We start from the raw sequence: 56,959 nt of genomic DNA on the forward strand, positions 1-56,959 counted from the left end.
TGCGACTCGCTCGCTTGAAATCGCAAGCTACGCGCTGATCGCCGCTTTCGGCGGCTGGCTCGTCTTCCGCAAGGTGCGCTCGATGGTTCAGCCGGCCCACGCTTCCGGCGATGCGCACATCCACCGCGATCACGACCATCATCACCACGCTCACGATCACCTTCATGATCACCACCACGCGCATGCGGCCGGCGAGGTCTGCGCTACCTGCGGCCATGCGCATGCGCCCGATCCGGCCATGCTGAAAGGCGATCGTTTTGCGCTCAGCGAAGCCTGGTCTGCAATTGTCGCCGTCGGGCTGCGCCCCTGCTCCGGCGCCCTGATCGTGCTCTCCTTCGCACTGCTGAACGGCCTCTATCTCGGCGGCGTCCTCTCGGTCATCGCCATGTCGATCGGCACCGCAATCACAGTCTCTGTGCTCGCGACCCTGGCCGTCACCGCCAAAGGCTTCGCCCTGCGCTACGCCTCAAGCGACTCGGCCGCGACGCGCATCTCGAACGGTATCGAGATCGCGGGGGCGCTGCTGGTCCTGGTACTAGGACTTGTTCTGTTGGGCGCTGCGTTGCAGGGCTGAGTTAGATCAAGAAAATAGGTTTGGCAGGGGCGGGAATACCCGCTCGATTATCTCAACCTACGAGAATTGACCTCAGATCAAAGCCCACGGCGGCGTTGATGGCGGGCGCGCAGCCAGAAAATCAGGAAGAAGCCAAGCACGAAAAGAACAGCGAAGCCGGCGGCAAGCCAAGGCGAAATCTCACCGAGCTTCAGCATGATCGAAGGCAGCGCGAAAAAGCCGATGCCGATGACGACGAGAATGATCGCAGCGGCGATCGCCGCAGACTTTTCCTTCTTCTCAGGCGCGCTCAAGCTCGCTCCTTTGCCGCAAGGTCGGCACGAATATATTCGAGGCGCCGCCTCTGGCGACCGTCGTCATCAAAATTATCGGGCGAAAGCCAGTGCTCGAATGCGGCCTTGATGAGCGGCCATTCGCCATCGATCATCGAGAACCAGGCCGTATCACGATTGGCGTGCTTTGAAACCATGTGCTGACGGAAAATGCCCTCGAAGGTGAAGCCGAGTCGCAGGGCGGCAGCACGGCTCGCCATGTTTTCGCTATGGCATTTCCATTCGTAGCGCCGGTAGCCGAGATCTTCGAAGACGTGCCTCGCCATCAGGTAATGGGCCTCGGTCGAAAGCGGGGAACGAGCCATGGCTGGCCCATGCGCTACACCGCCGACTTCGACGACGCCGTTGGCCGGGTCGGCGCGCATGTAGTTTGCCATTCCGACGATTTTGCCGTTCGCCTTGTCGCGAAACACCTCGGTGATCCAGCCGGATTTTTGCTGAACAGCAGAGAGCCAGGCATCAAACGCCTCGATGCCGGAAAAATCGTCCTGGGTGAAATATTTCAAGAGCGGGTTGATGGCCATGCCGCCGAAGGCGTCGTTCCAGAGCGCCTCGAGATGCGTTGCCCGGTAATAGGGCTCCAACCGGACATACCGCCCTTCGAGGAAGACCGGTTGCGGCGCCGGACAACCCTTCCAATTGGTAAGATCGCGCATCAAATACTCCCGCGTTCCATTTGCTTTCGCAATAGGACAGACGCCGACCAGTTACAATTCAAACTCGTGATAGAACGATGAGCGGAGCCGATCGGGCGCTCCGCTCGGCACCGGCAGGTCGGTTCAGGCGGGAACCTTCGCCGCCGAGACCGTCGCCTCAATGTGATCGACAAGCGCATCGGCAAGCCCGAGCCGGCCGGCGAGCAGATCGAGATAGCCGCGCTCGGCCCGGCTTTCCGGCTCGATCGCGAGACGGGATGCCGTATAGATCTCCACCCGCTCCTCTTCCGTCTTGGCAGCGGCGACGATCGCGTCGAGATCGACGGGGTTTGCAAGCTCGGCTTCGAGGAAGGCGGCGGCATCCGCCGACAGTCCCGAAACGGAGAGCTTGTCCATGATGTGGCGGCGCTCGACGTCGTCTATGTGGCCATCCGCCCGGGAGGCGGCGATCATGGCGCGCACGAGTGCGAGCGCGAAATCATCACTGACGGGCGCGGTGCTGAAGGCGGAATCGGCCGGCGGCGGCGGCAATTGGGCGTTCGGCTTCAAGGGCGGCTCTGCCGTCGGCGCCTTGCCGGCCTGGTAGTTCTTGTAGGCTTGATAGCCGAGGCCCGCGATCGCTGCGAGGCCGCCGAGCACAGCAGCATTGCCGGCAAGCTTGCGGCCGGACTTGCTGCCGAGAAGAACGGCCGCGATCGCGCCGGTTGCCAGCGGATTGTCCTTGGCGAGCTTCGTTGCCTGATCCGCGCGGTCGCGAACCGTGCCGCCGGCGCCAGGCACCTGCGACCCCAAGAACTGATCCAGCAATTTCTTCGCGTCAAACATCGGTGTCGTTCCTTTCGGTTTCGTGCGCGACGGAAAGGCGGGGGCTCCGTGCATGCCGCTTCATTCCAGATCGGAGCGGACGCGGCCGGAAGACCCGCTTCTCCGCGATCCCGCTCCACTTCGCGGATTGAGACATAGGAACGGTGCCGCGAAAATACAAACTCGCGCCTATTGCATGGTTTCTTAAGTCGGAACCGATTTGAGGAACCATGCAGCAGTTCAAAGTGTTGCAGCGACCTTTGTGCGTCTGAAAAGACGCGTGGCGCTGCGAGACGAAAAAAGGGCCGGACAAGCGTCCAGCCTCTTTTTTCGTTTTTGCCCGCTCTCTTGGATCAGGCCTTCAGCACATAGGCCTCGGCAGCGAGCTTGGTGATGCCGGCCCAATCACCCTTGGCGACCAGTTCCTTCGGCGCCACCCAGGAGCCGCCGACGCAGACGACGTTCGGCAGCGACAGATAGTCACGCGCATTGGCGAGCGAGATGCCTCCGGTCGGGCAGAAGAAAGTGCCGGCGAGCGGAGAGGAGAGAGACTTCAAATAGGCGGCACCACCGGCTTGTTCGGCCGGGAAGAACTTCATCACCTGGTAGCCTTCCTCACGGAGCCCCATCACCTCGCTCGCCGTCGCCGCACCCGGAAGCAGTGGAACCTCGTGGTCGTTGGCGACGTCGATCAGTTCCTGCGTCGTGCCGGGGCTGACGATGAACTGCGATCCCGCCTCCACTGCCGCTTCGAACTGCGCCGCGTTTAGGATCGTCCCGGCACCGGCGACGGCACCCTCCACCTCGTTCGCAACCGCGCGGATCGCCTCCAGCGCCGCCGTCGTTCGCAAGGTGATCTCGATCGCCTTCAGGCCACCGGCAACCAGTGCCCGCGCGAGCGGTACTGCCGCGGCCACATCATCGATCACCAGCACCGGCACCACCGGTTGCAGCTTGAGGATGGAAAGAAGCTTGTCGGTTTTCGCGCTCATGCCGATCGTCCTTTTAAAACGATTGAATACTGCCCCCGCATACTCCGCCTGCCGCCCATTGTCGAGACCTGAAGGGCGTCGCTCATTCGCTGATTTACAACAGCAGACGGTAAAATATCGTCCGCGGCAAGGCGGTGACTTGAGCGCAGCCGATTAAACGGTAGTCTGTTGCCGGTCGACCTCTCGATATGGCGGGGAATTCATGGCGAAGGAGATAGAGCGCAAGTTCCTGGTCGCTTCGGACGGCTGGCGGCAACATGCGGACAAGGGCACAAGGCTCCGTCAGGCCTATATCGTCACCATGGAGGATCGCTCGGTGCGCGTCCGCATTCATGGCAACAAATGGGCGCGCCTGACCATCAAGATCGGCAAGTCGGCGCTGGTCCGCAACGAGTACGAATACGACCTGCCCATGGACGACGCGCGCGAACTGCTGACACAGGCGGTCGGCATAATCATCGAGAAAAGGCGTTTCCGCGTGCCCCACAAGGGCTTCACCTGGGAGGTCGACGTCTATGAGGGAGCGCTCGAGGGTCTTGTCGTCGCCGAAGTCGAGATGAAGCAGGAGACGGATCTTCCCGCTCTGCCGGCGTGGCTCGGACGCGAAATCACCGGCAACCGGCGCTATTCCAACCAGGCGCTCGCCACTGAGGGACTGCTGGAAGCGCAACCATGACCTATGCTTTCAGTCCGGACCGGCCTTTCACCGAGGACTTTCGCGCCGTCGGCGCCGAACTGATCGAGCGCGCGGTAGCGGCCCTGGAGGATCAGCCCGCGGGCGTTCACGAGGCGATCCATGATGCCCGCAGGAACTTCAAGCGCCTGCGCTCGCTCTACCGGCTCGTCGCCTCCGATGCACCGGCCCTCCAGAAACAGGAAAACGCCCGCATCCGCGAGATGGCTCGAAATCTGTCGCCGGTCCGAGACGCCGCGGCTCTCGTCGAGAATGCCAGCTATCTACGTGCGCATGCGAGCAATGAAGAGCAGAGATCGGCTCTCGATCATGTCTGCGCGGCCTTGGCGGCGCGCCGCGACCGGATCTCGGAAGACGAAACCGACATCGCAGGAAAGATCGCGACCACCGTCGCCAACTGCCAACAGGCGCTTGCGGCGCTCGCGCATGTATCCTTCGACGACGGCAAACGAAAGACCGCCGGCCGACTGGAAAAAGGCTGGCGGAGAACGCTAAGGCGTGCGGCGCGTGCCAGAGTCGCTTGCGAAACGGGAACCGATGCCGCCCTGTTCCACGAACTGCGCAAGCGCACCCAGGACTACCGGATGCATCTGGCTCTGCTGCGGGGGGCATGGCCTTCGGCGATGCAAGCCAAAAGGGCTGACGCGAAAGAGCTGGTCGACGTGCTGGGTCATTTGAACGACCTCGCCGATATGACCTCGCTGATCAACGAGCAACCGGAGATCGCAGGCAGCAGCCAAAACCAGGCCCATCTCCTCTCCGCCGTCATTCACCGGCAGGAAGAACTCAGACGAGAAGCCTTGCAGCGAGCGCAGGCGGTCTTCGGCGACCGGCCGGAGGATGAAAGCCGGACGGTCGGGCTGCTCTGGCTCGAGGCGGGGCGGTAGAGGGAAGCGTGCTCATGCCCTTTCATTCCGCCCGCCGATCACCTTATCCCTGCAAGTCGGGCAACGAGACGCGCGGGCCGCTCAAAAATCCCCCGCTTGCGCGTAGAGGGCCGGGCTGAGGGGCAAATCATTCCGTCCTCACGACGCGCGGGACAATTCGGCGCGGCCGCCGCAATTGCACTTGGCGCCCGAAAGCTGTATTTGCGTGGCCATGACCGACATGCTGACGACACCGCGCCCGGAGACGCAAGGCCAGTTTCTGGTAGCCGCGCTTTATCATTTTGTTTCCTTCCAGCGCTTCGCCGAATTCCGCGAGCCGCTGCAGGCAATCTGTGACGCCAACGGCGTGAAAGGCACGCTGCTCATCGCGCATGAGGGGATCAACGGGACGATCGCCGGCACCGACAAGGGCATTGCCGCGGTGCTTGCCTATCTGCGCGCCCAGCCAGAATTCGCCTGCCTCGTACACAAGGAGAGCCGGGCTTCGTCCATGCCCTTCCTGCGCATGAAGGTGCGGCTGAAGAAGGAGATCGTCACCATGGGCGCCGAGAATATCGATCCAAACAAGGTGGTCGGTACCTATGTGGAGCCGCAGGACTGGAACACGCTGATTTCCGATCCGGATACTTTGGTGATCGACACGCGCAACGACTACGAAACCGCAATAGGGCTCTTCCGCGGCGCCGTCGATCCGAAGACCAAGACGTTTCGGGAATTTCCCGAGTGGGTGCGCAACAACGCCGGCCTCAACAATAAGCCGAAGATCGCCATGTATTGCACCGGCGGCATCCGCTGCGAGAAGGCGACCGCGTTCATGAAGGAGCAGGGTTTCGAGGAGGTCTATCACCTGAAAGGCGGCATCCTCAAATATCTCGAGGAAATACCGCCCGAGCAGAGCCTCTGGGACGGCGCCTGCTTCGTCTTCGACGAGCGCGTTTCGGTTACTCATGGACTTCAGGAAGGCGAGCACACGCTCTGCCATGCCTGCCGCCAGCCACTGACCCCGGAAGACCTCCTGTCGCCCTTGCACGAGGAAGGCGTCTCCTGCGTCCATTGCCACGAGAGCCGCACGGAAGAGGATCGCGAGCGCTATCGCCAGCGGCAGAAACAGATCACGCTGGCGAAGAAGCGCGGCGAGCGGCATCTCGGGGGCTGAGACGGCCTTTATCCAAGTTCCCGTCTTTTCGCATCCGCAACGGTTTGGCAACGTGTTTATTCGTCTCAGTCTACCTCGATCGTCGCCACCCTCTCGCCGGCATCGATCGCCAAATAGGCGGCTCCGGCGATCGCTGACCAGTCCGCCTCCTGCGCGAGTGCCACTGGACAACTCTTGCCGTAGAGTTCGGCCGCAACCATCGCGCCAACCGTAACGATAGCGTCACGCGAAAAAAGCACGATGGCCGCCGGCCCCGTTTCGCGCCGGAGCGCTTCCGCCAGAACCGAGCTTCCGGAACTGGAACCTCGCCCTGCCCGCATTACCAGAATGCGGCCGCTCATTACCTCTTCCTTCTGCGGATGCCACTGGTCGATAATCCTGCCGCTTGCCGAATCGAGACCGCCCCAGAAGCTCAAGGGTTCTGAAAGCACCAGGGTTTTCGCCGCCGCCGTGCCGGCTACAAGCGTCGTCACCTGCAATCTGACCGTCAAAGCCGCACCACCTTTCCGGCTCTGGCCGACGCCACACACTCGGCAAGCGAACCGAAGCCGACATCGACGCCGATTGCCGGGCGCGTAATAGGCCCATTTGCCGGAATTGGTCATGACCGCGCCGGACATGTCGCGCATCACGGCAGTCACATAGGTGCAGGTATCGATGACCAGCGTGACCCCGGCAGCCTCCAGGCGCTCCTCCCAGCCGCGACGCTGCAATTCTTCGAGCACGGCCCGATGAGTATTGACATAGATGTCGATCGCCGGCCGCTCGCCTTCAAGCCGCGGCATCAGCCGCTCGAACTCGGAAAGCGAAAAATGCGGCGTGCCGAGGCTGACCGCAGTGAGCGTCGTGCCATCCGGCACCGTCGAGAGATTACGCACGGTCGCGCGCAAATCTTCCGCCGTCAGCCGGATGATTTCGTCCGGTGCCCTGCCCTGGAAAGCGGCCTCGACGGTTGGCGCCTCCAGCGTCAGTCCGACCGCGTGGAACAGCGCAACGGCCCCCGCCGAGGCGGCAACTGCACCGAGAGCCTTGAGGTCGTCCTCACCTGTCGAGGCAGGCAGACCGACAATCGCCGGCACGCGGTCGCCGCATCGCCTGCCGATCACATGCCCGACGGCGACACAGGCAAGGCCCGCCTCCTCCCACTCCTCAGGCAGGCTCTCGACCTCCACAAGCACACGCGCGCGGCGATTTTCGGTTACGTGCAGGCCGTAACAGGGTGCCCGACCGGTGAGCGCGCAACAGAGATCGATGAAATCGCCGTAGCGGTTGGTGCGGGCGCCGAGCACGGAATTGGCAAAAACGATGGCGTTCGATTCCGCCCAGGCGATCTGAGCGCCAAAACGCGGCCGGAAGATCGTCTGGTAGGGCGCGCAGGTGAAGGTCGGCATGCAGCCGAGTTCCTCATGCGCCTTCATGAGCCTTGCGCCACCGCTGCCGACCTCTTCACTGCCGCGAAAGAGTTCCGGATGGATGAGATCGACGGATGCGACATTGAGCGTCGTCGGGACGCGAACCCGACCGCCCAGCCTAACGAGGTGCTCGACGAAATCGAGGCTCACCTGACCGAGATAGAGACAGCCGTCGAGATGGGCGGCTTCGATATCAATGAAGCGTTCCGCGCCGACGGCCTCGGCGAAACGGACGAGAAGACGCATGGCGAAGGCCGAGGCCCCGCCCTGTTCGCCGGAAAGGAAAGATCGGTCGAGGGGAGAAAGCTGAGTGGACATGCCGCCGATTAAAGTCGTCGGCGTTCGCAAGTCAATTCGTCGACGCATCAGGCGAACTTCGGGGACGCATCTCGGAGCGAAAATGCGGATGAGCCGCGCGCTTCGCTCCTACAGCGCCGTGCGTCTTTTCAGACGCACAAAGGTCGCTGTAGCACTTTGAATTGCTGCATGTTTTTATCCTTGAATCGGCTCCGATTTAAAGAAGTAGGCGCTCAGTCCGGGAGTGTTTCGCACTCATCCAACTGGAGCGCAAGCCGGTCCCAGTGCGGGCGGCTGCGGGTGAAAACCGCATCGGCCGGCTCGAACAGCGAGGTGTCGTCGAGCGTGCCCGCATAGATCGTCCATCGATCATCGTCGGGCGGACCGGAGCTGAAGATCTGGCTGCCGCAGGCAGCGCAGAAATGCCGGACCGTGACATTGCCGTTTTCAGCGAATTTCTCGTAGGCCCGGAGTTCGCCGGCGAAATCGACATCGCTACGCGAGAAAATGATGTAGCAGGAATGGCCGGTGCCGGTCACTCGCTGACAATCGCGGCAATGGCAAAAACCGGCATAAAGCGGCGCTCGTTTCGCCTCATAGCGTACCGCGCCGCACAGACATCCACCCTTCATCGCGCTCTCCTTCCTCTGAGGACGGGAGAATAGCGCAGGGGATCTGCCGATCAAACAAAACCGCGCGCCAACTCGTGACGCGCGGTTTTTTCACAAGACCTAAATCACCAACCCGCGATGACCGATCCTTTGAAGGTGTCATTGATAAAGGCCTTCACCGTATCGTTCTGGTAGGACTCGACCAGAGTCTTGACCCAGGGCGCATCCTTGTCCTTGCTGTTGACGGCGATGATGTTGACATAGGGCGCCTTTTCGCCTTCGCGAGCGATCGGGTCTTTTGCCGGATCGAGGCCGGCTTCGAGCGCGTAATTGGTGTTGATGACGGCGGCGTCGACATCGTCCAGCGAGCGCGGAAGCTGGGCGGCATCGAGCTCGGCAAAGGTGAGGTTCTTCGGATTTTCGATCACATCGGCCGGCCCGACCTTGAGGCTGGCGCCTTCCTTGAGCTTGATCAGCCCCTTGTCGGCAAGGATCAGCAGCGCGCGCCCGCCATTGGTCGGATCGTTCGGAATCGCGACTGTCGCGCCGTCGGCGAGCTCGTCCAGGCTCTTCACCTTCTTCGAATAGACGCCCATCGGAAAGTTGACCGTATAGGCGACGCTGACGATGTCGAAGCCGCGATCAGTAACCTGATTGTCGAGATAGGGCTTGTGTTGGAAGGAGTTGGCGTTGAGCTCGCCATCGGCAAGCGCCTGGTTCGGAACCACGTAGTCCGAGAATTCCAGGATTTCGATGTCGAGATCCTTTGTGGCCGCCACTTCCTTGACCTTTTCTATGATCTGCGCGTGCGGACCGGGGGTGACCCCGATCTTGATGGTTTCGGCGCGCGCCGCGCCGGCGAGAAAGGCCATGGCAAGCGATGCTGCTAGGAGAATATTCTTCATGTGAGGCTCCTTGGATATCGGTGGAAAGAGGTCAATTTTTGCGGCTGCGCTTGTCGAAGCGGCGGGCAAAGCGATCGCCGGCGCTCTGCACCAATTGCACCAGCACGATGAGCACGACCACGACGATAAGCATCACGTCCGGCATGAAGCGCTGATAGCCGTAACGGATGCCGAGATCGCCGAGGCCCCCGCCGCCGACTGCGCCGACCATTGCGGAGTAACCGATGAGGCTGACGATGGTCATGGTGAATGCGAGCGTCAGTGCCGGCCGGGCCTCGGCGAGCAGCACTTTCGAGACGATCTGCATCGGTGTCGCACCCATGGCGCGCGCCGCCTCGATCAGCCCTTTGTCGACGTCGCGGATCGCCGCCTCTACGAGACGGGCGAAGAAGGGAATGGTCGCAATCGTCAGGGGAACGATCGCCGCCTTCGTGCCGATCGACGTGCCGGTAACCAGCCGCGTGAAGGGAATGATCGCGACAACGAGGATGATAAAGGGTGTCGAGCGGGTGGCGTTGACGATTAAGCCTATAATGCGGTTTGCGTTCGGCGCGTGAAACAGCTCGCGCTTGCCGCTGGTCGCCAGGAAGATGCCGATCGGCAGGCCGATCAGCGAACCGATGAGGCCGGCAATCGCCACCATGCGCAGCGTGTCGAGCGTGGCTTTGCCGATGAGAAGCAGAAGATCAGGCGACATAGCCGAGCACCTCCGTGACCAATCCGTTCTCGCCGAAAAAGCGCTGGGCCTTCCCCGACGTTTCGGCATCCGCCGCATAGGCGACCACCAGCGACCCGTAAGGCCTGCCGCCGATCTCGTCGATCGTACCGGCGATGATGTTGACCTCGGCGCCGATCGACTTGATGAGCTGCGAGATCAACGGCCGCTCGGCCGCCGCCCCGAAGAACGTGAGGCGGACGACGATGCGATCACCGACGCCGGCTATCGGCCTCAGGTCTCTTGCGATTGCCTCGGGCAGTTTCGAGCCCGGCAGCCCGGAGAGCAACGCGCGCGTCGTCTCATGTTTCGGATGGGTGAAGACATCGAAGGTGTGGCCGCGCTCGACGATCTCGCCCCGGTCGATCACCGCGACACTCGACGTGACGGCCTTCACCACCTCCATCTCGTGGGTGATGAGCAGAACGGTCAGCCCGAGTTCGGCATTGATCCGCTTCAGGAGCTCGAGGATAGACTGGGTTGTTTCCGGATCGAGCGCCGACGTCGCCTCGTCCGAGAGCAACAGCTTGGGTTCGGTCGCAAGCGCGCGGGCAATGCCGATGCGCTGCTTCTGTCCACCGGAAAGCTCGGCTGGATAGCGGCCATGCTTGTCGGCAAGGCCGACAAGGTCGAGAAGCGGCCGCACCCGCGCTTCGATCGAGCGCCGGTCCATGCCGGCGATTTCCAGAGGTAGCGCGACGTTGCCGAATACGGTGCGGGACGAGAGCAGATTGAAATGCTGGAAGATCATGCCGATCGAACGCCGGAGACTGCGCAGTCCCGCCTCGTCGAGCGCGCCGACATCGACACCGTCGACAAGAACCTTGCCGTCCGAAGGCTTTTCGAGGCCGTTGACCAGCCGGATCAGTGTGGATTTACCCGCGCCGGAGCGGCCGATGATGCCGGTGATCGAACCGCGGCCGATCGTCAGGCTGACATTGTCGAGGGCGGTGAAAGCGCCGCTTTCACCGGATGCTGCAAAGCGCTTCGAAACGCCGTCGAAGACGACTGAAGCATCGGCAGGCGAAAGCTCGGAAAGAGGAACGGTCATTGTTCGGTCGCCCCCAGAAGAGGGATCACAACGATATAAGGATACATGATGCTCTCGGATGTTCGAAACTCTTGCCCCAGGCGCAGCAGGCCGGGACGGAAAATGCGTCGGGTCAGGCCGACATTCGACAACGCATTCGGAACGGGGAGCGACTCTCTATCATCAGACAACCGGTTAGTTCAACGTCGTCACGGCAAGGCTGCCATGCCGCGAGCTTCGCGTTTGTTATGGCCCTCGGCTGCTCTGTGTCACAGGCACATTTTTTCCGAAGGCAGCGGTTCGGAGCAAAAGTCTACTCTTTTTGTGCGGAACAACGTCGGCCTGCCACACGGACAGGCCATTGCCGCTCGCCTCATGCCGGCTCGTGGTTGCCCTTCGGAAACTGCTCCGCCAGTTCCTTGTACCAATAGCCGCTTTTCTTGATCGTGCGCACCTGCGTTTCATAGTCCACGTGGACGATGCCGAAGCGCATCCGATAGCCTTCCGCCCATTCGAAATTGTCCATCAGGCTCCAGGCGAAATAACCGCGCATCGGATGGCCCTTGGCGATCAGGTCCGCCGTCACCGCCAGATGATCGGCGATGTAATCGAGCCGCGGCTGATCGTCGACGGCGCCGTTCTCGACGCCCATGTTGTAGCAGGCGCCGTTCTCGGTGATGTAGCAGTCGGGAAGGTCGTAGCGTGCATTGAGCGTTTCGACCAAGGTGCCAAGCGCCGGCGCATAGACTTCCCAGCCGATATCCGTCTTCACGTCGCTCACCGGCTTCGAATTGACGGTCGCCGGATATTCGGCACCTGCAGCCGGATCATGCGAGACCCGCATCGGCGTATAATAGTTGAGGCCCCACCAGTCGAGCGGCTGTGCGATCGTCTTCATGTCGCCATCCTCGATCAGCGGCATGCGGTCGCCGAGCGCCGAGAGGAAGCCCTCCGGATACTCGCCCTTGAAGATCGGACCGAAGAAGACGCCGTTGTGAAAATCGAAGGCGCGCTCGGCCGCGGCCTTGTCCTTGGCGCTATTGCTGCCCGGGTAGACCGAATGGGCGTTGATGACAATGCCGGTGGGCAGATTCGGCCGTTCCGAGCGGATCGCTTCGACGCCGAGACCATGGGCGAGGTTGGTGAAGTGGAGCGCCGCTAGCGCTGCATCCATATTGCGCTCGCCGGGCGCATGGACGCCGTAAAGATGGCCCAGCCAGACCGAACACCACGGCTCGTTGAAGGTCGCGACCGCATCGAGCCTATCGCCGAGCCGGGCGATCACGGTTTTCGCATAGCGCTGGTAGGCATAGGCGGTGGTCCGCGCCGTCCAGCCGCCGTCGCTCATCAGCGCAAGCGGCAGATCCCAGTGGTAAAGCGTCGCAAAGGCCTTGATGCCCCGCGTTCTCAAACCGTCGACCAAGCGGTCGTAGAAATCGAGTCCCTTCTCGTTGATTGGGCCCGTGCCCTCAGGAATGATACGCGGCCAGGCGATCGAGAAGCGGTAGGCCTCGACGCCGAGGCTCTTGATGAGATCGAGATCTTGTTCCAGCCGGTTGTAGTGATCGCAGGCGACATCGCCGTTGTGCCGCCCGAAGACTCGGCCGGGCATGTTCGAGAAAGCGTCCCAGATCGAGGCTTTGCGACCGTCCGCCTTGCTCGCACCTTCGATCTGGAAAGATGCGGTGGCAACGCCGAAGATAAAGTCGCCGGGGAAGCGCTCTGCCAGTTTCTTGGCTTCGATCATTATGATCCTCGTCATCTGTGCAGCCGACGCCGGAAAATCCGGCATTGCTGCCTCCACTCGATTTTTTGAACGTGGCCTAAACCCGCAGCGGCAAATGTCAACCCGTGAAAAAGGGCGAGGTACTCCCCGCCCTTTTCTATTTTGCGGGCGCCGGTCAGACCTTGATCCAGGCGCCGTTGCGTTTGGAGGACTGCACGCAGGCGTCTACGAAGATCATGCCCTTCATGCCATCATCGATCGTCGGATAGGTCACCGCAGAATCCACTTTGGCGCCGTTCCGCTTGGCGAAAATCGCCCGGGCGGCCTCCGAATAGATATTGGCGAAGCCTTCGAGATAGCCTTCCGGATGGCCGGAGGGAACACGCGAAACACGGCCAGCCGCGGGTCCCGCCCCGGCCCCGGCGCGCGTCAGCAGACGCTTCGGCTCGCCGAAAGGCGTGTACCAAAGATAGTTCGGGTCCTTCTGGGTCCATTCAAGGCCGCCCTTGGTGCCGTAGACGCGCACCATCAGACCGTTTTCATGGCCGGGCGCCACCTGGCTGCACCAGAGCATGCCCTTGGCGCGCGCCCCGTCCTTCGCCTTGAAGCGCATCATCACATGGGCATTGTCGTCGAGCTGCCGCCCACTGACGAAGCTGTCGAGATCGGCCGAGAGTTCTTCGAGTTCGAGGCCGGAGACGAAACAGCCGAGATTATAGGCATGGGTACCGATATCGCCGGTGGAGCCGCCGGCGCCGGAACGGGCCGGATCGGTGCGCCACGCTGCCTGTTTCTGGCCGGACCGCTCGATGTTCTCGGTCAGCCAATCCTGCGGATATTCCATCTGCACGAGGCGAACTGCGCCGATATCGCCGTTCGCGATCATTTCGCGCGCCTGCCGCACCATCGGGTAGCCGGTATAATTATGCGTCAGCACGAAAAGCGCATCGCTTTCGTCGACCGCCTTCTTGAACTTCTTCGCGTCTGCAAGCGTCGAGGTCAGCGGCTTGTCGCAGATGACATGGATGCCGCGCTTCAGGAATTCCTTCGCGGCGGCGTAATGAACATGGTTCGGCGTCACGATCGCCACGGCCTCGATGCCATTCTTCAGCTTCGCCTCGCGGATCGCCATTTCTTTGAAATCCGAATAGACCCGCGCCGGATCGAGTCCGAGTTCGCGGCCGGAGGCCTCGGCCTTTTCCGGCGTCGACGATAGCGCACCCGCGACCAGCTCATAGTGGTCATCGAGCCTTGCGGCAATCCGATGCACCGCGCCGATGAAGGCGCCGGAGCCCCCGCCCACCATGCCGAGCCGGATACGCTTTTGACGATTTTCCGTGCTGGTTCCCTCGATAGCCATTGTGTTTTCTCTCCTTTTCGTTCTCGCGGTGACCGCTCCTCATCCGGCCCTGCCGGCCACCTTCTCCCCGTTTTGACGGGGAGAAGGACACCTGTGGCGATGCCCCCGATTTCATCAGTACAGATTGCGGTAAAGCCCCTTCCCCGCAGGCGGGAAAGGGGGGGTGACGGGCGGTTACAGTCCCAGCATTCGCCGATTGGCCGCCTCGTCCGCCCCGCTGTCGGCAAAGTCATCGAATGCTTTTTCGGTGACGCGGATGATGTGCGCCTTGACGAATTCCGCGCCTTCGCGCGCGCCGTCTTCCGGATGCTTCAGGCAGCACTCCCACTCGACCACCGCCCAGCCGGAGAAATCATTCGCCGTCATTTTGGAAAAGACCGCCCCGAAATCGACCTGGCCGTCGCCGAGCGAGCGGAAGCGTCCCGCACGGTTCACCCAGCTTTGGAAGCCGCCGTAGACTCCCTGGCGACCGGTCGGGTTGAACTCCGCGTCCTTGACGTGGAACATCCGGATGCGGTCCTTGTAGATGTCGATATTGTCGAGGTAGTCGAGGCACTGCAGCACGTAGTGCGACGGGTCGTAGAGCATACAGGCGCGGGCATGATTGCCGGTGCGCTCCAGGAACATCTCGTAGGTGATGCCGTCGTGGAGGTCCTCGCCCGGATGGATCTCGTAGCAGACGTCGACGCCGCAATCCTCGGCATGGTCGAGGATCGGCTTCCACCGCCGGGCAAGCTCGTCGAACGCCGTCTCCACCAGACCCGCCGGGCGCTGCGGCCAGGGATAAACGAAGGGCCAGGCAAGCGCGCCGGAGAAGCTCGCCATGGCGTTGAGGCCGAGGTTCTTCGAGGCCGTCAGCGCAAGCTTTACCTGCTCGACGGCCCATTGCTGGCGTGCCTTCGGGTCGCCACGCACTTCATGGGCTGCAAAACCGTCGAACGCTTCGTCATAGGCCGGATGCACCGCAACCAATTGACCCTGCAGATGGGTCGAGAGCTCGGTAATCTCCACGCCGTTGGCGCGTGCCTTGCCGGCGATCTCGTCGCAATAGGTCTTCGATTCCGCGGCTTTCTTCAGGTCGAAGAGACGGCCGTCCCAGCTCGGAACCTGCACCCCCTTATAGCCGCAATCGGCCGCCCACTTAGTGATCGAGTCCCAGGAGTTGAAGGGGGCGGCATCGCCAGCGAATTGTGCGAGAAAGAGCCCCGGTCCCTTGATCGTCTTCATGCTGATTTCCTCCCTGATGGATCGGCTATCTGATAAACCGGCGTGCCGGTCGATTGATAAGTTCGGCGCTTTGCCGCGCAATTTCTGCGATAAACTGATATACCTGCAACGTTGCAGGAGGCAGAAGCTAACAGATTTTCCGCGAGGGGCAATGTGCTTCTGCTATCTCCAAAATCCGTTTCTACGCAATCGCAACGCCGCGCAAAACGCGTAGACATGCGGGTTCGAATAAACGGACGGGCTACGTTGTAAGCGGCCCGTACGCTCCTTCGGTTTGTCAAACGTAACGATTGACGACGTTTTCCAAAAGCTCCTGCTTCCCGGATTTCGGCTGCGGATTGAGGTCCGACTTGCGCACCCAAGCCTCGATCTCGTCCAGCGAGAAACCGCCGCCGAGCATCTTGTTCGCTTCGGGCACGTTCCAGCCGGCATAGCGCTTTTCGAGCGGCGCCGACAGCGCCCTGTCCTCGATCATCTTCGCCGCCGCCTTGAGACCGCGCGCGCAGCAATCCATGCCGCCGATGTGACCAATCAGCAGGTCTTCCGGGTCAATCGACTGACGGCGCAGCTTGGCGTCGAAATTGGTGCCGCCGGTCTTGAAGCCGCCGCCTGCAAGCACCTGGTAATAGGCGAGCGCCATTTCCGGAACATTGTTCGGGAACTGGTCCGTGTCCCACCCGGACTGGTAGTCGTTGCGGTTCATGTCAATCGAGCCGAAGATCCCAAGCGCATTGGCGAGCGCCAGTTCGTGCTCGAACGAGTGACCCGCGAGGATCGCGTGGCCCTGCTCGATATTGACCTTCACCTCGTTCTCGAGACCGTACTTCTTGAGGAAGCCATAGACCGTTGCGACGTCGTAGTCGTATTGATGCTTGGTCGGCTCCTGCGGCTTCGGCTCTATTAGGATCGTGCCCTTGAAGCCGATCTTGTGCTTGTATTCGACGACGAGATTGACGAAGCGGCCGAGCTGGTCGAGTTCCCGTTTTAGGTCGGTATTGAGCAGGGTCTCATATCCCTCGCGTCCGCCCCAGAGTACGTAGTTCTCGCCGCCGAGCTTCTGCGTTGCGTCGATGCAAGTCTTCACCGTTGCGGCCGCAAAGGCGAACACGTCCGGATCGGGGTTGGTCGCCGCACCCGACATGTAGCGCCGGTTCGAAAAGAGGTTCGCCGTGCCCCAGAGCAGCTTGACGCCGGTTTCGGCCTGCTTCTTGGCGAAATAATCGACAATCTCGTTGAGATTGCTGGTGTTCTCGGCGAAATTCCTGCCCTCCGGACGCACGTCCGCGTCGTGGAAGCAGTAGAAAGGCACGCCAAGAAGCTGGAAGAATTCGAAGGCGACGTCGGCCTTCAGCTTCGCGGCCTCCATCGTATCCTTGAACCAGGGACGCTCGAAGGTCTGCCCGCCGAAGGGGTCGCCGCCCGGCCAGACAAAGGTGTGCCAATAGGCAATGGCAAAGCGAAGGTGATCCTCCATCCGCTTGCCGAGAACGATCTCGTCCGGATTATAATGACGGAAGGCGAGCGGCTTGGTGCTCTCCGGTCCTTCGTATTTTATCTTGGCGATATCGCCGAAAAATCCCGTGCTCACGGCTGTCTCCTCTTAATTGATGGTGAAATGCCAGCGCTGCGCCCGGGGGGCGCGGCCATTACGTGGAAGGTAATTGGTTTCATTCCCTCGCTCGCCGACAATCAGCGCGTCGAAACACGAGACGGAGGGAAAATCCCGATGCACGACCTCAACCATATTGCCGAAGCCTATATCGCCGCCTGGAACGAAACCGATGCCGCACGACGCGATGCGCTTGTCGAACAGGCCTTCACCGCAGACGTCGCCTACCGCGACCCGGTCATGCAGGGAGGCGGCCGCGAGTCGATCGGCACGATGATCGCGGGTGTCCAGCATCAATTTCCGGGCTTCCGCTTCGCCCTCAAGGGCAACCCGGACGGCGTTGCCGATACGATCCGCTTCTCCTGGACGCTCGGACCGGGCGGCGCTTCCGTCATCGAAGGAACAGACTTCGGCATCGTCGAGAACGGCCGGCTGAAACAGGTGACCGGATTCCTCGACAAGGTCCCGGCACAATAGATTGATTTCCGCCACGACAGCGCCCGCGACAAAGCGCGGCCGGTCGCAGTCGAGCTTGCAGGAGGCGATCACAGCGTCGCCTCCTTGATCGCCGGGTAGAGCCGGCGATAGCGCTGGTAGGCGTCCTCATAGGCTGATACCAGCGACGTTTCCGGCGCAATTGTCTCCGCCGTTGCCGGTGCGAAGCAGGTTGCGACCGGATTGGCGCCGGTGGCGGCGATCAGACCGAGTCGCGCCGCGCCGAATGCCGCCCCGAAGTCACCGTCAGCCGGCAGATCGACCGGCAGATCGAGCGCGGTCGCGATCGATTTCAGCCAGTAGCGCGACCGCGAACCGCCGCCGATCGCGGTCACGCGCGTGAGCCTCGTGCCGGCGGCGCGCAGCGCCTCCAGGCTGTCGCGGATCGCAAAGGAAACGCCTTCGAGCACTGCCTGGGTCAATGCCGCGCGAGAGCTTTCGTGGCCCAGGCCGACAAAGGCGCCACGGATCGCCGCGTCGTTATGCGGCGTCCGTTCGCCAGAGAGATAGGGAAGGAACGTCACCGAGCCCGGCGAGTTGAGCGTGTCGCCGAGTTCGCCGGTCAGCTCCCCGGCACTTCTGCCGGTGACGCCTGAATGCCAGTTGAGCGCATCCGTCGCCGAAAGGATCACGCCCATCTGATGCCAGGTGTTCGGCAGGGCGTGGCAAAAGGCGTGGACCGCACTTTCCGGATTGGGAAGGTAACGCGCGTTGGCGGCGAAAAGCACGCCGGAGGTGCCGAGCGAGACGAAGGCCTGTCCCTCGCCGACCGTGCCCATGCCGCAGGCGGAGGCCGCGTTGTCGCCGGCGCCGCCAGCGACCACGACGCCCGAGCCCATGCCCCAGCGGCTCGCGAGTTCCGGGCACAACGTGCCGGCGCTGTCCGTCCCTTCGACCAGGTCCGGCATCTGCCGTTCATCGAGCTGGGTGGCCGCAAGCAGGCTTTCCGACCATTTGCGCTTGCCCGTGTCGAGCCAGGAGGTGCCGGCGGAATCGGACATTTCCGACATGTGCTCGCCCGTCAGCCACAGACGCAGATAGTCCTTGGGCAGCAGGATCCAACGCACTTCAGCGAAGATTTCCGGTTCGTTTTCGCGCACCCAGGCGAGTTTGGGCGCGGTGAAGCCCGGAAAGACGATGTTTCCCGTCAGCGCCCGGAACTGAGGGTCACTGTCGAGCGCGGCCGCCTGGCGGAAGCTGCGGGTGTCGTTCCAAAGAATGCAGGGACGGAGTGCGGCATCATGCTTGTCGAGGAGTGTCGCGCCATGCATCTGGCCGGAAAGGCCGATCCCGCGCACGGCGGCAAGCGCGTCGGGGTGCGCTGCCTTGAGGGCATCGAGAGCCTGCTCGGTCGCCCGGATCCAATCGGCCGGGTCCTGCTCCGACCAGCCGGGATGCGGACGCGAGACATCAAGTGCGCCTGACGCGGAACCGATGATGCGCTGCTCGTCATCGATAAGCATCGCCTTGACGCCGGACGTGCCGAGATCCAGTCCGAGATACATGGGGCGTTCCCTCCTATGCCTGTTCGATCGGCAGGTTATCCTTCAGGAAAATATCGATGCGGATGCGTTCCTGCGCCTCGATCACCGGCAGCCCGTCCGCCTTCGCTTTCAGAACACGGATCGCGCTTCTGACCTCGTGGCCGGCATCCTGGTTGAGCACGGCGTCGATCGTTCCGGAAAGCAGCGCGGCGCGGCTGTGCGGCGTCAACTCGTGGGCGATGGCACAGATCGTTCTGGCCCTGCCCGCCTTTTCAAGCGCGGCGACAAGACCGCGGTTGCCCGCGCCGAGACTGTAGATGCCGGCGAGATCCGGATGACGAGCAAGAAGCGTGTCTACCAGTTCCTCGACGAGCGCCGGGTTGTCCTGGCCCTCGATCACCGGCAGGATTTTCCGCCCGGCAAAAGCCTCGCCCATGACGGCCCTGAACCCTTCCAGCCGATCCCGGTGGTCGCGCACCAGCATGGAGCCCGCCAACACGGCGACCGGACCTTCGCGGTCGCCAAGGAACCGGCCCATCAGGGTTCCGGCGGTTCGGCCGGCGGCAATATTGTCGACGCCGGCGAAATGATCGCGCCCCGACCCGGGCAGATCGGAAACGAGGGTTACGACGGCAATGCCGTCCATGCGCAGCTGCTTCACCGCTTCCGTCACCTCAGGCGCGTCGACGGCGACCACCGCCACGCCTGCGGGCCGGCGCTGATGCGCCTGCGAAAGCGCTGCGGCGAGCGCCTGGGCGTCGAAGGCGGGAACAGAGAGAATAGTGATATTCGTTCGCTCGGCAGCCGAACGCGCCATGGCCGAGCGCAGCTCGGCCTCCAGCCCGCGCATGAACGAGTTTTCTCCGGCAGGCAGAATGAAGACGAACGGATAGCTGCGGCCTTTGGCGAGATTGGCAGCGGCGACATCGCGCACGTAACCAAGTGTTACGATCGCACGCTCGACCCTATCGCGCGTGACCGACCTGACACCCGGACGGTTGTTCAGAACCCGGTCGACAGTCGCCAGACTGACGCCCGCCTCAGCGGCGATATCGTGAACTGTCGGTCGCATCTTTTCCTCCGGGTAAACCCCTTAGAGGAATTCTTGATGTACGTAAATCAAAAACATCCGGCGGGAGCCGGCCGGACAGAATTCGAGGCAGGCGATTCAGTTGAAACGCTTGCTGAAAGCCTGCGTGAAAACCGACGCGCCGTTCTCCCCTCGAGCTTCGGCAAAGACCATGTCCATGAAGCTGTCGGTTACCCGGACGACCGCGAAGCCGCCGAGGTAAGCAGCTCTCGGTTTGAAAACGTCGAATTCCCCGACCCGATAGGCCATCACTCTATCATGCTCGTGACCGTGGAAAATCCCGACGATGTTGTATCCTTTCAGGACGTCAAGCAAGCCCGCGCGTTCGCCGCTGCTCCACCAATGCGGCTGGCCTTGTCCCTGATCGTCGAAGGTCTTTGCCTCGGAATCCCAGATTTCGATCGAGAAAGGATCCCAGCCATAATGCTGGAACAAGGCGACTGGCCGGCCATCGGCGGCATAGGAAGCGAGGTCGCGTCGCAGCCATGGCAGGCCGTTTATCGCCCCTTTGTTTTCGTCTCCGCCGAAGCGCTGGAGTTGTACCAGATGCAGACCGCCCCAGTCCCAGGAATAATTGTCCGACAGCGGATCGTAGTTCGTCACCGGCACCGGCGGTTTGTAGAACACGCTTTGGCGATGCGTAAGTTCGACATAGTCGCGCAGCTCGCGGCGGTACCAATCGACATTGGGCGGAGGACCGTCCTGGTCGAGATCGTGATTGCCAAGGCCGACGTAGACCGGAAGGTGGATATGATGCGGCCCCCGTCCCTCTTCATAGCGGCTTTGGAACTGCTGCAACTGCCGTCCTTCACGAGGTTGGCGGACCTGACCGCCGCCGTCGTCGGTGATGTCGCCGCCAAGCACGAGGCCAAGCGGGCGAGCGATCCTCGCGCCGGCGCTTTGAAGACCGCTCGGCTTCCCATCGATAGTATCGGGCCAGTGCTGCTCGGAAATCGCGTTGAGGGCAGCAACGTGACGCAGGAGGTTGGCGTCGGTCTTGCCCTCCTGCTCGCAGTTCGGGGCCAACCCCTCGGTCGAGATGAGACAGGCGTGGATATCGCAGGAAAAAAGGAAAGTTGCGTCCACCGGAGGCGCGGCCGCCCATGCCCGCCCGCGGCATGCCACCATGGAAAGGCCAAAGCCAGCCATACCGGCGAGGAACATGCGCCTCGACGGACGAGCGAAAACATAGTCTTTCATGCGGTGTTCCACGTCTCCCATACACTCGCCTCGCTCACGGTTTGGGCGAAGTGCGAAGGAGACGAATTGTGCAACAAGGCTCGGAGCCCGTAAAGCACCTGCCTCTGCGGTGCGCGTCCTGTCCCTCGCTCCAAACCCTCTCTCCGCCTGCAGGGGAGAGGGGAAACCGGCTGCATACTCCAAGGAGCACGAAGGACAACGAGCGGCCGCAACGACTCCCTTCTCCCCGTCCCGCCTGCGGCGAAAAGGTCACAGCAGCGGCATGGGGGCGAAGCTCCCTATCCATCAACCCCTTAGTGACCGCCACCGCCTGGCCCGGCACCCTGCGGCTTCTTAATCATCAGGACACCTGCGATCATCGCCAGAAACAGGGCCGTCAGGATCACGAACACGTCGATGAAGGACAGAATCACCGCCTGCTGCTGCACCATCGCGGTCAGTTGCTTGATCGCAACCGTCGCGCCGTCGAGACCGTAGGCGTTGAAGTTCGACGTCATGTTCTGCAGCCGCTCAAGCGCCTCCGGGTTGCCCCACTGGATGTGTTCGGCAAGCCGGGCGTAGTGGAAGTCCTGGCGCTGCGTCAGGATCGTATTGATGACCGCGAGACCGACCGCACCACCAAGATTGCGCGTGAGGTTATAAAGCCCGGACGCGTTGCGGATGCGCGCCGGCGGCAGCGTGCCGAGCGCGATGTTGTTGATGGGCACCATGCAGAGCATCAGCGAGCAACCGCGCAGGATCTGCGGAACGAGCAGTTCCCAGAAATCCCAGTCGGCGGTCAACTGGCTCATCGACCAGGTGCCTGCCGCAAAGCCGGCAAAGCCGATGGTCATCATCACCCGCGGGTCGAGCCGGCCGGCCAGAAAGCCGGCGACCGGGGCAGTGAGGAACATCGCCAGGCCGGAGACGAACATCGTCTCGCCGATCATCAGCGAATCATAGCCGCGGATGCGCCCGAGATAGAGCGGGTAGAGATAGGTGAGACCATAAAGGCCGATGCCCATAACGAAGGAAAACAGCGAGCCGAAGGTGAAGTTGCGGTCGGCAAAGGCTCTGAGGTCGACCACCGGAAACTCGACCTTGAAGGCCCGATAGAAGAACACGGCGGCGGCGATTGCGGTCGCGACTGCACCCATGACGATGTGATCGTCATTGAACCAGTCGTTCGCGTTTCCCTCTTCCAGCACGTATTCGAGCGAGCCGAGAAAGACCGCCATGGAGAGAAGGCCCCACCAATCGAACTTCTTCATCAGTCCCAATTCCGGCTTGTCGAAGTCGATGAAGGTCCACGTGACCGTCGCGACGATGATGCCCGGAATGACGTTGACGAGAAACAGCCAGTGCCAGGAAAAGGCATGGCTCAGGTAGCCGCCGACTGTCGGGCCGATGGTCGGCGCGAGCGTCGCGATCAGCCCGATAATCGGCGAGACGATATTGCGCTTCGATGGCGGGAAAATCGTGAAGGCGGCCGCGAAGACCGACGGGATCATCCCGCCGCCGATAAAGCCCTGGATCGCCCGATAGATGATCATCTGGTCGATGTTGGTCGCCGTTGCGGCGAGCGCGCTGGAGGCTGTGAAGCCGGCGGCGGCAACCGAGAAGAGCACGCGCGTCGAGACGATGCGGGCGAGCGTCCCCGACAGCGGGATCATGATGACCTCGGCGATCAAGTAGGCGGTCTGCACCCAGCCGATCTCATCCGATCCGGCCGAGAGGCCGGCCTGGATTTCCGCGAGCGAAGCGGAAACGATCTGAATGTCGAGGATCGCCATGAACATGCCGACGACCATTGCGAAGAAGGCGATCAGCCGGCGCGGGTCCATGCGTTCCTCGGCGCCGGCTGCGCTTGCCGCCATCGAGCCCGCCGTTGTCGTTGCGGCCATATCCGCCATTCCTTGTTCAGTGCTTGGCTTACTTCGCCGCAGCGATCTTCGACTGTTCCGGGGCCGTGCGCGTATCGACGTCGACGACGACGCTCAAGCCTGCCCGCAGGGTTCCCGTGGCAAGCGCCTCGGCCGGAAGCGTGATGCGGACAGGAACGCGCTGGGTGATCTTGGTGAAGTTGCCAGTCGCGTTTTCCGCCGGCAACAGCGAGAAGACCGAGCCGGAGGCCGGCGAAATCGACGCGACGGTGCCCTCGATCGGGTGCTCGTCATAGGCATCGACATGGATCTCGACCCTGGAGCCCGGCACCAGATGCGCGATCTGGGTTTCCTTGAAATTGGCGTCCACGTAGAGCTGGTCGATCGGAACGAGGGCGGCAAGGCGCTGGCCCGCGGTGACGAGATCTCCGACCTGGACTGCGACATTGCCGATGACGCCGTCATAGGGCGCCTTGAGCACGGTGAAGCCGAGATCGCGGTTCGCCTTGTCACGGGCGAGTTCCAGCGAGCGGATCGTGCTTTGCGCTTCCGCGCGCTGGGCTTCGAGCACGGTGATATTGGCCTTGGCGGCAGCAATATTGGCATCGGCGCCGGCGAGGTTCGCACGCGCCTGGTCGAGGGCGACGTCGGCATTGTCACGCGAGGCGACCGTTCCGACGGCCTTTGACTGGAGATCGCTCGCGCGCTTCTGCGTCAGCTCGGCGCCGCGGACGGTCGCCTCAAGGGCTTTTTTCTGCGCTTCAGTCTGAACGAGGCTCGCCCTCGCCCCGGCGATCTGCGCATCGAAACGGCTGAGCGCCAGCTTTTGCGTGGCAATCTGCGCCTCGGCCTCTTCCGCGGCAATACGATAGTCGCCGTTGTCGAGCGTTACGAGCGATTCGCCCGCTTTCACGTGCTGGTTGGCGACGACGTCGACCTTCGCGACATAGCCGGACACCTTCGGCGCGATGGTGGCGATGTCGGCTTCGATATAGGCGTCATCGGTGGAAACCATGAAGCGCCCATCGGTCCACCAGTCGTAGCCGTACCAGCCCGCCGCACCAAGCAGCGCCAGCCCAAGAACAGGGAGGATGGGATTGCGACGTTTCTTCGTCGGCGCCTGGACCTCGGTGGCCGGACGCTCACCGACGGAGGGTGCCTCGCCCGTAGGGCCCTTGGCCTCAGCCTTGGAAGTAGCGTCCATTACTTCGAAATCGTCGCCGACGGGGCGGACACGGGCAGCGCTGGAGGTATCGGGAGCAGACATGAAACACCGATTTTGCTAAAATTAAACTGAACCGTTCGGTTCGATTGGCTTGACATAATGGCTTTTCCACCGCATATCAAGAGAAAATCGAACCGGGCGGTTCGATTACTTGATTGGAAGCAAGGAAACTTGTGCGGCTCCTACCCGCGCCCTTGCTTTTTATTGGAATTGGCCGCGTTTATGGTGCGATCGGTTCTGCCAAAAATCATCGTGGTGCACGGAGTGGACGCGTTCAGCAGCAGCTATGACGTCAAAGAAGAATCCACAGCAGGAAAGATCTCTGCGGGCTCAGGAACAACACCCTTCAGCTAGCGGGCGGCGTGCCGCCGGTGAAGATCCGGTCAAACGCGAGCAAATCCTCGAGGGCGCCAAGCGCGTTTTCATGCGGAGCAATTTCGACGCTGCCAGCATGAACGACATCACGCGCGAAGCAGGCGTCTCGAAAGGTACCCTCTATGTTTATTTCGAGAACAAGGAGGACCTCTTCGAGGCCCTGATCGCGCGCGAGCGCAGCCGTATCGTGATGAGCGTCAAGCACGCGCTGAACGTCCACCAGCCGATCGAGGATGCGCTCCACGATTTCGGCGTGACGCTGGTGACGAGCATCACCTCCGACTACACGATCCGGGCGATGCGAACCGTACTCGGCGTGATCGACCGCATGCCGCGGCTTGCGCAGCGGTTTTTCACCGCAACGCCGGAAAACGGCTACACGGTCCTGAAGGCTTATCTCGACCAGCAGGTGGCGGCTGGCACGCTTTCGATCGACGACACGGAAATAGCCGCAAAACAGTTTATCGAACTCTCCATGGCCGGACTCTTCAAGACCCGCCTGTTCGGCATCTGCGACACGGTCCCGCCTGAACAGATCGAAAAGAACGTCGCATCGGCCATTCGCGTCTTCATGGCCGCCTACGGCTGTTGACGCCGACGCGCTTGAGCCTTGACGTTCTCTTATGACCCGGCGTCCTAAGGCGGGCGGCGATTGCCGAAGGGATCGTAGAAGCTCGCGAAGGTCACGAAGCCGGGGAAGAGCTGCGCATCCTCGCAATCAACACCTCGGCGACGCAATTCCTCGACAGCGGCGTGACAATCGTCGACGTTCAGCAGGAGGGTCGTGCCGGTCGAGGGGTCCCAGTCCGGCTTCGTCAATACGGCTGAGACATTGCCGCCAGTTTCTCCGGCAGCGAACTCGATCCAGCCGGCCTCAGGCAGTAGATCGGCGGCCCCAAGCCGAGCGCTTCGCCATAAGAAACCCGGGCACGATCAAGGTCCGTTACCGGGATCGAGACCGCGTTTATTCCACGGAATAGAGCGCCGGTCGTTGCCATAGCGCCGAATGTAAATGACCAAACTCGCGAGGTCGAGCGCGACGAGGGTGTTGAGAACCGTCGACGCATACTGCGTCTTGTCTCTACAATCCAGCAACGGCGATCAAACGCACCCGCCTGTAAATCTCTATGAGCGGGGTCGTCTACCACGGGAGTGAAGATGAGTGCCATCGGGAGGGCGATCTGGTTCATCGAGAGCCACTTCGCGCAGGACATATCGCTGCAGGAAATCGCCGGGGCTGCGGGCCTGTCGCGCTATCATCTGTCGCGCGTCTTCGGACTTTCGACCGGTCGCTCGATCCGCGCCTATATCCGCGCTCGTCGCCTCAGTGGCGCCGCGCTTAGCCTCGCCCATGGCACGTCCAGCATTCTCGAAGTAGCCCTTGATGCGGGCTACGGCTCGCATGAAGCCTTCACCCGTGCCTTTCGCGAGCAGTTCGGGGTGACGCCCGAATCCGTCCGCAAGCAAGGGCACGTCCGCAATATCGAGCTGATGGAGCCGATCAGAATGGACGACACACGCACTCTGAAGATTGAACCGCCCCGTTTCGAGGAGTGCCCCGCACTCCTGCTTGCAGGGCTGGCGGAAACTTACGCCTACAACCGCACCGAGGGCATTCCTTCGCTCTGGCAGCGCTTCAATGCCCATTTCGGCAACATTCCCGGTCAGCGCGGCAATGTCGCTTACGGCGTCTGCACCGACGCCGACGGCGAAGCAGGCCGCTTCCGCTATATGGCCGCCGTCGAGGTTGCCGATACTGACGACCTGCCTGCCGGCTTCTCGACGCTGAAGCTGCCACGGCAGCGTTATGCGATCTTTGTCCATCGCGGGCATATTTCCGCCATCGCGGCCACCGCGCACCATATCTTCGGGACCTGGCTTCCGGAGTCCGGCTACGAGCACGGCGAAGTGCCGGATATGTTCGAGCGTTACGACGAGCGTTTCGACCCGCACTCGGGCATGGGTGCAGTCGAGATCTGGATACCTTTGAAGAATTAAGCGAGACAACGCCGCCGCGAAAGGCACGGCGGCGCTTGCGACTTTCGGAAGTATCCTTAAATACTGCGGCGAATCTTGCGCGACGACGCGCCACCGAGAAAGGAAAGATCGCCGATGCAGGAAATCATGACGCTCGTCCAAAGCCCCGAGGCTTGGGTCGCTCTTATCACGCTCATTGTCATGGAAGTCGTGCTCGGCATCGACAACCTGATCTTCATCTCGATCCTCACCAACAAATTGCCTGCCGAGAACCGCGTCAGCGCCCGCCGCATAGGCATCGGCCTTGCCCTCATCATGCGATTGGCGCTGCTCGGCACGATCGCCTGGATCGTGCAACTGACCCAGCCGGTCTTCGCGGCCTTCGGCCACGCCTTTTCCTGGAAGGACATGATCCTGATTGCCGGCGGCCTTTTCCTGGTCTGGAAGGCAACCAAGGAAATTCACCACAACGTCGATCCAAGCGATCATGACGAGGATTTCATAGCGAGTTCGGCGATCAACAGCTTCACTGCCGCGATTGGCCAGATCCTGCTGCTCGACCTCGTCTTCTCCGTCGACAGCATCATCACCGCTGTCGGCATGACGCCGCATTTGCCGATCATGGTTGTCGCCGTCGTTGTCGCCGTAACCGTCATGCTGGTTGCAGCCACGCCGCTTGCCAATTTCATCGAGAACAATCCGACGATCGTGATGTTGGCGCTCGCCTTCCTGCTGATGATCGGGACGACGCTCATCGCGGAAGGCATGGGCTTCCACGTGCCGAAGGGCTATGTCTACGCGGCTATGGCGTTCTCAGCGCTGGTCGAAGCACTGAACATGGTCGCGCGCAATGCCCGCCTGAAGAAACAGCGGGCCGGCAAGCTGCATTGAAGCTGTGTGATGTTAGAAAGCAAGAGGCCCGCATTCGTTTGAATGCAGGCCCTTCTGCTGCGGGAGGCGGGTGAGGATACGGGCTGAACGATTACGAGCTCGCGTGCCATTTTCGTTGACTACAGCAAAACCGGAAATACTCCCGTGTTCTCTGTTTCGTCGCGCCCGTTTGCCACAGTCCGTGTCCTCGGCATTATTAACGCACGAACGCAGCGAACGTTCCCAAAAGCGACTGCATCCGCCGCAGGGCCTTGGCGGATACGACTGCGCTGACTTGGTTTTTTGCGATTTTGCACCAATCTGCATGCGTTTAACATGCCCATGACCGAACAGCCTCGACGAGGGCCGCGCTTTCCACTTTCCGTTGACATACGGGGCGTTCTATGGTCTCACCCCACCCCACTGGAATTGCCCCGCCGATACCGCTGGTGCGGCACCCTTGCGGGCCTTTCCTTCCCATAAAATGCGCGCCCGTAAGCTGGAAGCACTCCGGTAAGGGGCTGGAAGCACGTCAATACGGGCAGAGACCATGGCAGATTCAGCAGTCCGGGTGCGCATAGCACCCTCTCCCACCGGCGAGCCGCATGTCGGTACCGCCTACATCGCGCTGTTCAACTATCTCTTCGCAAAGAAGCACGGCGGCGAGTTCATTCTGCGCATCGAAGATACCGATGCGACGCGCTCGACGCCGGAATTCGAACAGAAAGTGCTCGATGCGCTAAAATGGTGCGGACTGAAATGGTCCGAAGGCCCCGATATCGGCGGCCCCTACGGCCCCTATCGCCAGAGCGACCGCAAGCACATCTACAAGCCCTACGTCGAGAAAATCGTCGAGAACGGCCACGGCTTCCGCTGCTTCTGTACGCCCGAGCGGCTGGAGCAGATGCGCGAGGCGCAGCGCGCCGCCGGCAAGCCCCCCAAGTACGACGGTCTCTGCCTCAACCTCTCGGCCGAGGAAGTTACATCGCGCGTCGCCGCCGGCGAACCGCATGTGGTGCGCATGAAGATCCCGGCGGAAGGCTCCTGCAAGTTCCACGATGGCGTCTATGGCGACGTCGAAATCCCGTGGGACGCGGTCGACATGCAGGTGCTGCTCAAGGCCGACGATATGCCGACCTACCACATGGCGAACGTGGTCGATGATCATCTGATGAAGATTACCCACGTCGCGCGCGGCGAAGAGTGGCTCGCTTCCGTCCCGAAGCACATCCTGATCTATCGGTATCTCGGCCTCGAACCGCCGAAGTTCATGCATCTGTCGCTGATGCGCAATGCCGACAAGTCGAAGCTGTCGAAGCGCAAGAATCCGACCTCGATCTCCTACTACACGGCGCTCGGCTACCTGCCGGAAGCGCTGATGAACTTCCTCGGCCTATTCTTCATCCAGATCGCCGACGGCGAGGAACTGCTGACGATCGAGGAACTGGCGGAGAAGTTCGATCCGGAAAACCTTTCCAAGGCCGGCGCGATCTTCGACATCCAGAAGCTCGATTGGCTGAACGCGCGCTGGATCCGCGAGAAGCTTTCCGAAGAGGAGTTCGCAGCACGCGTCTTCACCTGGGCGGCGGAAAACGGTCGCCTGAAGGAAGGTCTGAAGCTTTCGCAGTCCCGCATCTCCAAACTCGGCGAGCTGCCGGATCTCGCGGGCTTCCTGTTCAAATCGGATCTCGGCCTGCAGCCTTCGGCATTTGCCGGCGTAAAGTCCTCCCCGGAGGAATTGCTCGAAGTTCTGAACACTGTTCAGCCGGACCTCGAAAAGATCCTCGAATGGAATAAAGAGTCGATCGAGGCGGAATTGCGTGCCGTTGCCGAGCGCATGGGCAAGAAGCTCAAGGTGATCGTAGCGCCGCTCTTCGTCGCCGTATCGGGCTCGCAGCGTTCGCTGCCGCTGTTCGATTCGATGGAACTGCTCGGCCGCGCGGTCGTGCGTCAGCGCCTGAAGGTCGCGGCGCAGGTGGTCGCCTCGATGGGCGGCAGCGGAAAGTAAGGATAAGACCATGAACGCGAAGACTGAGAACGCAGGCCTTTCCTCCGACGTAACGGAAGTGCGCGCCCAGAAGCTCGATCTCCTGCGCGAGCAGATCGGCGACGTCTATCCTGCGCATTTCCATCGCACGCTCACCAATGTGGAGCTTGCCGAGAAATATGCCGGGCTCGAACCGGACACCGAAAGCGGCGACACGGTGACGGTCGCCGGTCGCGTCTATTCCTCGCGCAATTCCGGCATGTTCATGGATCTCCATGACGCCTCGGGCAAGATCCAGATCTTCTCGCACAAGGACACGACGCCGGAAGAGGCACGCGCCTTGCTGCCGATGATCGACCTCGGCGACATCATCGGCGTCACCGGTGACGTGCGCCGCACGAAGCGGGGCGAGCTGACGGTGAACGCCAAAGAGATCACCATGCTCTGCAAGTCGCTCCTGCCGATGCCCGAGAAGTACCACGGGCTTGCCGACATCGAGACCCGCTATCGCAAGCGCCATCTCGACATCATGGTCAACGAGGAATCAAGGCTGCGCTTCCAGCAGAGAAGTCAGATCGTGTCCGGCATTCGCCGTTTCCTCGAGGACGAAGGCTTCCTGGAGGTGGAGACGCCGATGCTGCAGCCGATCTATGGCGGCGCGGCGGCCGAGCCCTTCAAGACCCATCACAACACGCTGAAGCTCGACATGTATCTGCGCATCGCGCCCGAGCTTTACCTCAAGCGCGTGCTGGTGTCCGGTCTTACCGACAAGGTCTTCGAGATCAACCGCAACTTCCGCAACGAAGGCGTCTCCACCCGGCACAATCCGGAATTCACGATGATGGAGTGCTATTGGGCCTATGCCGACTACGAGGACATGATGGGCCTTGTCGAACGCATGTTCGAGAGCCTGGCGCTGGCCGTGCACGGCAAGACCGAGTTCGAGTTCGGCGACAAGCAATTGTCCTTCAAGGGCCCCTTCCCCCGCGTTTCAATGCCGACCGCTGTCAAGGATGCCACCGGCATCGATTTCCTCGCCATCAAGACCGACGAGGAAGCCCGGCAGGCTGCTCGCAATGCCGGCATTGAAGTGGAGAAGGATGCGACCTGGGGCGAAGTGCTCGCCTTCATTTTCGAAGAAAAATTCGAAGCGACGCTGATCCAGCCGGCGCATGTCATCCACTTCCCGAAGGATATCTCTCCCTTCGCCAAGGAGGTGCCCGGCGAGCCGCGGCTCGTCGAACGCTTCGAGACCTATTGCAACGGCTGGGAAATCGGCAATGCCTTCTCCGAGCTCAATGATCCGGTGGAGCAGCGCGCCCGCATGGTCGAGCAGATGGAACAGGCTCATGCTCGCGGTGAGAAGGAAAAGACGCTGGACGAGGACTTCCTTGACGCCATGGACCAGGGCATGCCGCCGGCCGGCGGTCTCGGCATCGGCGTCGACCGGCTGATCATGCTCTTGACCAACTCGCTGTCGATTCGCGACATCATTCTGTTCCCGGCCCGCCGCCACAAGGGCGACTAGCGCGGGATGAGGAAAGTGTGCGCGGTTTTCCGCCCGCATCCCGCGCTAACTTACTGGAATCGATCACGTTCATGATTTTAGGTCGATCCGACCTAAAATCATCGTGATCTAGGCCGAGCGGGAGCGATTGAGCCGAGCTGGCGGAACAGCCGCAGAAAAGACAAGCCCATCGCCCCGGCGGTGGGCTTTTTTCACCTCACAAGGGCAGAGGATTAGTGGCTCGCGGGCGTCTCGACGCTCTCGAGCGTTTGCTCGCCTTCCCCGCCATCTGCACCTTCGGCATTCGCCACAGAAGGGTCGAGACAGAGGGAGCGATCGTCCATCTTGGCCATGATCACGCGCACTTCGTCGAGCTTGAGGCTCACCATTTTGCCTTGGAACAGGCCGGCCGCGTTCGACGAGCCGGCATTGTAGGAAGCGCGGAACGGCTCATCCATGCCTTTGACGCTCTGCGGCCCCGGAGCGAAAAGAACCTCCGCGCCGATCGCAGCCCCGCGAACCGCCGCGCGGTCTTTGGGGCCTGCAGCGTCGAGGACGACCACCTGATAAAGATCGGCTTTTTCCCTATTGGCGAGCGCGCCGACGACGCGCAGAGCGGTTCTGACGCGGTCCGGTCCGCTGGCCCGATCCGTCTTCACATGCATGCGAATCCAGCGCTGCCCTTTGTGATCGAGCTTCAGCGTCCGAAGCGTCGTGCATTCGAGGCCGGAAGCGGCGGGCTTCGCCAGGCGGGCGATTAACCTGTCGCGGCCGACATAAACGGCGGCACCGCCGGACGCGGCGGAGACGCTGAGGGCTGCGGACAGAATGAAGACCAGCCGCTTCGAAGGACGCAACTTGCTGAGAATGGCCTTCACGCGCGGCTCCGCTGTCGTGTTTCAAAATTGCAAGACAAGGCCCGGAGGCTTTTGAACGATAGATGAACCACCTTTCGGAAAGTTTAAGCGGACCCGTTCCCCGGGTCCAAAAAATACGGCAACCAGATCCCCGCAAGCCTCGGAATCCGGTTAAGCGCTTAAGGTCAGCGTATCTCGATGCCCCCGCGGCTTGCGGCACTCGCGATAGCGGGAGACTTCAGCCTTGCCCCAAACATCGACCCGGCGCTTGGCGCGGTACGTGAAGACTCTTGCTCTCCGGTCCGCCTTCACTAAAACGAAGGGCGCAAATTCTTGAGCGGGGGCTGGCCGGATCATGGCGCGTATCGGAATAGTTGGAGCAGGCATCATCGGTTGCGCCTCGGCGGCCCATCTCATCGCTCAGGGTCACGAGGTCACTGTTTTCGAAAAGGACATCGGCGGTCTCCCTGCATCGGTCGGCAATGCCGGCATTCTCGCGGTGCCGGAAATCGATCCGCTCGCCCGCCCCGATATGCTTTTCTCGGCGCCGAAATGGCTTGTCGATCCGCTCGGACCTTTAACCTTGCGCTGGGCGGATCTTCCCGCGCTTACGCCCTGGCTGATCCGCTTTCTCCTGTCGGCCCGGCCCGCACAGGTCGAGCACTCTCGCGAGGCTCTGCTCGGCCTGATGCGCGGCGCACTCGCCGCCCACGAACAAATGGCCACGCTCTGCGGTATCTCCGGCCACGTGAAGCCGACGGGCGCGCTCACGCTCTTCGACAGGGCGGCTGCCCTCGACACTGCATTCCGGCACGAAGAGACAACGGCCCGCCTGCTCGGCTTTGCCGTGGAGCGCCTCGACGCTCCTGCCGTCCGCAATCGCGTTCCGGCTCTCGAGGGCAAGTTCGCCGGCGGCGTCTTCAACAGCGGATATCAGACGTTTCTCGATCCGCTGAGGCTGCTGCGCGATCTGCAGGACCATCTGCGCCGGCACGGCACGCTCGTTGAAACCAGCGTTGACGCCATTCAACAGCGGGCAGACGGAATTGCGGTAATTGCCGCCGACGGCAAACGGCATGTTTTCGACAAGGTGGTGATCGCTGCCGGCATCTGGTCGCGCACGCTTGTCCGTAAGCTCGGCCTGAGGGTGTTGCTCGAAACGGAGCGCGGCTATAACACCACCCTCGACGATCCCACCCTGACGTTGGAAATGCCGGTTTTCTTCGCCGAGCATGGCTTCGTCGCAACGCCGCTCCGCAACGCTCTGCGCATCGGCGGCGCCGTGGAACTCGCCCGGCCGGAAGCGCCCGCGAACTTCGCCCGCGCTGCCGCAATGCGGCAGAAGATGCGGCGCTACGTTCCCGCACTGCCGGAGACCGGCGGCAGGGAGTGGATGGGCAGGCGCCCTTCGACGCCGGACTCGATTCCGGTGATCAGTCTTCACCCGAACGACCCGCGCATCGCCATGGCGTTCGGCCACGGTCATCTTGGCTTGACGCTTTCCGCGATCACCGGCGCGAAAGTCGCCGATCTATTTTCCAACGGCGAGAGCGCCGAGCTTGCGCCCTTCAGCATCGCCCGCTTCCAATAGGACGTGAAGACCCGACGATTGACTTTCGCCCCCACCTTGTCCATTGCCGCCGTGCACGCATCACGAGTTGAGAAATACGGCCGGAAACCCGCCAAAGAAAAGAAGACGATATGCATAAGGTTATTTTCGATACGGATCCCGGCGTCGACGACGCAATGGCGCTTCTCTTCCTGCACCGCCACCCCGAAATCGATCTCATCGGCATCACCACGGTTTTCGGCAATGCCTCGGTCGAGACGACGACGCGCAACGCGCTCTTCCTGAAGCATGCCTGGAATATCGCGGCTCCCGTCGCGAAGGGGCTAGGCGAAACACTCAATCCTGATCGATCCCATGTCGGCTGGCCGACCGGCATCCATGGCGAGGATGGGCTCGGCAATATCGACGTACCGGAGGCGATCGATATGCCGCTCGACCCCCGCCCGGCTCACCGCTTCATCATCGATACGGTGCGCGCGAACCCCGGTCAGGTGACGCTGGTCGCGGTCGGCCGGATGACCAACCTGGCGCTTGCCCTGCGTGACGATCCGGAAGTTGCCGCACTCGTCAAGGAGGTCGTGATCATGGGCGGCGCCTTCGACGTTCCGGGCAATATCACGCCCGCCGCGGAGGCCAACATCCACGGCGACCCGGAGGCGGCCGATGCCGTGATGACTGCGTCCTGGCCCGTGACGGTCATCGGCCTCGATGTGACGACGAAGACCGTGATGACGCGCGCCAAGTTGATCGACATCGCCGCCCGCGGCGGAGCTTCGGCCAAGCTCCTCTCCGATATCTCGCAGTTCTACATCACCTTTTACGAGCAGCATGTCGACGACGGCATGATCGTTCATGACAGTTGCGCCTGTGTCTATGTCGTCGCACCGCACCTGTTTCGTACCCGCAGCGGCTCCATCCGCGTTCTCTGCGGCGGCATCGCCGATGGCCAGACGATCCAGAAGCCGTATGGCCGGCTGTTCCCGCCGAACCCCTGGGACGGCCTTCCGAGCCAGAATGCCTGCGTCGGCATCGAGGCCGAGGCCGTACTGAAGCTCATCGGCGATACGCTTGCGAACGGTCGCTGAACAAGCACGCTACAGCGCCGTGCGTCTTTTCAGACGCACAAAAGGCCGCTGTAGCACTTTGAATTGCTGCATGTTTTTATCCTTAAATCGGCTCCGATTTAAGGAAACATGCAGTAAAAACTTGTCCGGATAGCTGGCAGACACGCGTGTTCCGGCTATCTTTGTTTGCATGAAACCGGACGAGCTGCTCTACCCCGCCCCAAAAGGTCTCTACTGCGCCAAGGGAGACTTCTATATCGACCCTGTACAGCCGGTCGAGCGCGCGCTCATTACGCACGGACATAGTGACCACGCCCGTGCCGGACACGGCCACGTGCTCGCAACCCGCGAAACGCTGGACATCATGCGCGTCCGCTACGGCGATCCTTTTTGCGGTGCAAGTCAGATCGCATCCTTCGGCGAAACGATCGCCATCAATGAGGCCAGAATCCGTTTCCACCCGGCCGGCCACGTGCTCGGCTCGGCGCAGATTTCCGTCGAGGCGTATGGGACGCGGGTCGTCGTGTCCGGCGACTATAAGCGACGGCCGGACCCGACCTGCACGCCTTTCGAACCGGTCCTCTGCGACGTCTTCATTACAGAGGCCACGTTCGGACTGCCGGTCTTTCACCACCCGAATGACGAGAGAGAGATCAACCGCCTGCTCCTCTCGTTGAAGCAGTTTCCCGAGCGCTCCCACGTGGTCGGTGCCTATGCACTCGGCAAGGCACAAAGGCTCATCGCCCTACTCCGCCGGCAGGGCTACGACGCGCCGGTCCATATCCATGGGGCGCTGGCGAAACTCTGTGAGTACTACCAGGGGCAAGGCATCGATCTCGGAGAAATTCGCCCGGCGACGCTTGGCCGCGAGAGCCGGCAGGATTTCGCGGGGGCCATCATCATAGGCCCGCCATCTGCCTTCGCCGACCGCTGGGCACGGCGCTTCGCCGATCCGCTCGCCGTCTTCGCCTCCGGCTGGATGCTCATTCGCCAGCGCGCCAAGCAACGCGGCGTCGAACTGCCGCTCGTCATATCCGACCACTGCGACTGGGCCGAACTGACGCAGACGATCAAGGAAATCACACCGAGCGAGGTCTGGGTGACGCATGGGCGCGAGGAGGCGCTGGTGCGTTGGTGCGAGTTGCAGGGCATCCCGGCGCGCCCGCTGCATCTCGTGGGTTACGACGACGAGGGAGAATGACAGCATGAAGGCTTTCGCCGAACTGCTCGACCGCCTCGTCCTGACGCCGCAGCGAAACGCCAAGATACGGCTGCTCGTTGACTATTTTCGCAGCACGCCGGACCCAAGTCGCGGCTACGCGCTTGCCGCGATCGCCGGCACCCTGTCACTCAACACCGTCAAACCGCACCTGATCCGTGACCTCCTCCTCGAACGCATGGACGAGGTTCTCTTCCACTACTCCTACGATTATGTCGGCGATCTCGCGGAAACGGTTTCCCTGGCCTGGGAACCTCCGGATGGCACTGCCGCAACCGACGTTTCCCTCGGCGATGTTGTCGAACGGCTGCAGAGGGCGGGCCGTTCGGAAGTACGGTCGCTCGTGCGGGATATGCTGGATCGGCTCGATACTGCCGGCCGTTTCGCCTTTCTGAAGCTCGTCACCGGAGGTTTGAGGATCGGCGTCTCCGCGCGTCTTGCAAAACAGGCGCTGGCGGAAATGGGCGGCAAAGACGTCAGCGACATAGAAAGGCTCTGGCATGGGCTGTCGCCGCCTTATCTGCCGCTCTTTCTCTGGCTTTCCGGCGAAGCGGAAATACCGGTCCTCACGACGCCGGCGGTCTTCCATTCGGTCATGCTGGCAACGCCTGTCGCGGATGGCGATCTCGACGCCCTCGATCCCGCCGACTTCGCCGCCGAATGGAAATGGGATGGCATCCGCGTCCAGCTTGCCAATGTCGGCGGAGTGAGGCGGCTCTATTCGCGCAGCGGCGACGAGATTTCCGGCGCCTTTCCCGAAATCGTCGAAGCGGCAGACTTCACCGGCGTGATCGACGGCGAACTGTTGGTTGGCGGAACGATGCGCAGCAACCGCGCGACCGGAAGCTTCGCGGACCTGCAGCAGCGGCTGAACCGAAAGACCGTCAATCGCAAGCTGCTAGAGGACTATCCGGCGTTCATTCGCGGCTACGACATTCTTTTTTTCGGCGAACGCGACGTCCGGCCGGAACCTTTCCATGTCCGCCGCGAGGCCTTGTCCGAGCTTATAGAGGGCGCGTCACCGCAACATTTCGACCTGTCGCCGCTGGTGCCGTTCTCGACCTGGGAGGAACTGGACCGGCTGCGCTCGAACCCGCCGGATCCGGTGATCGAAGGCATCATGCTGAAGCGGCTGGATTCGCCCTACGTGGCCGGGCGCGCCAAGGGTCCCTGGTTCAAGTGGAAACGCGCGCCGTTCAACATCGACGCCGTGCTGATGTATGCACAGCGCGGCCACGGCAAGCGGTCCAGTTACTACTCCGATTTCACCTTCGGAGTGTGGGCGGAGGGAGAAGAAGGAACGACCCTCGTTCCGGTCGGCAAGGCCTATTTCGGCTTCACCGACGCCGAACTCGAGATACTCGATCGCTTCGTCCGCGACAATACGATCGAGCGCTTTGGCCCGGTGCGCGCGGTGCGCGCCGAGCCCGATGCCGGCTTCGTCGTCGAGGTTGCCTTCGAAGGCCTGAACCGCTCCACCCGCCACAAGTCGGGCGTGGCGATGCGCTTCCCGCGCATCGCGCGCCTGAGGCCTGACAAGCTGCCGCGGGACGCCGACAGGCTGGAGACGCTGCAGGCGATGATCGGGACGAGAGCGTAGCCGGCCGGGCTGGCGAAACTGCGATTATTTCAGCAATTCCGAATGCAGAATTGTTAACGAGAATTTGGAATTATTCGGAATGTTGTCTCGCTGTCCGCGCTCGCAGGTAGTCTTGTGCCAGAAAAACATTCTCTCAACCTTGGAAAATCCCGGCTGTCCCGATTTCTGACGCTGAACTACCTCCCCGCAATGATCGCGAGCTTCGTTGTCGTGGTTGCCGGATTTCTCGCGGACGATCAGAACCGGATCGTTTCGGAAGCCCGCATGCGTTCGATCGTGGCCAACGAACTGAACCCGATTCGCTCGAAACTCGAGAGCAGCATCAACGGCAACATTCAGCTCGTCCGCGGCCTGATCGGCACCATCACGACCGAGCCGGACATGCGGCAGCCGCGCTTCGGCGTGCTTGCGCGAAGCATCTTCACCGAGCGGTCGCAGCTCCGCAACATTGCGGCGGCCCCCGATCTGGTCGTCTCGATGGTCTATCCGATGGCCGGCAACGAGAAGGTCATCGGCCTCGATTACCGCAAAAACGAAAACCAGCGCGCAGCCGCGATGCGGGTGATGGAGACAGGCAAGATAGTGCTCGCAGGTCCTGTCGATCTGGTGCAGGGCGGCCGTGGGCTGATCGGCCGATTTCCGGTGACGACCGATGCCGGCGGCAACAAGCGTTTCTGGGGTCTGGTTTCGGCAGCCATCGATATCGATCAGCTCTACCGTGACAGCGGCCTCATCTCATCGAACCTCGACATCGACATCGCCATCGCTGGTCGTGACGGCCTCGGGCGGGCCGGCGCGGTGTTCTTCGGCGATTCCGCGATCTTCGGCAAGGCCCCGGTCGAGATGGATGTTTCCCTGCCCGGCGGCTCCTGGCGCCTGGCGGCACTACCCAAGGGCGGATGGCCGGCGACACCGCAGAACGCCTGGCAGGTTCGTCTGCTTATCGCGCTCGGCGGCCTGATGATCGTTGTTCCGATGATCGTCACCGGCCGCCTTACGGCGGAACGCCAGGAGAACATCCGCGCGCTGAAGCAGAACAAGGATCAGCTCCAGGAACTATCCCACCGACTGAAGATTGCGCTCGACACCTCCGAGATCGGCATCTGGGAGCTCGACATCGATAGTGGCAAGCTGCTGTGGGACAGCCGCATGAAAGAGCTTTACGGCGTCGGATCATCCATTCGCGAAATCTACGACGACTGGAGGGATACGCTGCATCCGGACGATCTCGCCCGCGCCGAGACAGAGTTTGCAGAGGCACTCGCCACCGGCGGCGCCTACAATTCCGAATTCCGCATCTGCCTGCCCGGCGCCGAGATCCGCCACATCCGCGCCATCGGTTCGACCTACCTCAGCGCAAGCGGCACCAGGAAGATCGTCGGCGTCAACTGGGACGTGACGGCGGACGTGGAGACGCGGGCGAGACTTTCGGAAGCCAAGCGTCTCGCCGAAGCCCATAGCGCCGAGCTGGAAACCGCACGCCACCGCATGGAATTCAACGCCATGCACGATCCGCTGACCGGGCTGCCGAACCGTCGCTTCCTCGATCAGGTCCTCGCCGATCGCGGCCGGCAGTTCGACGCCGGGGCGAAGATCAGCATTTTTCATATCGATCTCGATCGTTTCAAGCAGATCAACGACACGCTGGGGCATGCGGCCGGCGACGAGATCCTCAGGCATGCCGCCAGGCTCCTGCGCGAGAATGCGCGCGACAGCGACTTCGTCGCACGGATCGGCGGCGACGAGTTCGTCATCATTCGCGTCGGCGGCAATCCCGAGGAGGATGCGGTGCTGGCATCGCGCATCATCGAGGCGATGAGCGCGCCGGTCCGCTACAAGGATCAGGAATGCCGTGTCGGCGTCAGTATCGGCATTGCCGCCCGGGCGGCGGCGACGGACGAGCTTTCGCAGATTCTCGTCAATGCCGACATTGCGCTCTACGAGGCCAAACGCCGCGGCCGCAACAGGCACGAGACCTTTACCGGCGCACTCAAGACCGCCGTTTTCAAAACGAAGCAAACAGCCGACGAGATTCTGCGCGGCCTCGAGCAGAACGAATTCGTTGCGCATTTCCAGCCGCAATTCTGTCCGAAGTCGCTGGATATCATCGGCGTCGAAGCGCTGGCGCGATGGGACCATCCGACGAAGGGACTGCTCAGGCCCCACACGTTTCTCAAGACGGCGGAAGACATCAACGTGGTCGCGGCAATCGATCAAACGATCTTGGAACAGGCACTTTTTCAGATCTGCCGATGGGAGGCGAACGGCATCGACATCCCGAAGATCTCGGTCAATCTTTCCTATCCGCGCCTGCGGAACGAGGGGCTGATCGAGCGGCTGGAGCAGATGCGGATACCGAAGGGACGGCTTTCCTTCGAATTGCTCGAGTCGATCTCCTTCGATGAGAACGACGTGACCGTCCTGTCGAACATCAGGCGTATCAAGGAACTCGGCATCGACATCGAGATTGACGATTTTGGCACCGGTTATGCATCGATCCTCAGTCTTCTGAAACTGACGCCGCGGCGCCTGAAAATCGACCGCCAGCTGATCCTGCCAATCCTCACTTCACCGGCGCAGCGGCGGCTTGTCGAATCGATCATCGACATTGGCACCTCGCTCGGTATCGAGGTAATCGCCGAGGGCGTGGAGACACGCGAGCATGCCGATATCCTCAGAGACCTGGGGTGCCACGGACTGCAAGGCTACGCCTTCGCCCGACCGATGAATGCCAACGATCTCGCAACCTTCGTTTTCGAGCGGAGATGGCACGCCGCGTAACGGCTCGCGGCCGGAGCGGACCACCACCAGACCACAATACCGGCAGCGGTCTGCACACCGCGGGCGCCGCTTCGACGCGGTTTTCTTCCCGGAAAGGCTTGGCAGCCGGCAGGAAAAAAGTCATAAAAACATGCGCCTCAGCCGCCTCGCGGATGCCCGGGCATCGTCGATGCTGGGCGCCTCGGCGATCGTCATTCCGTGGCAGAGGTCTCAATCCAGATACACTACCCAAAGGGGCGGAACGATCGAATACGCGGAGAAATTGCTTTCTATTTTCATTCTCGCTCCCTTTGCGGGAAGCCTTATCGCAATCTTCTTTCCGTCCGACCAACGAGGAGCGACCGCCTGGTTCGCAGGCGCGATTGCACTCATCTGCTTCCTGGTAACCGCGGGCCTTTATCCCTTCGTCGCCTCGGGGCGCGTGCTTCGTTATCAGCTCGATTGGATCCCCGAACTTGGCCTGAATTTCACGCTGCGGATGGATGGCTTCGCCTGGCTGTTCTCGGCACTGATCACCGCGATCGGCGTTCTCGTCGTTCTCTACGCCCGTTACTACATGGCCGAGGAAGACCCGGTGCCGCGCTTTTTCGCGCTCTTCCTCGCCTTCATGGGTTCGATGCTCGGAATCGTGCTTTCCGGCAATCTCATATTGCTCGCAGTCTTCTGGGAGTTGACGAGCATCGTCTCCTTCCTGCTGATCGGCTACTGGCATCATAACGCCCATGCCCGCGACGGCGCGCGCATGGCGCTGACGATAACCGGCATGGGCGGGTTGTGCATGCTCGTCGGACTGCTGCTCATCGGACGGATCGTCGGCAGCTACGATCTCGACGCGGTGCTGGCCTCGGGTGACGCCATCCGCAACCATCCACTCTACGAAGCGGTCCTGGTGCTTGTTCTGCTCGGCGCCCTGACGAAAAGCGCTCAATTTCCGTTCCATTTCTGGCTGCCGCACGCCATGGCCGCCCCGACGCCGGTTTCCGCTTACCTGCACTCGGCGACGATGGTGAAGGCCGGCGTCTTCCTTCTTGCGCGGCTCTGGCCGGTGATGGCCGGCACGGAAGCCTGGTTCTGGATCGTCGGCCTCGCGGGCCTGACGACGCTGCTGCTCGGTGCCTATTTCGCGATCTTCCAGCAGGATCTGAAAGGGCTTCTTGCCTATTCGACCATCAGCCATCTTGGTCTGATCACGGTCCTGCTCAGTCTCGGCAGCCCGCTGGCAGCGGTCGCTGCGGTCTTCCACATCGTCAATCACGCGACCTTCAAGGCCTCGCTGTTCATGGCGGCCGGCATTATCGACCATGAAAGCGGCACGCGCGACATGCGGAAGCTGAGTGGCCTTTTTCACTACATGCCGATCACCGCTACCCTCGCCATGGTCGCGAGCGCCGCCATGGCGGGTGTGCCGCTGCTCAACGGCTTTCTCTCCAAAGAAATGTTCTTTGCCGAAGCGATCGAGACGCATCGCGCCAACGCGCTCGACACCATGACGCCCTATGTCGCAACGGTCGCGAGCATGTTCGCGGTGACCTACTCGTTGCGCTTTATCCACAGCGTCTTCTTCGGTCCGCCGCCTGTAGACCTGCCGAAGAAACCACACGAAGCGGCGCGCTGGATGCGAGCCCCGGTCGACTTTCTGGTGCTTGCCTGCCTGGTCGTCGGCATCATCCCCGCCCAGACCATCGGTCCGTTCCTCCACACCGCCGTCATATCGATTCTTGGCGATAGAACGCCCTATTACAGCCTCGCCGTATGGCATGGCTGGAATATCCCGCTGATCATGAGCTTCGTCGCGCTTACGGGCGGCGTCGGCCTCTATTTCCTGATGCGATCCTATCTCGCGACCAGTGTCGAAGGACCGCCGGTCTTCCGCCTGCTTCAGGGACAGCGCATTTTCGAGCGTGTGCTCGTAACGCTTTCATGGAAGTGGGCGCGCTCACTTGAGCAGCGGCTCGGCACGCGCCGTCTGCAGCCACAGATGCGCCTCGTCGTTTTCCTGGCGCTTGTGGCGGGGGCAGCGCCGCTTGTTGCCGGCGGTTTTCAATTGCCCCGCCTCCTCATACGCGGCGTCGATCCGGCTTTCGCTCTGCTCTGGGCGGTCGGCATCACCTGCGCTGTCGGTTCCGCCTATCAGGCAAAGTTCCATCGCCTCGCCTCGCTTGTCCTGCTCGGCGGCGCAGGACTCGTCACCTGCATCACTTTCGTCTGGCTCTCTGCCCCCGATCTCGCGCTCACCCAGCTCCTCGTCGAAATCGTCACCACGGTCCTCATCCTTCTCGGATTGCGCTGGCTGCCGAAACGCATCGAGGAGCCTGTGCAGGCGGAGGATATTTCGCTGAAGGTTCGCTTCAGGCGCCTGCGCGATTTCCTGCTCGCGATTCTCGCGGGCGGAGGGGTAATGCTCATCGCCTATACCGTCATGACGCGGCCTCTGCCCGAAACCATCGCCAGTTATTTCCTTGCAAGAGCGTATCAGGAGGGTGGCGGCACGAACGTCGTCAACGTCATCCTCGTCGATTTCCGCGGCTTCGATACGCTCGGCGAAATAGCCGTCCTGTGTATCGTCGCGCTGACGGTCTTCGCGCTTCTCCTGCGCTTCCGTCCGCAAGCCGACAGCCTGGAAACGCCGGAACAGCAAAGGGTGCAAAACGCCTTCGATCACGATCATCCGCACCGCGACGCAGGCGACAGCGCAGCCGAATACATCTTTGTCCCGTCGGTGATCATGCGCTGGATGTTCCCCGTCACCGGCATGCTCGCCGCCTATCTCTTCCTGCGCGGCCATGACCTGCCGGGCGGCGGCTTTGCCGCAGGCATCGCCATGTCGATCGGCTTCATCCTGCAATATATGTCGGGCGGTACCCGCTGGGTCGAAGAGCGGCTGCGCATTCACCCGCTTCGCTGGATGAGCATCGGCCTTCTGGTGGCGGCGACCACGGGCATCGGATCATGGCTTTTCGGCTATCCGTTCCTGACCTCACACGCGCAGTATGCGACGCTGCCGATCATCGGCAAGTTCCCGCTTGCAAGCGCCATCCTCTTCGATCTCGGTGTCTTCTCGCTCGTGCTCGGCGCCACGGTGCTGATGCTCATCGCCCTGGCGCACCAGTCGATCCGCGCACCACGCGCCCAGGTGAGGGCCGCGCGCGCCGAAAAGGAGGCGGCAGAATAATGGAACTCATCCTTTCCGCCGGCATCGGCGCACTGACCGCATCCGGGGTCTATCTTCTGCTGAGGCCGCGGACCTACCAGGTGATCATCGGGCTCTCGCTGCTCTCCTATGCGGTCAATCTCTTTATCTTCGGCATGGGCCGGCTGCGCGTCGATGCGCCGCCGGTGCTCGATCCCGGCGGCGTCGGCGATCTCGTGCGCTATACCGATCCCATCCCTCAGGCGCTGGTGCTGACGGCGATTGTCATCGGTTTTGCCATGACCGCGCTGTTCCTCGTCGTTCTGCTCGCCTCGCGCGGCTTCACCGGCACCGACCATGTCGACGGAAGGGAGCAGCGCGGTGACTGACTGGCTGCAGCATCTTCTGATCCTTCCTATTCTCGTGCCGCTTGCCACCGCCGCGGTACTGATCCCGATCAATGAACGCGACCGGACGCTGAAGGGTGTCATTGGTTTCGCATCGACGCTCGTCGTCTTCATCATAACGATGATCCTGATCCGCTTTGCCGCCGCAAGCGGGAGCGGCGCGCCGGGAGCGGGCGTCTACCAGCTCGGCAATTGGCCTGCGCCGTTCGGCATCGTTCTCGTGCTCGACCGGCTGTCGGCACTGATGCTATGCCTCACCAGCGGTCTGGCGCTGGCCGCCCAGGTCTATTCCATGGCACGGTGGCATACGGCTGGACACCATTTTCACTCGCTGCTCCAACTGCTGCTCGCCGGCCTCAACGGCGCCTTCCTGACCGGCGATCTTTTCAACCTCTTCGTGTTCTTCGAAATGATGCTGGCAGCATCCTATGGGCTGTTGCTGCACGGCTCCGGTCCCGTGCGCGTGAAAGCCGGTCTGCATTACATCGCCATCAATCTCGCCGCCTCGTCACTTTTCCTGATCGGCGTCAGCCTGATCTATGGCGCAACCGGAACGCTCAACATGGCGGATCTGGCAACGAAGCTTGCCACGCTCGCGCCCGAAAACCGGCAATTGGTCGAGACCGGCGCGGCCCTCCTCGGGATCGCCTTTCTCGTCAAAGCCGGCATGTGGCCGCTCAGCTTCTGGCTGCCGACGGCCTACGCCGCGGCGACGCCGCCGGTTGCCGCTGTCTTCGCGATCCTAACCAAGGTCGGGATCTACATCATCATCCGCCTGAATCTGCTCATTTTCGGCACCGCCGCGGGAGCATCGGCCGGTTTCGGTCAGAGCTGGCTCGTCGTCGGCGGCATGCTGACGATCACCTTTGGCGCCATCGGCGTGCTTGCGTCGCAAGCGATGGGCCGCCTCGCCGGCTATTCGGTTCTCGTCTCCTCCGGAACGCTGCTCGCGGCGATCGGCCTCGGGCATCAAGGCATGTTGGCCGGTGCGCTCTTCTACCTGGTCAGCTCGACGCTGACGATCTCCGCCTTCTTCCTGCTCATCGAGCTCGTCGAGCGCGGCCGCGACGCCGGTGCCGACGTTCTGGCGGTGACGATGGAGGCCTACGGCGACTTCGATGAGGATGAAGAAGAGGAAGAGGTAGGCGTCGCCATACCCGGTACGATGGCGGTCCTCGGCCTCTGCTTCTGCCTCTGCGCCGTGCTTTTGGCCGGCCTGCCGCCCCTATCGGGGTTCATTGCCAAGTTCGCGATCATGCGCGGCCTCCTCGACATGCCGAATACCGACCTCGCAAGCGCGATGACCGCCGCCGACTGGACCTATGTGGCGCTTCTCATCCTGTCGGGACTGGCTGCCATGATCGCCATGAACCGCATCGGCATCCGTACCTTCTGGGCCTCGATAGAGGGTACCCTGCCGCGCGTCGTCATCATCGAAATCACACCGGTTGCTGTTCTGCTCGGCGCCTGTATCTTCCTCAGCCTGCAGGCCGGGCCAGCCATGCGCTACATGCAGGCCACCGCCGACGATCTGCTCTCACCCTTGGCCCATAGCGAGCGGGTCCTCTCCGCGCCGAGAGCCGGAGGCCGATAGCGGATGCGCACCTGGTTTCCCTACCCGCTGCTCTCGGCCGCCCTTTTCATCATGTGGCTGCTGCTGAACCAGTCCGTGGCGCCGGGTTCGATCCTGATCGGCCTGGTTCTAAGCACGGTCCTTGCCTGGGTAACGCTGAAACTGCAGCCCAAAAGATCGCATCTTCACCGTCTGCGGCGCGCGGCCGGCTTCAGTTACGGCGTCATCGCCGACGTCATCCGCTCGAACATCGCCGTCGCCCTGATCATCCTGCGTTCGCGACGGCGAAGGGCAAATTCCGGCTTCATGACCGTCGACCTCGAGCTCGACGACGAGAACGCGCTGGCTCTGCTCGCCTGCATCCTGACGGCAATGCCGGGTACGGCATGGCTGGAATATGATCGGCGCCAGAAGAAACTGCTGTTCCACGTGCTTGACATGGAGAACGAGGATGTGTGGCGGCGCACGGTCAAGCGCTACGAAGCCGGATTGAAGGAGATATTCCAATGATGGAGCTTGCGATCATCTGGTCGGTCCTCCTTGCGCAGGTGATGCTTGCGATTGCGATGGCCTTTGCTCTCTACCGCATCGTCAAGGGCCCGCGGGGCCAGGATCGAATCCTCGGGCTCGACACGCTCTACATAAACGCGATGCTGATGCTGCTTGCCTTCGGCATTCGTACGGCGAACACGATCTATTTCGAAATCGCGCTGATCATTGCGCTGATCGGCTTCGCCTCGTCCATCGCTTTTGCGAAATTCCTCATGCGCGGCGAGGTCATCGAATGACCCATCTCACCGACCTCCCGCCTTGGGCTGCGATCGCCGTCTGCGCGCTGCTGCTTTCCGGTGCGGCGACGACGCTCGTCGGATCGCTCGGGCTGGTGCGTCTTTCCGATTTCTATGAGCGCCTGCACGCTCCGACGATTGCGACCAGCGGCGGCACGATACTCATCTGCCTCGCGTCCATCCTTTGCTTCGCGGTATTGCAGAGCCGCTGGATCTTTCATGAACTGCTGATCATCTTCTTCGTGACGGTGACGACGCCGGTGACCCTGATGCTGCTTGGCCAGGCTGCTCTCTATCGTGACCGCGTCGAGGAACGGCAGGGCATTCCTCGAAAGCCGAAGCCATCGGCCGAAGCGGACCCGGAATGACGAACGCGGAATACGGTCGCTCTATTCGCGTCCACGAAAGCGGCGCTGATAGGCAGGGTCGTAGAGCGAACTCTCACGGAAATCCGATGCCTCGAGCCCCGGCCCGACGAAAATCAGCGCAGTTCGTTCGATCGGCTCAGCCGCGACCTTGGCGGCGATATCGCCGAGCGTGCCGCGCAGCACCCGCTCATCGGGCCACGACGCCTTGACGACGATCGCGACGGGGCAATCGGCGCCGTAAAGCGGTGTCAGTTCCTCGATGACGCGATCGAGCGCATGGATGGCGAGGTGGATCGCCAGGGTTGAGCCCGTGGCACCGAAGGCAGCAAGCGTTTCCCTGTTCGGCATCGGCGACGCCCGGCCGGAAACGCGGGTCAGCACCAGGCTCTGCGCGACCGTCGGAATCGTCAGTTCGCGGCCGAGCGTCGCCGCGGCGGCAGCGAACGCCGGCACGCCCGGCGTCATCGTATGGGCGATGCCATGTTTTTCAAGACGCCGGATCTGCTCGGCGACGGCACTCCAGACGGAAAGATCGCCGGAATGCAGCCGTGCAACGTCCTCACCGGCTGCCGCCGCGCGGACATATTCCGCCTCTATCTCGTCGAGCGACATCGGCGCCGTATCGACGATACGCGCTCCCGGCGGGCAATATTGCAGAAGCTCCGGCGATACGATCGATCCGGCATAGAGGCAGACGGGGCAGCGGCCGATCAGGTCCCTGCCTCTGACCGTGATCAGATCTGCCGCACCTGGGCCTGCGCCGATGAAATGCACCGTCATTAATCTATCCTCTCATGAATATTCAGGCTTTGACCCACGACCACTGCGTGACCGGCATCGCCGGCCGCCAGCCCGTCATCCTGCCGACCGGCGACGCCCGAGCAATGTCGATCCGGATCAGCGAGCCGCCAAGTCGTGCGTGATGACCGATGAGCACGGCTTCCATCTCTGTCGTCACGGCATTCGCTACCAGCCGGCCGCCGGGCCGAAGCGCGGCGATTGCGGCTTCCATCACCCCCGGCTCGCTGCCGCCGCCGCCGACGAAGACGACGTCGGGTTGTGCAAGCCCGTTCAACGCCGCAGGTGCCTCGCCTTCGACAACCACCAGCCCCGGCACGCCGAAGCGCGCGGCATTCCGGCCGATACGCTCGGTCCGCTCCGGCGAGGCTTCGATGGCGATTGCCCGCATGGCGGGGTCCGCAAGCATCCATTCGATGGCGATCGAGCCGGAACCGGCGCCGATGTCCCAGAGAAGCTCGCCCCTGCGCGGCGCAAGTGCCGAAAGCGTCAGCGCCCGCACCTCGCGCTTGGTGATCTGGCCGTCATGCTCGAAGAGCGCGTCGTCGAGACCGGCGGCAAGCGGCAGAACGCGCGCACCGGCGTCGGCAACCACTTCAATCGCGCACACGTTTAGGGATTGGATGTCTTCAAGCGCAAAACGGGCAGCAATCTGCTGTGAGACGCGCTCGCGCTTCCCTCCCAACGCCTCAAGAACTGTAAGCTGCGACTGACCGAAGCCGTTTTCGCGAAGCAGTTCGGCAACTCCCTTCGGACCGCTCTCGTCGGAGGTCAGCGCCAAAACGCGCGCACCCGGTTGGAGGTGCGGCCGGATGAGATCGAGCGGGCGGCCATGCAGCGAAACGGTCGCGACCTCCTGCAGTGCCCAGCCGAGCCGGGAGGCCGCCAGGCTGAATGCCGACGGCGCGGGAATTGTTCGTATCTCGGCGGCGTCGATGCGGCGCGCCAGCGTAGCACCGACGCCGAACAGGAACGGGTCGCCGGAGGCGAGCACGACGACGGGACTGCCACGCCGTGAAACGATCGCCTCGACGGATTTTTCGAAAGGACTCTGCCAGATCTGGCGTTCGCTTTTGATCAACGCCGCCGCGAGCTCGAGATGGCGGGCACCGCCGAAAACGACCGGCGCGGCTGCAATGAGCCGCTTGGCCTCGTCGCCGAGACCGGCTACACCATCCTCACCGATACCGATGACGGTCAACCAGGGGGCGACAATGGCCGAGGCACTGTTCCAGATGTCAGCCATGGGCAGACCTCGCATTCTGATCCTCGGCGGCACCACCGAAGCGCGACAGCTTGCCGAACGCCTCGCCGCCGAGCCGCGCTACGATGCGGCGATCTCGCTTGCCGGACGCACGGCCGATCCGCGCCCTCAGCCGCTGCCGACGCGCATCGGCGGCTTCGGCGGCGCGGAAGGACTTTCCGCCTTCCTGAAGGCTGAGGACGTCTCCTTGCTCATCGACGCGACGCACCCCTTTGCCGCCCGCATCTCCCACAACGCCGCGGTGGCGACGGAGGCTACCGGAACGCCGCTCTTCGCGCTGCGCCGGCCGCCCTGGAAGATCGAGGCCGGCGATCGCTGGACGCGTGTCGCAAGCGTGGCGGAGGCAGTAACTGCGCTCGGCGAAACGCCGCGCCGCGCCTTCCTGGCGATCGGCCGGCAGGAGGCGTTTCACTTCGAAAGGGCGCCGCAGCATAGCTATGTCGTGCGTAGTGTAGACCCCGTGACGCCGCCGCTGAACCTGCCGGACGTCACCGCTATCCTCGCCTGCGGCCCTTTCGCGGAGGCGGACGAGATGGAGTTGCTCAGCCAGCACGGAATCGATGTCATGGTCGCAAAGAACAGCGGTGGCGGCGCCACTTACGGCAAGATCGCCGCTGCACGCAGCCTCGGTATCGAAGTCATCATGGTCGAGCGCCGCAAGCCCGCCGATGTCCCCTCGGTCAGTGATTGCGAACAAGCGCTCGAACACATCCATCAATTGCTTTCCCCGCAGAAGGACCGCGGCGTGTAAACGAGGTCCGGCCTTCCATTTCGGGCAACGATCCGCGTTTCCGGCGAACCGATGATCACGCAAGTCGCCATGTCGGCGCGGCCCGGATCGGCTTCGCCAAGCGGCATTATGGTCATGCGTTCGTCCGGGCGTCCGGCTGCGCGGCCGAAGATGACCGGAACGCGAGGCGGCAATACCTCGCGCAGGATCGCGAAGGCTTCGCCGAGCTGCCAGGGCCGTGCCTTGCTGATCGGATTGTAGAGGGCGATCACCAGCCCGGCTTCGGCGGCAAGCCGCAACCGTTTCGTAATCACCTCCCACGGCTTCAGGTTATCCGAGAGCGACATGGCGCAGAAATCATGACCGAGCGGCGCGCCGATGCGCGCGGCGACCGCGAGCATCGCGGTAACGCCCGGCGTGATCACCAGATCGACCTGCCGCCATTCCTCCGGACCCTTGTCGATCGCCTCGCAGACCGCCGCTGCCATCGCGAAGATGCCCGGATCGCCGCCTGAAACCACACAGACATTGACGCCGGCGGCAGCACGGGCGAGAGCTGTCTGGGCGCGGTCCAGTTCTTCGCGATTGTCGGATGCAATGCGATGCTGGTCGGCTCGGAGACTCAAGCGGTCGAGATAGGGGCCATAGCCGAAGAACTCGGTCGCCGCGGCAATCGCCTCCCCTGTCTCCGGCGTCATCTGCGCCGGATTGCCGGGACCGGTGCCGACGATGAAAAGCTTTCCCGTCATGGCCTGTCCTTCCAGCCTGGCCTATCCTTCCAACCGGGAACAAGCACGAGCGAAAAATAGGGCGCCTCATCGTCGGGCTTCTCGCCGAGCGGGATCATCGCAGCGTTTTTCATCGTGCCGCGTTCGACATAGACGGCGCCATCGAGCCTGCCGGCGGCGCTAAGGGCGCGGCGGATCTTCGCCAGGTTACGGCCGACCTTCATGATGACGGCAGCCTCGGTATCGGCCAGGCGCCGCTGAAGCTCGCGCTCGCGCATCGTGCCCGGGAGAACCGAGAGAACATCGTCACCCTGCACGAGCGGTAACCCGGCAAGCGACCAGCAGCCGGACATGGCGGTGATGCCGGGAATAACCTCGACCGGAAATCGGCCGGCAAGCCGCACATGCAGATGCATGTAGGACCCATAGAAGAGCGGGTCGCCCTCGCTAAGCACCGCCACGGTTCGTCCCGCCGCAAGATGCGCCGCCACCGCCTCCGCCGACATATTATAGAAATCGGTGATCTGGCTCTTATAGGCGCTGTCGTCCTTGTCGATCTCGGTCGTCACCGGATAGTAGAGCGGCAGCTCGATAAATCCCGGCCTTAAAAGGCCTTCGACCACGGCGCGGCCGTTGCCGTTGCGCCCTGCCTTGGCGAAATAGGCGACCACGTCGGCCTCGCCGAGCGCCCGCACCGCCTTCACCGTCAGCAGTTCGGGATCGCCGGGGCCGGTTCCGACGCCAATCAGTGTTCCCTTCTCCGCCGCGCTCACAGGCCCGGCCTCGCGAGCGAATTCAGCGCTGCCGCCGTCATCGCACTGCCACCGAGACGGCCGCGCACGATCGCGAAGGGAACGCCATAGGAATTCTCGGCCAGCGCATCCTTCGATTCCGCCGCGCCGACGAAACCGACCGGCATGCCCAGGATCGCCGCCGGCTTCGGCGCACCGTCGCGCAGCATTTCGAGCAGATAGAAGAGCGCCGTCGGGGCATTGCCGATGGCAACGACGGAGCCCGCGATCCGTTCGCCCCAGAGCTTCAACGCCGCCGCCGAGCGCGTATTGCCAATTTCCGCGGCGATTTCGACCGTACGCGGATCGCGAAGGGTGCAGATGACGTCGTTTGCTGCCGGCAGCCGCGTCCGCGTGACGCCATGGGCAACCATCTCCGCATCGCAGAAGATCGGCGCGCCGTTCTTCAGCGCTGCGCGCGCAGCGGAAACGAAATCTCGCGAGAAGACGAATTGGCGCGTAGCCTCCACCGAGCCGCAGGCATGCACCATACGCACCGCGAGATCGGCCTCCTCCTCCGAGAAGCCGGAAAGATCGGCTTCCGCCCGGATGATCGCGAAGGAACGCTCGTAGATGGCGTTGCCATCGCGGATATAGTCATAGTCCGGCATTTCTATCCCTGTTCAAACGCTGCAGCGATGCGCGCGGTCCCGAGCCGTGTAAGACAGGACCGGGCCGATTCGCCAGCGTCTTTGTTTTCCTGAACCAGCGCATTGAGGCGCGCGAGCGCGGATCTTATTTCGTTTTCACCCCTGTAGGCGCTCGGCGCGACGGAAGCAGTGCCATTTACGACAAGCGCATGTCCTGATGGCGCACCGACCAGCGTTAACGGGGAAGCCGTTGGCTTGGCGCAGCCCTTGCCGCAGCCGGAGAGATGAACAACCAGCGAGCCGTCGAGAAGCGCAGGCCCGACCTCGACCAATAGCCTTGCCGCGGCCTTGGTGTCCATCAGCGCCGAGGCGCAGGCGCCCTTGCCGGCGCAGGTGGCGATGTGATTGCGCGGATCATCGCAAGAGACGAGAAACCCGTGCGAATGCGCGACACTTTGCGCCACAACGGCCGCCTCGCTTGAAAACCCCATGACGAGGAGACCATGCCGCGGCGCCAGGCGTATCTCGGTTGCGCCCAGCTCTTCCGCCCGTTGGACAAACGCAGTCAGATTGGCGGCATCGGTCTGGGCAAAGGCAAGGCCGAGGCCGAGCACGAGGCCGGAATGGCCGAAATCATGAATGCCGGCGGGCGGCAAAGGCGAAGCGCCATGTGCTATCGCTGGCAACGTGCCGTCGAAAGGACAGCGCGCGCGGATGCGACCCACATTCAGGTCGCGGCCGCGAGCAGCAGCACCGAGAGTGCTGAGTTCCACGAGGGTCGTCATGGCGGCGGGGACGACCCGTTCCGGTTTCAACAGGGCAACCGGCCTTGCCGAGCGCGCGGTTCCGCCGATCGAAAGCAGCCAGCATAGGCCGTCTTCGCGATTGACGGCGTCAAGACGCAGGTCGGCTGCGACGTCTTGAAGATGAAGGCGTCCGCCGCCATCGACGATGATCGACAGCTTCGGCGCAAGCGTCAGAGCCGGTCGCTCGCGAGAGATCGCCGACCGCAATGCGCGAGCCAGCGGCCGAGGGTCGAGGATCTCATTCGGGTCGAAGCCGGCAAGCGGCGGCGTCTCGATCGCAAGGCCCTCGGCAATCGCAATTCCCGCCTCTCCGATCGCCGCGGCGAGCTTCGGAACGCTCGATGCGGTGAGCCCGCGGATCTGCAGATTCCCCCGCGCCGTGATTTCCAGGATCCCGCTGCCATGTGCCACCGCCGCACCGGCAAGCGCTTTCAGTTCTGCCGGGGTCAGACCATCGGCCGCGGGCCGAAGACGCACGAGCAGGCCATCGCCGGTCTGCATCGGCCTTGCCAGCGACGGACAGGCGCCACGGCGCATCATTGCGCCGGCTCCGTCTGGCTCAGACCCGGGCAAAACACAGCTTGTCATCGTCGTCCGCCATACTTCGGCAAGATCAGCGTTTCCTGGTGCAGACAGTCATTTTCTCCAAGCCTATAGCACGGGCCGATGCTTTGAGAGAGATCAAAGACGGCGATCGACGCCGCCGCTATTCATCGAAATCAGCCCCCTTGCGCAAGAGATAGATATCCATGATCCATCCCATGCGCGCCCGTGCCTGAGCGCGGGCGTTCAGGATATCCTCCTTCACATCCGCGAGACGTCCGGAGATGACGATCTCATCCGGGGTGCCGAGATAGGCGCCCCAGTAGATTTCGGCATCCGGATCATCGATCTCTTGAAACGCCTGCTCGCCATCAAGCATGACGACCGCCGTCTCGCTTTTCGCGGGGAAGCTCTCGGCCAGCCGCCGGCCCGTGGTGATCTCGACCGGTTTGCCGACGAGGTTGAGCGGTATGCGATGGCTGGCGCAGAGCGCCTGAAGGCTGGTGATGCCGGGAACGACTTCGAAGTCGATAGCGACCCGCCCGCGCGCTCTCACCCTTTCGACAATCCGGATCGTGCTGTCGTAAAGCATCGGGTCGCCCCAGACGAGGAAGGCGCCGCTCTGCCCCTCCCTGAGCTCATGCTGCAGCAGATCTTCGTAGGTAGCGGCGATGCCGGCATGCCATTCGTCTACGCTCTCGCCATAGCTGCGCCCCTCGGTCCGGCGGATCGGTACGGCAAACTCGACCGTGCGGCTGTCGCCTCGCGTCACGTAGCGCGCGCAGATTTCCCGGCGCACCTCGGCAAGCTCCGCCTTGTTGGCGCCCTTCGTCGGAATGAAGAGCACGTCGGCCCGGTTCAGCGCATTGATCGCCTGAACGGTTATGTGTTCCGGGTTGCCAGCGCCAATGCCGATGATCAGGATATGCCGCATGCCGTCTCTCCCGTCTGTTCCCGCGCCGCGCATCCAGGCCGTGCGCAGGCCCGTCTTTGGCGGATCGGGGCGGCCAAGGCAAGGCCCATCCGCGACAGGTCGCCGATGGGCCGCGTCAACACGGCGGTGCGGACTGCCGATCGATTGCCAGCGGAGGACTTTCCGGCAGCCGCCAATCGATCGGATCGAGTCCTTTCGACTTCAGGAAGGCATTTGCCTTGGAGAAATGCCGGCAGCCGAAGAAGCCGGAATGCGCCGAGAGCGGCGAAGGATGCGGTGCGGTCAGCACCAAATGGCGGGAACGATCGACGAAGGCCGCCTTCTTCTGCGCGTAGGAGCCCCACAGCATGAAGACCACGGGCTGCTCCTGCTCGTTCACCGCGCGGATCACCGCGTCCGTGAATCGCTCCCAGCCCTTTCCCTGATGCGAAGCGGCCCGGCCGCGCTCCACCGTCAGCACGGCGTTCAGGAGCAGAACGCCCTGATCCGCCCAGCTTTCGAGGAAGCCGTGGCGCGCCGGCGGAATGCCGAGATCGTCCTGAAGCTCCTTGTAGATGTTGACGAGCGAAGGCGGCGTACGCACGCCCGGCCGCACGCTGAAGCAAAGCCCATGCGCTTGGCCGTCACCGTGATAGGGGTCCTGCCCGAGAATGACGACCTTCACCCTGCCGAGGGGCGTGAGATCGAGCGCCCGGAAATATTCGCTGCCCCTCGGATAAATCTGCCGACCTTCCTGCTTCTCCTCAAGCAGGAAACGCTTGAGATCGGTCATGTAGCCATGCCGGAATTCCGGCGCCAACGCGGTTTTCCAGCTCTCTTCCAGCTTGACCGTCACATCCATTTGGATCGTCACCTCACTTGCTTCTCTGTGAAATTTTAGACCGGTAGCCGACCCGCATTCAAGGGAGCGAAAAACGGATGCCGCAGGCCACTCTTCCTGATCCACTGAAAACCGAGGCCCCGACTTCATCGAACAGCATTGTATTTCTTTGAACATAACGATAGCAAAGGATCGTTATATTTTTCTGAATATCACGGTGGTAGGCATGATGCAGGAACGGCGATACTGGTTGAAGGCAGCAATATTGACCATGGGCTTTGCTCTGGCGGCAACAGCCTTTACTCCTGCCCAGGCGGGGGAGAAGGTGACGGTATTCGCCGCGGCAAGCCTGAAGAACGCGCTCGACGCGATCAACGACGAATGGCGAAAAGAGAGCGGCGGCGAAGCAACCGCCTCCTATGCGGCGAGTTCGGCGCTCGCAAGACAGATCGAGCAAGGCGCCCCGGCAGACATCTTCATCTCCGCCGACCTTGCCTGGATGGACTATCTTGCCGACAAGAAGCTGATCAAGGCGGATACCCGCTCGAACCTGCTCGGTAACCGCATCGTTCTCGTTTCCGCCAACGCCAACGCCAAAGCCGTCGAGATCAAGCCCGGCCTCGATCTCGCCGGTCTCCTCGGCGACGGGCGTCTGGCGATGGGCGCGGTCGATTCGGTTCCCGCCGGCAAATACGGCAAGGCGGCGCTCGAAAAGCTCGGCATCTGGCCGACCGTCGAACAGAAAGTCGCGGGTGCCGAAAGCGTCCGCGCCGCCCTGCTGCTCGTCTCCCGCGGCGAAGCGCCCTACGGCATCGTCTACCGGACCGACGCCGCAGCCGATCCGGGCGTCAAGGTGGCCGGAACCTTCCCGGAAGACAGCCACCCGCCAATCATCTACCCAGTCGCGATCACCGCCGATAGCCGGAATGCCGATGCAGCCGCCTATCTGGAATTCGTCAAATCGCCGAAGGCCGCGGCGCTCTTTGAGGCGCAGGGCTTCACCGTATCGAAATAAGCTCAACGCGCCGGCGATGACGAAGCAAGATTGTTGTTTCTTCGCCGCACGTTCCGTCTACAGCGCCGTGCGTCTTTTCGTGCCGCGCCGACTTTTGAGGAAGGAAGGAGTTCAGGTTTGGAGTGGATGGGACTGAGTGAGGCGGAATGGACGGCGGTCCGATTGAGCCTACGGGTAGCAACCGTAGCGATGCTCTCCAGCCTGCCCTTCGGGCTTCTTACCGCCATGGCGCTTGCGCGCGGACGCTTCTGGGGCAAGTCGGTCCTGAACGGCCTCGTGCATATGCCGCTCATCCTGCCGCCGGTTGTCACCGGCTTCGTCCTCCTGCTCCTATTCGGGCGGCGCGGACCCGTCGGCGCATTCCTTGCCGAGAATTTCGGTCTCGTCTTTTCGTTTCGCTGGACGGGTGCGGCGCTCGCCTGCGCGGTCATGGGCTTTCCGCTGATGGTACGCAGCATCCGGCTCTCGATCGAAGCCGTCGATCGTAAGCTCGAGGACGCCGCCGCGACCCTCGGTGCCGGGCCGGTGTGGGTCTTCGTGACCGTCACATTGCCCTTGATTCTTCCCGGCATCGTCGCCGGCATGATCCTCTCCTTTGCGAAGGCAATGGGCGAATTCGGGGCGACGATCACCTTCGTCTCCAACATACCGGGCGAGACGCAAACGCTCTCCGCCGCGATCTACACCTTCACGCAGGTGCCCGGCGGCGACGCCGGCGCGATGCGGCTCGCCATTATCTCCATTATCGTTTCCATGACGGCATTGATGCTGTCCGAAATTCTTGCGGCAGCCGCGTCGAGACGAACGGTGACGGCATGAGCCTCGAGGTCGAAGCGCACCACAAGATAGGCTCCTTCACCATCGATGCCGCCTTTCGGTCGGACGGCGGTGTGACGGCGCTCTTCGGCCGTTCCGGTTCGGGCAAAACCTCGCTGATCAACATTATCGCCGGCCTCTTGCGCCCCGCTGCCGGCCGCATCGTTCTCGACGGTGACGTGATCGCCGACAGCGAGCGCAAGCTCTTCACGCCGATCCACCGCCGCCGTTTCGGCTATGTGTTTCAGGAGGCCCGCCTTTTTCCGCACTTGAGCGTCCGCAGAAATCTCGGCTATGGGCGCTGGTTCGCGGGCGCAGGCAAGTCCCAATCCGAATTCGGAAAGATCGTCGAGATGCTCGGCATCGGCCATCTGCTCGACCGCCGGCCCATGACGCTCTCCGGCGGCGAACGGCAGCGTGTCGCCGTCGGCCGGGCATTGCTTGCCGCGCCGCGGCTGCTGCTGATGGACGAGCCGCTCGCCGCTCTCGACGAGGCGAGAAAGGCTGAAATCCTGCCCTATCTCGAGCGGCTTCGCGACGAGACGAGGATACCGATCGTCTATGTCAGTCACTCCGTCGCGGAAGTTGCGCGGCTGGCAGAGCGCGTCATCATGATCGAGAATGGCCGGGTGAAGGCATCCGGCGATGCCGCTGCCATTCTCAGCCAGCCGGCCGCCACGCTTTCCGTCGACCGGCGGGAAGCCGGCG

53 protein-coding genes and 1 pseudogene (2 of these 54 running past the window's edge) are annotated in these 56,959 nt (G+C 62.4%); 25 read left to right on the top strand and 29 right to left on the bottom strand.

Going from position 1 to position 56,959, the window contains the following annotated elements; translation table 11 throughout:
• Positions 1 to 574, top strand: the 3' portion of a protein-coding gene (locus PYH37_RS27155) for a nickel/cobalt transporter (protein ID WP_280734567.1). The gene continues 455 nt to the left of window position 1, outside the view; 574 of the gene's 1,029 nt are visible here — the last part of the coding sequence; its start codon lies beyond the left edge, outside the window; it ends in the stop codon at positions 572 to 574.
• Between the two features lie 77 nt (positions 575 to 651).
• On the opposite strand, the gene PYH37_RS27160 is transcribed toward PYH37_RS27155, so the two are convergent.
• The 4 genes from PYH37_RS27160 to PYH37_RS27175 form a co-directional block, all read right to left on the bottom strand.
• Positions 652 to 867: a hypothetical protein gene (locus tag PYH37_RS27160; protein ID WP_280734568.1), complete on the bottom strand. Its 216-nt coding sequence runs from the start codon at positions 865 to 867 to the stop codon at positions 652 to 654.
• The gene (locus tag PYH37_RS27165; RefSeq protein WP_280734570.1) at positions 864 to 1,562 is read right to left on the bottom strand and encodes a GNAT family N-acetyltransferase; all 699 of its coding nucleotides are present in this window, start codon (positions 1,560 to 1,562) and stop codon (positions 864 to 866) included. Before PYH37_RS27165 ends, PYH37_RS27160 begins: the two co-directional genes overlap by 4 nt.
• Before the next feature lie 123 nt (positions 1,563 to 1,685).
• Positions 1,686 to 2,387, bottom strand: coding sequence for a tellurite resistance TerB family protein (locus tag PYH37_RS27170; protein WP_280734571.1), 702 nt, complete (start codon positions 2,385 to 2,387; stop codon positions 1,686 to 1,688).
• Positions 2,388 to 2,719: 332 nt separating this feature from the next.
• Complete coding sequence (locus PYH37_RS27175; RefSeq protein ID WP_280734572.1) at positions 2,720 to 3,358, bottom strand: 2-dehydro-3-deoxy-phosphogluconate aldolase; 639 nt, start codon at positions 3,356 to 3,358, stop codon at positions 2,720 to 2,722.
• Between the two features lie 202 nt (positions 3,359 to 3,560).
• On the opposite strand from PYH37_RS27175, the gene PYH37_RS27180 reads away from it, so the two are divergent.
• The 3 genes from PYH37_RS27180 to trhO all read left to right on the top strand — a co-directional run bounded on the left by PYH37_RS27180 (position 3,561) and on the right by trhO (position 6,095).
• Positions 3,561 to 4,034 carry a CYTH domain-containing protein gene (locus tag PYH37_RS27180; RefSeq protein ID WP_280734573.1) on the top strand — a complete coding sequence of 158 codons (474 nt, stop codon included), beginning with the start codon at positions 3,561 to 3,563 and terminating at the stop codon, positions 4,032 to 4,034.
• Positions 4,031 to 4,939, top strand: a complete 909-nt coding sequence (locus PYH37_RS27185) for a CHAD domain-containing protein (protein WP_280734575.1) — start codon at positions 4,031 to 4,033, stop codon at positions 4,937 to 4,939. The genes PYH37_RS27180 and PYH37_RS27185 overlap by 4 nt, the downstream gene beginning before the upstream one ends.
• A gap of 211 nt (positions 4,940 to 5,150) precedes the next feature.
• Positions 5,151 to 6,095 carry an oxygen-dependent tRNA uridine(34) hydroxylase TrhO gene (trhO, locus tag PYH37_RS27190; protein ID WP_280735979.1) on the top strand — a complete coding sequence of 315 codons (945 nt, stop codon included), beginning with the start codon at positions 5,151 to 5,153 and terminating at the stop codon, positions 6,093 to 6,095.
• Positions 6,096 to 6,160: 65 nt separating this feature from the next.
• On the opposite strand, the gene PYH37_RS27195 is transcribed toward trhO, so the two are convergent.
• From PYH37_RS27195 to xylA, 10 genes and pseudogenes are all read right to left on the bottom strand, one after another.
• Positions 6,161 to 6,625, bottom strand: a complete 465-nt coding sequence (locus PYH37_RS27195) for an aconitase X swivel domain-containing protein (protein ID WP_280734576.1) — start codon at positions 6,623 to 6,625, stop codon at positions 6,161 to 6,163.
• A pseudogene (locus tag PYH37_RS27200) lies at positions 6,583 to 7,825 on the bottom strand (aconitase X). Before PYH37_RS27200 ends, PYH37_RS27195 begins: the two are co-directional and overlap by 43 nt.
• Before the next feature lie 212 nt (positions 7,826 to 8,037).
• Positions 8,038 to 8,436, bottom strand: coding sequence for a GFA family protein (locus PYH37_RS27205; RefSeq protein WP_280734577.1), 399 nt, complete (start codon positions 8,434 to 8,436; stop codon positions 8,038 to 8,040).
• Positions 8,437 to 8,540: 104 nt separating this feature from the next.
• Positions 8,541 to 9,320 (bottom strand): MetQ/NlpA family ABC transporter substrate-binding protein, encoded by a 780-nt coding sequence (locus PYH37_RS27210; RefSeq protein WP_280734578.1) that lies wholly within the window; start codon positions 9,318 to 9,320, stop codon positions 8,541 to 8,543.
• Positions 9,321 to 9,351: 31 nt separating this feature from the next.
• A complete protein-coding gene (locus PYH37_RS27215; RefSeq protein WP_280734580.1) occupies positions 9,352 to 10,017 on the bottom strand; it encodes a methionine ABC transporter permease in 666 nt (221 codons plus the stop codon).
• A complete protein-coding gene (locus tag PYH37_RS27220) occupies positions 10,007 to 11,086 on the bottom strand; it encodes a methionine ABC transporter ATP-binding protein (protein ID WP_280734581.1) in 1,080 nt (359 codons plus the stop codon). Before PYH37_RS27220 ends, PYH37_RS27215 begins: the two co-directional genes overlap by 11 nt.
• Before the next feature lie 352 nt (positions 11,087 to 11,438).
• Positions 11,439 to 12,812, bottom strand: coding sequence for a GH1 family beta-glucosidase (locus PYH37_RS27225; RefSeq protein ID WP_280735980.1), 1,374 nt, complete (start codon positions 12,810 to 12,812; stop codon positions 11,439 to 11,441).
• Positions 12,813 to 12,966: 154 nt separating this feature from the next.
• Positions 12,967 to 14,151: a Gfo/Idh/MocA family protein gene (locus tag PYH37_RS27230; RefSeq protein WP_280734582.1), complete on the bottom strand. Its 1,185-nt coding sequence runs from the start codon at positions 14,149 to 14,151 to the stop codon at positions 12,967 to 12,969.
• 174 nt (positions 14,152 to 14,325) lie between these two features.
• On the bottom strand, positions 14,326 to 15,378 hold the full coding sequence (locus tag PYH37_RS27235) for a sugar phosphate isomerase/epimerase family protein (RefSeq protein WP_280734583.1): 1,053 nt from the start codon (positions 15,376 to 15,378) through the stop codon (positions 14,326 to 14,328).
• 277 nt (positions 15,379 to 15,655) lie between these two features.
• The gene (xylA, locus tag PYH37_RS27240) at positions 15,656 to 16,966 is read right to left on the bottom strand and encodes a xylose isomerase (protein WP_280734584.1); all 1,311 of its coding nucleotides are present in this window, start codon (positions 16,964 to 16,966) and stop codon (positions 15,656 to 15,658) included.
• Positions 16,967 to 16,993: 27 nt separating this feature from the next.
• Between xylA and PYH37_RS27245 the strand changes: the two genes are divergently transcribed.
• A complete protein-coding gene (locus tag PYH37_RS27245; RefSeq protein WP_425336125.1) occupies positions 16,994 to 17,464 on the top strand; it encodes a nuclear transport factor 2 family protein in 471 nt (156 codons plus the stop codon).
• A gap of 68 nt (positions 17,465 to 17,532) precedes the next feature.
• On the opposite strand, the gene xylB is transcribed toward PYH37_RS27245, so the two are convergent.
• The 5 genes from xylB to PYH37_RS27270 all read right to left on the bottom strand — a co-directional run bounded on the left by xylB (position 17,533) and on the right by PYH37_RS27270 (position 24,385).
• Positions 17,533 to 18,987: a xylulokinase gene (gene xylB / locus PYH37_RS27250; RefSeq protein WP_280734585.1), complete on the bottom strand. Its 1,455-nt coding sequence runs from the start codon at positions 18,985 to 18,987 to the stop codon at positions 17,533 to 17,535.
• A gap of 13 nt (positions 18,988 to 19,000) precedes the next feature.
• Positions 19,001 to 20,038: a LacI family DNA-binding transcriptional regulator gene (locus tag PYH37_RS27255; protein ID WP_280734586.1), complete on the bottom strand. Its 1,038-nt coding sequence runs from the start codon at positions 20,036 to 20,038 to the stop codon at positions 19,001 to 19,003.
• A 96-nt stretch (positions 20,039 to 20,134) separates the two neighbouring features.
• Positions 20,135 to 21,220, bottom strand: coding sequence for a metallophosphoesterase (locus tag PYH37_RS27260; RefSeq protein ID WP_280735982.1), 1,086 nt, complete (start codon positions 21,218 to 21,220; stop codon positions 20,135 to 20,137).
• 329 nt (positions 21,221 to 21,549) lie between these two features.
• Entirely contained in the window at positions 21,550 to 23,139 is a 1,590-nt protein-coding gene (locus PYH37_RS27265) for a DHA2 family efflux MFS transporter permease subunit (RefSeq protein WP_280734587.1), read from the bottom strand.
• A gap of 28 nt (positions 23,140 to 23,167) precedes the next feature.
• The gene (locus PYH37_RS27270) at positions 23,168 to 24,385 is read right to left on the bottom strand and encodes an HlyD family secretion protein (RefSeq protein ID WP_280734589.1); all 1,218 of its coding nucleotides are present in this window, start codon (positions 24,383 to 24,385) and stop codon (positions 23,168 to 23,170) included.
• A 244-nt stretch (positions 24,386 to 24,629) separates the two neighbouring features.
• On the opposite strand from PYH37_RS27270, the gene PYH37_RS27275 reads away from it, so the two are divergent.
• Positions 24,630 to 25,310 (top strand): TetR/AcrR family transcriptional regulator, encoded by a 681-nt coding sequence (locus tag PYH37_RS27275; RefSeq protein WP_280734591.1) that lies wholly within the window; start codon positions 24,630 to 24,632, stop codon positions 25,308 to 25,310.
• Positions 25,311 to 25,354: 44 nt separating this feature from the next.
• Here the strand turns inward: PYH37_RS27275 and PYH37_RS27280 are convergent, their stop codons facing one another.
• Positions 25,355 to 25,537, bottom strand: coding sequence for a VOC family protein (locus tag PYH37_RS27280; protein ID WP_280734592.1), 183 nt, complete (start codon positions 25,535 to 25,537; stop codon positions 25,355 to 25,357).
• A gap of 339 nt (positions 25,538 to 25,876) precedes the next feature.
• Between PYH37_RS27280 and PYH37_RS27285 the strand changes: the two genes are divergently transcribed.
• From PYH37_RS27285 to lysS, 4 genes are all read left to right on the top strand, one after another.
• On the top strand, positions 25,877 to 26,716 hold the full coding sequence (locus PYH37_RS27285) for an AraC family transcriptional regulator (RefSeq protein WP_280734593.1): 840 nt from the start codon (positions 25,877 to 25,879) through the stop codon (positions 26,714 to 26,716).
• A 114-nt stretch (positions 26,717 to 26,830) separates the two neighbouring features.
• Entirely contained in the window at positions 26,831 to 27,586 is a 756-nt protein-coding gene (locus PYH37_RS27290) for a TerC family protein (protein WP_280734594.1), read from the top strand.
• A gap of 529 nt (positions 27,587 to 28,115) precedes the next feature.
• Positions 28,116 to 29,573, top strand: coding sequence for a glutamate--tRNA ligase (gltX, locus tag PYH37_RS27295; RefSeq protein ID WP_280734595.1), 1,458 nt, complete (start codon positions 28,116 to 28,118; stop codon positions 29,571 to 29,573).
• A 10-nt stretch (positions 29,574 to 29,583) separates the two neighbouring features.
• Positions 29,584 to 31,080, top strand: coding sequence for a lysine--tRNA ligase (gene lysS / locus PYH37_RS27300; RefSeq protein ID WP_280734596.1), 1,497 nt, complete (start codon positions 29,584 to 29,586; stop codon positions 31,078 to 31,080).
• A 212-nt stretch (positions 31,081 to 31,292) separates the two neighbouring features.
• On the opposite strand, the gene PYH37_RS27305 is transcribed toward lysS, so the two are convergent.
• Positions 31,293 to 31,937: a hypothetical protein gene (locus PYH37_RS27305; protein WP_280734597.1), complete on the bottom strand. Its 645-nt coding sequence runs from the start codon at positions 31,935 to 31,937 to the stop codon at positions 31,293 to 31,295.
• Between the two features lie 334 nt (positions 31,938 to 32,271).
• Between PYH37_RS27305 and PYH37_RS27310 the strand changes: the two genes are divergently transcribed.
• The 11 genes from PYH37_RS27310 (at position 32,272) to mnhG (ending at position 46,416) form a co-directional block, all read left to right on the top strand.
• A complete protein-coding gene (locus tag PYH37_RS27310) occupies positions 32,272 to 33,507 on the top strand; it encodes an NAD(P)/FAD-dependent oxidoreductase (protein ID WP_280734598.1) in 1,236 nt (411 codons plus the stop codon).
• A 110-nt stretch (positions 33,508 to 33,617) separates the two neighbouring features.
• Complete coding sequence (locus PYH37_RS27315) at positions 33,618 to 34,571, top strand: nucleoside hydrolase (protein ID WP_280734599.1); 954 nt, start codon at positions 33,618 to 33,620, stop codon at positions 34,569 to 34,571.
• A 169-nt stretch (positions 34,572 to 34,740) separates the two neighbouring features.
• Positions 34,741 to 35,751 carry a ligase-associated DNA damage response exonuclease gene (locus PYH37_RS27320; protein WP_280734600.1) on the top strand — a complete coding sequence of 337 codons (1,011 nt, stop codon included), beginning with the start codon at positions 34,741 to 34,743 and terminating at the stop codon, positions 35,749 to 35,751.
• Positions 35,752 to 35,755: 4 nt separating this feature from the next.
• Positions 35,756 to 37,369, top strand: coding sequence for a cisplatin damage response ATP-dependent DNA ligase (locus tag PYH37_RS27325; RefSeq protein ID WP_280734601.1), 1,614 nt, complete (start codon positions 35,756 to 35,758; stop codon positions 37,367 to 37,369).
• A 189-nt stretch (positions 37,370 to 37,558) separates the two neighbouring features.
• Positions 37,559 to 40,150, top strand: coding sequence for a bifunctional diguanylate cyclase/phosphodiesterase (locus tag PYH37_RS27330; RefSeq protein WP_280735983.1), 2,592 nt, complete (start codon positions 37,559 to 37,561; stop codon positions 40,148 to 40,150).
• Positions 40,151 to 40,412: 262 nt separating this feature from the next.
• Positions 40,413 to 43,322, top strand: coding sequence for a monovalent cation/H+ antiporter subunit A (locus PYH37_RS27335; protein WP_342394669.1), 2,910 nt, complete (start codon positions 40,413 to 40,415; stop codon positions 43,320 to 43,322).
• On the top strand, positions 43,322 to 43,669 hold the full coding sequence (locus tag PYH37_RS27340; RefSeq protein WP_280734603.1) for a Na+/H+ antiporter subunit C: 348 nt from the start codon (positions 43,322 to 43,324) through the stop codon (positions 43,667 to 43,669). The genes PYH37_RS27335 and PYH37_RS27340 overlap by 1 nt, the downstream gene beginning before the upstream one ends.
• Positions 43,638 to 45,281 carry a monovalent cation/H+ antiporter subunit D gene (locus PYH37_RS27345; RefSeq protein WP_280734605.1) on the top strand — a complete coding sequence of 548 codons (1,644 nt, stop codon included), beginning with the start codon at positions 43,638 to 43,640 and terminating at the stop codon, positions 45,279 to 45,281. Before PYH37_RS27340 ends, PYH37_RS27345 begins: the two co-directional genes overlap by 32 nt.
• Before the next feature lie 3 nt (positions 45,282 to 45,284).
• Complete coding sequence (locus PYH37_RS27350) at positions 45,285 to 45,770, top strand: Na+/H+ antiporter subunit E (RefSeq protein ID WP_280734606.1); 486 nt, start codon at positions 45,285 to 45,287, stop codon at positions 45,768 to 45,770.
• Complete coding sequence (locus tag PYH37_RS27355; RefSeq protein WP_280734607.1) at positions 45,767 to 46,048, top strand: K+/H+ antiporter subunit F; 282 nt, start codon at positions 45,767 to 45,769, stop codon at positions 46,046 to 46,048. Before PYH37_RS27350 ends, PYH37_RS27355 begins: the two co-directional genes overlap by 4 nt.
• On the top strand, positions 46,045 to 46,416 hold the full coding sequence (mnhG, locus tag PYH37_RS27360) for a monovalent cation/H(+) antiporter subunit G (RefSeq protein WP_280734609.1): 372 nt from the start codon (positions 46,045 to 46,047) through the stop codon (positions 46,414 to 46,416). Before PYH37_RS27355 ends, mnhG begins: the two co-directional genes overlap by 4 nt.
• Positions 46,417 to 46,437: 21 nt before the next feature.
• On the opposite strand, the gene cobM is transcribed toward mnhG, so the two are convergent.
• Positions 46,438 to 47,196: a precorrin-4 C(11)-methyltransferase gene (gene cobM / locus PYH37_RS27365; RefSeq protein WP_280734610.1), complete on the bottom strand. Its 759-nt coding sequence runs from the start codon at positions 47,194 to 47,196 to the stop codon at positions 46,438 to 46,440.
• A gap of 22 nt (positions 47,197 to 47,218) precedes the next feature.
• Positions 47,219 to 48,460, bottom strand: a complete 1,242-nt coding sequence (gene cbiE / locus PYH37_RS27370; RefSeq protein ID WP_280734611.1) for a precorrin-6y C5,15-methyltransferase (decarboxylating) subunit CbiE — start codon at positions 48,458 to 48,460, stop codon at positions 47,219 to 47,221.
• On the opposite strand from cbiE, the gene PYH37_RS27375 reads away from it, so the two are divergent.
• Entirely contained in the window at positions 48,429 to 49,229 is an 801-nt protein-coding gene (locus tag PYH37_RS27375) for a cobalt-precorrin-6A reductase (RefSeq protein ID WP_280734614.1), read from the top strand. The genes cbiE and PYH37_RS27375 overlap by 32 nt on opposite strands.
• On the opposite strand, the gene PYH37_RS27380 is transcribed toward PYH37_RS27375, so the two are convergent.
• The 6 genes from PYH37_RS27380 to ung form a co-directional block, all read right to left on the bottom strand.
• A complete protein-coding gene (locus PYH37_RS27380) occupies positions 49,193 to 49,957 on the bottom strand; it encodes a precorrin-3B C(17)-methyltransferase (RefSeq protein WP_280734615.1) in 765 nt (254 codons plus the stop codon). The two genes, PYH37_RS27375 and PYH37_RS27380, sit on opposite strands and share 37 nt — an antisense overlap.
• On the bottom strand, positions 49,954 to 50,709 hold the full coding sequence (locus tag PYH37_RS27385) for a precorrin-2 C(20)-methyltransferase (RefSeq protein WP_280734616.1): 756 nt from the start codon (positions 50,707 to 50,709) through the stop codon (positions 49,954 to 49,956). Before PYH37_RS27385 ends, PYH37_RS27380 begins: the two co-directional genes overlap by 4 nt.
• A complete protein-coding gene (locus PYH37_RS27390; protein WP_280734617.1) occupies positions 50,706 to 51,338 on the bottom strand; it encodes a precorrin-8X methylmutase in 633 nt (210 codons plus the stop codon). The genes PYH37_RS27385 and PYH37_RS27390 overlap by 4 nt, the downstream gene beginning before the upstream one ends.
• Before the next feature lie 2 nt (positions 51,339 to 51,340).
• On the bottom strand, positions 51,341 to 52,711 hold the full coding sequence (cobG, locus tag PYH37_RS27395) for a precorrin-3B synthase (RefSeq protein ID WP_425336126.1): 1,371 nt from the start codon (positions 52,709 to 52,711) through the stop codon (positions 51,341 to 51,343).
• 118 nt (positions 52,712 to 52,829) lie between these two features.
• Complete coding sequence (gene cobF / locus PYH37_RS27400) at positions 52,830 to 53,600, bottom strand: precorrin-6A synthase (deacetylating) (protein WP_280734618.1); 771 nt, start codon at positions 53,598 to 53,600, stop codon at positions 52,830 to 52,832.
• A gap of 115 nt (positions 53,601 to 53,715) precedes the next feature.
• Positions 53,716 to 54,441, bottom strand: a complete 726-nt coding sequence (gene ung / locus PYH37_RS27405) for a uracil-DNA glycosylase (protein ID WP_280735985.1) — start codon at positions 54,439 to 54,441, stop codon at positions 53,716 to 53,718.
• 208 nt (positions 54,442 to 54,649) lie between these two features.
• On the opposite strand from ung, the gene modA reads away from it, so the two are divergent.
• From modA to modC, 3 genes are all read left to right on the top strand, one after another.
• Positions 54,650 to 55,435, top strand: a complete 786-nt coding sequence (gene modA / locus PYH37_RS27410) for a molybdate ABC transporter substrate-binding protein (protein WP_280735986.1) — start codon at positions 54,650 to 54,652, stop codon at positions 55,433 to 55,435.
• 126 nt (positions 55,436 to 55,561) lie between these two features.
• The gene (modB, locus tag PYH37_RS27415) at positions 55,562 to 56,254 is read left to right on the top strand and encodes a molybdate ABC transporter permease subunit (RefSeq protein ID WP_280734619.1); all 693 of its coding nucleotides are present in this window, start codon (positions 55,562 to 55,564) and stop codon (positions 56,252 to 56,254) included.
• Positions 56,251 to 56,959: the 5' portion of a molybdenum ABC transporter ATP-binding protein gene (modC, locus tag PYH37_RS27420; protein ID WP_280734620.1), read on the top strand. The gene runs 365 nt beyond the window's last position; the window shows 709 of its 1,074 coding nt (coding positions 1–709); it begins with the start codon at positions 56,251 to 56,253; the stop codon falls past the right edge of the window. The genes modB and modC overlap by 4 nt, the downstream gene beginning before the upstream one ends.

The sequence above is a fragment of the Sinorhizobium numidicum genome, from assembly GCF_029892045.1.
GTDB classification, from domain to species: Bacteria; Pseudomonadota; Alphaproteobacteria; order Rhizobiales; family Rhizobiaceae; genus Sinorhizobium; species Sinorhizobium numidicum.

Coding starts and splice junctions, on each gene's coding strand:
- PYH37_RS27345 (WP_280734605.1), top strand. CDS start 43,638: ATGTCGACGGAAGGGAGCAGCGCGGTGACTGACTGGCTGCAGCATCTT.
- PYH37_RS27315 (WP_280734599.1), top strand. CDS start 33,618: ATGCATAAGGTTATTTTCGATACGGATCCCGGCGTCGACGACGCAATG.
- modA (WP_280735986.1), top strand. CDS start 54,650: ATGCAGGAACGGCGATACTGGTTGAAGGCAGCAATATTGACCATGGGC.
- lysS (WP_280734596.1), top strand. CDS start 29,584: ATGAACGCGAAGACTGAGAACGCAGGCCTTTCCTCCGACGTAACGGAA.
- PYH37_RS27375 (WP_280734614.1), top strand. CDS start 48,429: ATGGCCGAGGCACTGTTCCAGATGTCAGCCATGGGCAGACCTCGCATT.
- PYH37_RS27270 (WP_280734589.1), bottom strand. CDS start 24,385: ATGTCTGCTCCCGATACCTCCAGCGCTGCCCGTGTCCGCCCCGTCGGC.
- PYH37_RS27285 (WP_280734593.1), top strand. CDS start 25,877: ATGAGTGCCATCGGGAGGGCGATCTGGTTCATCGAGAGCCACTTCGCG.
- PYH37_RS27355 (WP_280734607.1), top strand. CDS start 45,767: ATGATGGAGCTTGCGATCATCTGGTCGGTCCTCCTTGCGCAGGTGATG.
- cobF (WP_280734618.1), bottom strand. CDS start 53,600: ATGCGGCATATCCTGATCATCGGCATTGGCGCTGGCAACCCGGAACAC.
- PYH37_RS27225 (WP_280735980.1), bottom strand. CDS start 12,812: ATGATCGAAGCCAAGAAACTGGCAGAGCGCTTCCCCGGCGACTTTATC.
- xylB (WP_280734585.1), bottom strand. CDS start 18,987: ATGTATCTCGGACTGGATCTCGGCACGTCCGGCGTCAAGGCGATGCTT.
- modB (WP_280734619.1), top strand. CDS start 55,562: ATGGGACTGAGTGAGGCGGAATGGACGGCGGTCCGATTGAGCCTACGG.
- PYH37_RS27350 (WP_280734606.1), top strand. CDS start 45,285: ATGCGCACCTGGTTTCCCTACCCGCTGCTCTCGGCCGCCCTTTTCATC.
- PYH37_RS27165 (WP_280734570.1), bottom strand. CDS start 1,562: ATGCGCGATCTTACCAATTGGAAGGGTTGTCCGGCGCCGCAACCGGTC.
- cbiE (WP_280734611.1), bottom strand. CDS start 48,460: ATGGCTGACATCTGGAACAGTGCCTCGGCCATTGTCGCCCCCTGGTTG.
- PYH37_RS27390 (WP_280734617.1), bottom strand. CDS start 51,338: ATGCCGGACTATGACTATATCCGCGATGGCAACGCCATCTACGAGCGT.
- PYH37_RS27185 (WP_280734575.1), top strand. CDS start 4,031: ATGACCTATGCTTTCAGTCCGGACCGGCCTTTCACCGAGGACTTTCGC.
- PYH37_RS27260 (WP_280735982.1), bottom strand. CDS start 21,220: ATGTTCCTCGCCGGTATGGCTGGCTTTGGCCTTTCCATGGTGGCATGC.
- PYH37_RS27310 (WP_280734598.1), top strand. CDS start 32,272: ATGGCGCGTATCGGAATAGTTGGAGCAGGCATCATCGGTTGCGCCTCG.
- PYH37_RS27215 (WP_280734580.1), bottom strand. CDS start 10,017: ATGTCGCCTGATCTTCTGCTTCTCATCGGCAAAGCCACGCTCGACACG.
- PYH37_RS27380 (WP_280734615.1), bottom strand. CDS start 49,957: ATGACGGGAAAGCTTTTCATCGTCGGCACCGGTCCCGGCAATCCGGCG.
- PYH37_RS27175 (WP_280734572.1), bottom strand. CDS start 3,358: ATGAGCGCGAAAACCGACAAGCTTCTTTCCATCCTCAAGCTGCAACCG.
- PYH37_RS27235 (WP_280734583.1), bottom strand. CDS start 15,378: ATGAAGACGATCAAGGGACCGGGGCTCTTTCTCGCACAATTCGCTGGC.
- PYH37_RS27220 (WP_280734581.1), bottom strand. CDS start 11,086: ATGACCGTTCCTCTTTCCGAGCTTTCGCCTGCCGATGCTTCAGTCGTC.
- mnhG (WP_280734609.1), top strand. CDS start 46,045: ATGACCCATCTCACCGACCTCCCGCCTTGGGCTGCGATCGCCGTCTGC.
- PYH37_RS27230 (WP_280734582.1), bottom strand. CDS start 14,151: ATGGCTATCGAGGGAACCAGCACGGAAAATCGTCAAAAGCGTATCCGG.
- PYH37_RS27275 (WP_280734591.1), top strand. CDS start 24,630: ATGACGTCAAAGAAGAATCCACAGCAGGAAAGATCTCTGCGGGCTCAG.
- PYH37_RS27205 (WP_280734577.1), bottom strand. CDS start 8,436: ATGAAGGGTGGATGTCTGTGCGGCGCGGTACGCTATGAGGCGAAACGA.
- PYH37_RS27330 (WP_280735983.1), top strand. CDS start 37,559: ATGATCGCGAGCTTCGTTGTCGTGGTTGCCGGATTTCTCGCGGACGAT.
- PYH37_RS27210 (WP_280734578.1), bottom strand. CDS start 9,320: ATGAAGAATATTCTCCTAGCAGCATCGCTTGCCATGGCCTTTCTCGCC.
- PYH37_RS27340 (WP_280734603.1), top strand. CDS start 43,322: ATGGAACTCATCCTTTCCGCCGGCATCGGCGCACTGACCGCATCCGGG.
- gltX (WP_280734595.1), top strand. CDS start 28,116: ATGGCAGATTCAGCAGTCCGGGTGCGCATAGCACCCTCTCCCACCGGC.
- trhO (WP_280735979.1), top strand. CDS start 5,151: ATGACCGACATGCTGACGACACCGCGCCCGGAGACGCAAGGCCAGTTT.
- PYH37_RS27325 (WP_280734601.1), top strand. CDS start 35,756: ATGAAGGCTTTCGCCGAACTGCTCGACCGCCTCGTCCTGACGCCGCAG.
- cobG (WP_425336126.1), bottom strand. CDS start 52,711: ATGACAAGCTGTGTTTTGCCCGGGTCTGAGCCAGACGGAGCCGGCGCA.
- PYH37_RS27180 (WP_280734573.1), top strand. CDS start 3,561: ATGGCGAAGGAGATAGAGCGCAAGTTCCTGGTCGCTTCGGACGGCTGG.
- PYH37_RS27245 (WP_425336125.1), top strand. CDS start 16,994: ATGCCAGCGCTGCGCCCGGGGGGCGCGGCCATTACGTGGAAGGTAATT.
- ung (WP_280735985.1), bottom strand. CDS start 54,441: ATGGATGTGACGGTCAAGCTGGAAGAGAGCTGGAAAACCGCGTTGGCG.
- PYH37_RS27170 (WP_280734571.1), bottom strand. CDS start 2,387: ATGTTTGACGCGAAGAAATTGCTGGATCAGTTCTTGGGGTCGCAGGTG.
- PYH37_RS27320 (WP_280734600.1), top strand. CDS start 34,741: ATGAAACCGGACGAGCTGCTCTACCCCGCCCCAAAAGGTCTCTACTGC.
- PYH37_RS27290 (WP_280734594.1), top strand. CDS start 26,831: ATGCAGGAAATCATGACGCTCGTCCAAAGCCCCGAGGCTTGGGTCGCT.
- PYH37_RS27255 (WP_280734586.1), bottom strand. CDS start 20,038: ATGCGACCGACAGTTCACGATATCGCCGCTGAGGCGGGCGTCAGTCTG.
- PYH37_RS27265 (WP_280734587.1), bottom strand. CDS start 23,139: ATGGCCGCAACGACAACGGCGGGCTCGATGGCGGCAAGCGCAGCCGGC.
- cobM (WP_280734610.1), bottom strand. CDS start 47,196: ATGACGGTGCATTTCATCGGCGCAGGCCCAGGTGCGGCAGATCTGATC.